At 60.2% G+C, this 57,671-nt stretch carries 46 protein-coding genes and 4 pseudogenes (2 of these 50 cut by a window edge); 17 read left to right on the top strand and 33 right to left on the bottom strand.

Going from position 1 to position 57,671, the window contains the following annotated elements; genetic code table 11:
• Positions 1-448: the beginning of an epoxide hydrolase family protein gene (locus FHX09_RS21740; RefSeq protein WP_132589544.1), read on the bottom strand. It extends 827 nt beyond the left edge of the window; 448 of the gene's 1,275 nt are visible here — the first part of the coding sequence; it begins with the start codon at positions 446-448; its stop codon lies beyond the left edge, outside the window.
• 252 nt (positions 449-700) lie between these two features.
• Here FHX09_RS21740 and FHX09_RS21735 point away from each other — a divergent pair, with 252 nt between their 5' ends.
• The gene (locus FHX09_RS21735) at positions 701-3,562 is read left to right on the top strand and encodes a winged helix-turn-helix domain-containing protein (protein ID WP_184450608.1); all 2,862 of its coding nucleotides are present in this window, start codon (positions 701-703) and stop codon (positions 3,560-3,562) included.
• A 145-nt stretch (positions 3,563-3,707) separates the two neighbouring features.
• On the opposite strand, the gene FHX09_RS21730 is transcribed toward FHX09_RS21735, so the two are convergent.
• A complete protein-coding gene (locus tag FHX09_RS21730; RefSeq protein WP_184450607.1) occupies positions 3,708-4,391 on the bottom strand; it encodes a hypothetical protein in 684 nt (227 codons plus the stop codon).
• Positions 4,392-4,897: 506 nt separating this feature from the next.
• Between FHX09_RS21730 and FHX09_RS21725 the strand changes: the two genes are divergently transcribed.
• On the top strand, positions 4,898-5,371 hold the full coding sequence (locus tag FHX09_RS21725) for a YbhB/YbcL family Raf kinase inhibitor-like protein (RefSeq protein ID WP_132589539.1): 474 nt from the start codon (positions 4,898-4,900) through the stop codon (positions 5,369-5,371).
• A gap of 174 nt (positions 5,372-5,545) precedes the next feature.
• Here the strand turns inward: FHX09_RS21725 and FHX09_RS21720 are convergent, their stop codons facing one another.
• Positions 5,546-5,794, bottom strand: coding sequence for a hypothetical protein (locus tag FHX09_RS21720; RefSeq protein ID WP_132589537.1), 249 nt, complete (start codon positions 5,792-5,794; stop codon positions 5,546-5,548).
• Positions 5,795-5,968: 174 nt separating this feature from the next.
• Here FHX09_RS21720 and FHX09_RS21715 point away from each other — a divergent pair, with 174 nt between their 5' ends.
• Positions 5,969-6,181, top strand: coding sequence for a hypothetical protein (locus tag FHX09_RS21715; protein WP_246699482.1), 213 nt, complete (start codon positions 5,969-5,971; stop codon positions 6,179-6,181).
• A 481-nt stretch (positions 6,182-6,662) separates the two neighbouring features.
• Here the strand turns inward: FHX09_RS21715 and FHX09_RS21710 are convergent, their stop codons facing one another.
• The 12 genes from FHX09_RS21710 to FHX09_RS21655 all read right to left on the bottom strand — a co-directional run bounded on the left by FHX09_RS21710 (position 6,663) and on the right by FHX09_RS21655 (position 20,727).
• Positions 6,663-8,354 (bottom strand): ABC transporter ATP-binding protein, encoded by a 1,692-nt coding sequence (locus tag FHX09_RS21710; RefSeq protein ID WP_132589535.1) that lies wholly within the window; start codon positions 8,352-8,354, stop codon positions 6,663-6,665.
• A complete protein-coding gene (locus tag FHX09_RS21705) occupies positions 8,351-9,295 on the bottom strand; it encodes an acetamidase/formamidase family protein (protein ID WP_132589533.1) in 945 nt (314 codons plus the stop codon). Before FHX09_RS21705 ends, FHX09_RS21710 begins: the two co-directional genes overlap by 4 nt.
• Positions 9,296-9,356: 61 nt before the next feature.
• Positions 9,357-10,958: an ABC transporter substrate-binding protein gene (locus tag FHX09_RS21700; protein WP_132589531.1), complete on the bottom strand. Its 1,602-nt coding sequence runs from the start codon at positions 10,956-10,958 to the stop codon at positions 9,357-9,359.
• A gap of 25 nt (positions 10,959-10,983) precedes the next feature.
• A complete protein-coding gene (locus FHX09_RS21695) occupies positions 10,984-11,904 on the bottom strand; it encodes an ABC transporter permease (protein WP_132589529.1) in 921 nt (306 codons plus the stop codon).
• A complete protein-coding gene (locus FHX09_RS21690) occupies positions 11,904-12,752 on the bottom strand; it encodes an ABC transporter permease (protein ID WP_132589527.1) in 849 nt (282 codons plus the stop codon). Before FHX09_RS21690 ends, FHX09_RS21695 begins: the two co-directional genes overlap by 1 nt.
• Positions 12,752-13,333, bottom strand: a complete 582-nt coding sequence (locus tag FHX09_RS21685; RefSeq protein WP_132589525.1) for an ANTAR domain-containing protein — start codon at positions 13,331-13,333, stop codon at positions 12,752-12,754. The genes FHX09_RS21690 and FHX09_RS21685 overlap by 1 nt, the downstream gene beginning before the upstream one ends.
• Positions 13,330-14,463 carry a transporter substrate-binding protein gene (locus FHX09_RS21680; protein WP_183721528.1) on the bottom strand — a complete coding sequence of 378 codons (1,134 nt, stop codon included), beginning with the start codon at positions 14,461-14,463 and terminating at the stop codon, positions 13,330-13,332. The genes FHX09_RS21685 and FHX09_RS21680 overlap by 4 nt, the downstream gene beginning before the upstream one ends.
• A gap of 304 nt (positions 14,464-14,767) precedes the next feature.
• Positions 14,768-16,282 carry an ABC transporter substrate-binding protein gene (locus FHX09_RS21675; protein ID WP_183721531.1) on the bottom strand — a complete coding sequence of 505 codons (1,515 nt, stop codon included), beginning with the start codon at positions 16,280-16,282 and terminating at the stop codon, positions 14,768-14,770.
• 16 nt (positions 16,283-16,298) lie between these two features.
• Positions 16,299-18,002, bottom strand: a complete 1,704-nt coding sequence (locus FHX09_RS21670) for an ABC transporter ATP-binding protein (protein ID WP_132589521.1) — start codon at positions 18,000-18,002, stop codon at positions 16,299-16,301.
• On the bottom strand, positions 17,999-18,850 hold the full coding sequence (locus FHX09_RS21665) for an ABC transporter permease (RefSeq protein WP_132589519.1): 852 nt from the start codon (positions 18,848-18,850) through the stop codon (positions 17,999-18,001). The genes FHX09_RS21670 and FHX09_RS21665 overlap by 4 nt, the downstream gene beginning before the upstream one ends.
• On the bottom strand, positions 18,847-19,785 hold the full coding sequence (locus FHX09_RS21660) for an ABC transporter permease (RefSeq protein WP_184450616.1): 939 nt from the start codon (positions 19,783-19,785) through the stop codon (positions 18,847-18,849). The genes FHX09_RS21665 and FHX09_RS21660 overlap by 4 nt, the downstream gene beginning before the upstream one ends.
• A 51-nt stretch (positions 19,786-19,836) precedes the next feature.
• Positions 19,837-20,727: a proline iminopeptidase-family hydrolase gene (locus tag FHX09_RS21655; protein ID WP_132589515.1), complete on the bottom strand. Its 891-nt coding sequence runs from the start codon at positions 20,725-20,727 to the stop codon at positions 19,837-19,839.
• Between the two features lie 122 nt (positions 20,728-20,849).
• Here FHX09_RS21655 and FHX09_RS21650 point away from each other — a divergent pair, with 122 nt between their 5' ends.
• The 4 genes and pseudogenes from FHX09_RS21650 to FHX09_RS30525 all read left to right on the top strand — a co-directional run bounded on the left by FHX09_RS21650 (position 20,850) and on the right by FHX09_RS30525 (position 23,722).
• Positions 20,850-21,632 (top strand): LuxR family transcriptional regulator, encoded by a 783-nt coding sequence (locus FHX09_RS21650; RefSeq protein WP_007801721.1) that lies wholly within the window; start codon positions 20,850-20,852, stop codon positions 21,630-21,632.
• Between the two features lie 53 nt (positions 21,633-21,685).
• Positions 21,686-22,600 (top strand): proline iminopeptidase-family hydrolase, encoded by a 915-nt coding sequence (locus FHX09_RS21645; protein ID WP_165933077.1) that lies wholly within the window; start codon positions 21,686-21,688, stop codon positions 22,598-22,600.
• A 49-nt stretch (positions 22,601-22,649) separates the two neighbouring features.
• Positions 22,650-22,783 (top strand): annotated as a pseudogene (locus FHX09_RS30025) (AAA family ATPase); the annotation flags it as partial.
• Positions 22,784-23,377: 594 nt separating this feature from the next.
• A complete protein-coding gene (locus tag FHX09_RS30525; protein WP_348649188.1) occupies positions 23,378-23,722 on the top strand; it encodes an endonuclease/exonuclease/phosphatase family protein in 345 nt (114 codons plus the stop codon).
• Between the two features lie 1,375 nt (positions 23,723-25,097).
• Here the strand turns inward: FHX09_RS30525 and FHX09_RS21630 are convergent.
• From FHX09_RS21630 to FHX09_RS21620, 3 genes are all read right to left on the bottom strand, one after another.
• A complete protein-coding gene (locus FHX09_RS21630; RefSeq protein ID WP_007801332.1) occupies positions 25,098-25,283 on the bottom strand; it encodes a DUF3008 family protein in 186 nt (61 codons plus the stop codon).
• A 247-nt stretch (positions 25,284-25,530) separates the two neighbouring features.
• A complete protein-coding gene (locus FHX09_RS21625; protein ID WP_132589511.1) occupies positions 25,531-27,522 on the bottom strand; it encodes an ABC transporter ATP-binding protein/permease in 1,992 nt (663 codons plus the stop codon).
• A gap of 32 nt (positions 27,523-27,554) precedes the next feature.
• Entirely contained in the window at positions 27,555-27,755 is a 201-nt protein-coding gene (locus FHX09_RS21620) for a hypothetical protein (RefSeq protein ID WP_184450606.1), read from the bottom strand.
• A gap of 483 nt (positions 27,756-28,238) precedes the next feature.
• Between FHX09_RS21620 and FHX09_RS21615 the strand changes: the two genes are divergently transcribed.
• From FHX09_RS21615 to FHX09_RS21605, 3 genes and pseudogenes are all read left to right on the top strand, one after another.
• Complete coding sequence (locus FHX09_RS21615) at positions 28,239-28,925, top strand: TetR/AcrR family transcriptional regulator (protein ID WP_132589767.1); 687 nt, start codon at positions 28,239-28,241, stop codon at positions 28,923-28,925.
• Between the two features lie 121 nt (positions 28,926-29,046).
• Positions 29,047-29,468 (top strand): annotated as a pseudogene (locus FHX09_RS21610) (hypothetical protein).
• A gap of 1,045 nt (positions 29,469-30,513) precedes the next feature.
• On the top strand, positions 30,514-31,995 hold the full coding sequence (locus tag FHX09_RS21605; RefSeq protein WP_132589507.1) for a mechanosensitive ion channel family protein: 1,482 nt from the start codon (positions 30,514-30,516) through the stop codon (positions 31,993-31,995).
• 96 nt (positions 31,996-32,091) lie between these two features.
• On the opposite strand, the gene FHX09_RS21600 is transcribed toward FHX09_RS21605, so the two are convergent.
• Positions 32,092-33,435, bottom strand: a complete 1,344-nt coding sequence (locus FHX09_RS21600) for a PLP-dependent aminotransferase family protein (RefSeq protein ID WP_132589505.1) — start codon at positions 33,433-33,435, stop codon at positions 32,092-32,094.
• Between the two features lie 172 nt (positions 33,436-33,607).
• Between FHX09_RS21600 and FHX09_RS21595 the strand changes: the two genes are divergently transcribed.
• The 5 genes and pseudogenes from FHX09_RS21595 to FHX09_RS21580 all read left to right on the top strand — a co-directional run bounded on the left by FHX09_RS21595 (position 33,608) and on the right by FHX09_RS21580 (position 37,478).
• Positions 33,608-33,856 (top strand): DUF1127 domain-containing protein, encoded by a 249-nt coding sequence (locus FHX09_RS21595; RefSeq protein ID WP_183721550.1) that lies wholly within the window; start codon positions 33,608-33,610, stop codon positions 33,854-33,856.
• 16 nt (positions 33,857-33,872) lie between these two features.
• Positions 33,873-34,036, top strand: a pseudogene (locus FHX09_RS30020) (epoxide hydrolase); the annotation flags it as partial.
• A 55-nt stretch (positions 34,037-34,091) separates the two neighbouring features.
• Positions 34,092-34,850, top strand: a complete 759-nt coding sequence (locus FHX09_RS21590) for a sulfite exporter TauE/SafE family protein (protein ID WP_183721553.1) — start codon at positions 34,092-34,094, stop codon at positions 34,848-34,850.
• 680 nt (positions 34,851-35,530) lie between these two features.
• Entirely contained in the window at positions 35,531-35,731 is a 201-nt protein-coding gene (locus FHX09_RS21585) for a hypothetical protein (RefSeq protein WP_184450605.1), read from the top strand.
• Between the two features lie 1,180 nt (positions 35,732-36,911).
• The gene (locus tag FHX09_RS21580; RefSeq protein WP_183722598.1) at positions 36,912-37,478 is read left to right on the top strand and encodes an acyloxyacyl hydrolase; all 567 of its coding nucleotides are present in this window, start codon (positions 36,912-36,914) and stop codon (positions 37,476-37,478) included.
• Positions 37,479-37,741: 263 nt separating this feature from the next.
• Here the strand turns inward: FHX09_RS21580 and FHX09_RS21575 are convergent.
• Positions 37,742-38,237, bottom strand: a pseudogene (locus tag FHX09_RS21575) (ATP-binding cassette domain-containing protein); the annotation flags it as partial.
• A gap of 51 nt (positions 38,238-38,288) precedes the next feature.
• On the opposite strand from FHX09_RS21575, the gene FHX09_RS30015 reads away from it, so the two are divergent.
• Positions 38,289-38,561 (top strand): CHAD domain-containing protein, encoded by a 273-nt coding sequence (locus tag FHX09_RS30015; protein WP_246699481.1) that lies wholly within the window; start codon positions 38,289-38,291, stop codon positions 38,559-38,561.
• Between the two features lie 139 nt (positions 38,562-38,700).
• On the opposite strand, the gene FHX09_RS21565 is transcribed toward FHX09_RS30015, so the two are convergent.
• From FHX09_RS21565 to FHX09_RS21550, 4 genes are all read right to left on the bottom strand, one after another.
• On the bottom strand, positions 38,701-39,723 hold the full coding sequence (locus tag FHX09_RS21565; RefSeq protein WP_183722600.1) for a biotin/lipoyl-binding protein: 1,023 nt from the start codon (positions 39,721-39,723) through the stop codon (positions 38,701-38,703).
• Positions 39,713-42,052, bottom strand: coding sequence for an ABC transporter permease (locus tag FHX09_RS21560; RefSeq protein WP_184450604.1), 2,340 nt, complete (start codon positions 42,050-42,052; stop codon positions 39,713-39,715). Before FHX09_RS21560 ends, FHX09_RS21565 begins: the two co-directional genes overlap by 11 nt.
• Positions 42,052-43,134 (bottom strand): efflux RND transporter periplasmic adaptor subunit, encoded by a 1,083-nt coding sequence (locus tag FHX09_RS21555; RefSeq protein ID WP_132593289.1) that lies wholly within the window; start codon positions 43,132-43,134, stop codon positions 42,052-42,054. Before FHX09_RS21555 ends, FHX09_RS21560 begins: the two co-directional genes overlap by 1 nt.
• A 157-nt stretch (positions 43,135-43,291) precedes the next feature.
• Positions 43,292-43,846: an AraC family transcriptional regulator gene (locus tag FHX09_RS21550; protein WP_165933172.1), complete on the bottom strand. Its 555-nt coding sequence runs from the start codon at positions 43,844-43,846 to the stop codon at positions 43,292-43,294.
• Positions 43,847-44,381: 535 nt separating this feature from the next.
• Here FHX09_RS21550 and FHX09_RS21545 point away from each other — a divergent pair.
• The gene (locus tag FHX09_RS21545) at positions 44,382-44,774 is read left to right on the top strand and encodes a response regulator (protein WP_132593285.1); all 393 of its coding nucleotides are present in this window, start codon (positions 44,382-44,384) and stop codon (positions 44,772-44,774) included.
• Here FHX09_RS21545 and FHX09_RS21540 read toward each other — a convergent pair.
• From FHX09_RS21540 to FHX09_RS21500, 9 genes are all read right to left on the bottom strand, one after another.
• Positions 44,755-47,871 (bottom strand): PAS domain-containing protein, encoded by a 3,117-nt coding sequence (locus FHX09_RS21540; protein WP_210301574.1) that lies wholly within the window; start codon positions 47,869-47,871, stop codon positions 44,755-44,757. The genes FHX09_RS21545 and FHX09_RS21540 overlap by 20 nt on opposite strands.
• 228 nt (positions 47,872-48,099) lie before the next feature.
• Positions 48,100-49,752, bottom strand: coding sequence for a fatty acid--CoA ligase (locus FHX09_RS21535; protein ID WP_184450602.1), 1,653 nt, complete (start codon positions 49,750-49,752; stop codon positions 48,100-48,102).
• Positions 49,753-49,998: 246 nt separating this feature from the next.
• A complete protein-coding gene (locus FHX09_RS21530; protein WP_132593281.1) occupies positions 49,999-50,940 on the bottom strand; it encodes a 3-hydroxyacyl-CoA dehydrogenase NAD-binding domain-containing protein in 942 nt (313 codons plus the stop codon).
• Between the two features lie 2 nt (positions 50,941-50,942).
• On the bottom strand, positions 50,943-51,884 hold the full coding sequence (locus FHX09_RS21525) for a 3-hydroxyacyl-CoA dehydrogenase (RefSeq protein WP_183722613.1): 942 nt from the start codon (positions 51,882-51,884) through the stop codon (positions 50,943-50,945).
• An 82-nt stretch (positions 51,885-51,966) separates the two neighbouring features.
• Positions 51,967-52,752 (bottom strand): enoyl-CoA hydratase, encoded by a 786-nt coding sequence (locus FHX09_RS21520; RefSeq protein ID WP_184450615.1) that lies wholly within the window; start codon positions 52,750-52,752, stop codon positions 51,967-51,969.
• Positions 52,753-52,812: 60 nt separating this feature from the next.
• On the bottom strand, positions 52,813-54,039 hold the full coding sequence (locus FHX09_RS21515; RefSeq protein ID WP_183722617.1) for a CoA transferase: 1,227 nt from the start codon (positions 54,037-54,039) through the stop codon (positions 52,813-52,815).
• A gap of 39 nt (positions 54,040-54,078) precedes the next feature.
• Positions 54,079-54,882: an enoyl-CoA hydratase-related protein gene (locus FHX09_RS21510; RefSeq protein ID WP_184450601.1), complete on the bottom strand. Its 804-nt coding sequence runs from the start codon at positions 54,880-54,882 to the stop codon at positions 54,079-54,081.
• Between the two features lie 67 nt (positions 54,883-54,949).
• The gene (locus tag FHX09_RS21505; protein ID WP_183722620.1) at positions 54,950-56,164 is read right to left on the bottom strand and encodes an acyl-CoA dehydrogenase family protein; all 1,215 of its coding nucleotides are present in this window, start codon (positions 56,162-56,164) and stop codon (positions 54,950-54,952) included.
• A 490-nt stretch (positions 56,165-56,654) separates the two neighbouring features.
• Positions 56,655-57,671, bottom strand: partial view of a mechanosensitive ion channel family protein gene (locus tag FHX09_RS21500; RefSeq protein WP_184450600.1) — the 3' portion only. Its footprint extends 492 nt past the window's final position; the window shows 1,017 of its 1,509 coding nt (coding positions 493-1,509); its start codon lies beyond the right edge, outside the window; it ends in the stop codon at positions 56,655-56,657.

The raw sequence follows: 57,671 nt of genomic DNA, 5'->3' as shown, positions 1-57,671 counted from the left end.
GGCCTATGACTTTGAGGAACTCAAGGATCGAGCCAGGCCAGCCATGCGTCATGATCATTGGCATAGCCTTCTCATGCGGAGAACGGACGTGGATGAAGTGTATGTCGAGGCCGTCAATCTCTGTGACGAACATCGGTAGCGTGTTCAGCCTGGCCTCGACCTTTCGCCAGTCGTAGTCGGTCATCCAGTAGCTGACGAGGTCCTGGAGTGTCGCCAGTTGCACGCCCTGAGACTGATCCGGGACGGTCTCGCGACCGGGCCAACGCCCTGCGGCCAGACGTCGACGCAAATCGACGATTGCTTCGTCTGGAATGTTGACCTGGAAGGGGCGTAAAGCCTCACTATCGACCGCACTGCTCGCCTTCGCAGGAAGCAAGCCGAGCGCGCCTGCAGCCAATGATCCGGCAAGCAGGTGGCGCCGCGTGAGTGACAGGGACGGGGTGGACATGGTCATTCTCTCCTTGGGCCGGCAGAGTGGCTGCTTCGACACATAAAGAAGGATCGCCTGACGAGCCCGTTATGCGTTATGAGGGATTGTTAGCGTTCATTGGCAGAGAGAAGTTTTGGAAGCGGGCAGCCACCATGTTTTTCTTGCAGGTCCTCAACGGCGCGAGAAACCATCGTTCATGCAAGACGCGACATGGTGGGGTCTTGAGTGGGATATTGTTGCAGACCTCCACAAGTCGCAAAGGATGATGGCATGACGCAGTCGGCGAGCGAGACGATCTCGTTTGGTGCCTTTTCCTTGAATGCAAATGAACGGCTTCTGCTTCGAGACGGGGCGCCTGTGGAACTCGGCAGTCGCGCGTTCGACATCCTGGTCGTTTTGACCGAGCGCCCGAATGAAGTCGTCGGTAAGAAAGAACTGCTCGATCGTGTGTGGCCCGATGTCACCGTCGAGGAAGGCAGTTTGCGGTTTCACATCGCCAATCTGCGCAAGGCATTAGGCGACGGGCAGGACAACGCGCGATACATCTCGACCCTGTCCGGGCGAGGCTACTGCTTTGTGGCGCCAATCCAGCGATCGAGCCTGGGCGACGATGTTCCAGGAGAGATCGCCTCCAGTTTCCCAAAGGCCAATTTGCCGGGCCGACTCGCCCGCATGGTGGGCAGGGCGGACGAGACTGCAGCACTCTCCGCTCTGCTGGCCGAGGAGCGGTTTGTGACTGTCGTCGGCACTGGCGGGATCGGCAAGACGACCGTTGCGGTTGCGGCAGGCCATGATCTGATAAGATCCTTCGATGGCGCCGTGCATTTCGTCGATCTCGGCGCATTGGGCGATCCTTGCCAGGTTGCGGCGACGGTAACCTCAACTCTCGGGGTTTCGTTTCAGTCCGAAGATCTTGTCTCAGCTCTGGCCACCTATCTGGCGGACAAGCGAATTCTCCTGATCCTCGACACCTGCGAGCATGTCATCGAAGCAGCGGCGGATCTCGCCTGCCGCATCTTTTCCGCTGCGCCTCAGCTTCACATCATTGCGACGAGCCGCGAGCCGCTCAATGTCGAGGGCGAACACGTCTATAAATTGGCGCCGCTCGCCTGCCCACCGGACAGGCCGGGTCTTACGGCCACTCTGGCGCAGGGCTTCCCCGCGATCGAATTGTTTATGGAGCGGGCCGCCGCTGGCGGGGCTCGCCTTGACCTCGGCGACGCGGATGCCGCGGTCGTGGCCGCCATTTGCCGAAAGCTTGACGGAGTGCCGCTCGCGATTGAGTTGGCGGCTGGACGGGTCGCAAGCCATGGTATTCAGAAGACGGGCACCCTCCTTAATGAACGCCTGTCTTTGCTCTGGACTGGACAGCGAACCGCGCCGCCGCGCCAGAGGACTCTCCAGGCCACGCTCGACTGGAGCTCCAGTCTGCTATCGGAATTCGAGCGGCAGCTGCTTCGCCGTCTTTCCGCGTTCGTCGGCCACTTCACGATCGATGCCGCGCTCTACGTCGTGACGAACGCCAATATCGACGAGACGATGGTTTTTGGGGCCTTCGACAATCTCGTCGCTAAATCGATGGTCGCGACACGGCCCTCCGGAGCGACAATGCGCTATCGGCTGCTGGACACCACACGCGCCTACGCCCTTCAACTTAATGTCGGGGAAGCCGAGTTTGCAGATTTGGCCGCACGTCACGCGCTCTACTATATGCGATGGCTCGAAGAGACCGGGGCCGAATGGCCGACTCTATCGAGCGCGGTGCAACGGGCGCTGCACCTCGATGGCCTTGCGAATGCGCGCGCGGCCCTGGACTGGTGTTTTGGGTCCACCGGAAACAGGCAAGTCGGCATCCGCCTTGCCGCCGCTGCAGCCCCGGTCTTTCTGTCGATGTCCTTGCTGAGCGAATGCCACCACTGGACAGCCAAAGCCATAGAGGCTCTCGACGATGCCATGTACGGCGGCCGTGAAGAGATGCATCTCCAGGCAGCGATGGGAGTCTCACTGATGTTCACGCATGGCGGCACAGATGCCGCGCGCGTTGCATTGGAACGAAGCCTGGCAATTGCGGAGGAGCGCGGTGAGGGATTGGACAAGCTTCAGGTTCTCGGCCCCCTGCAGATGTTTCACCTGCGCACCGGGGAATTCAGGATCGCCCTGAATTATGCAGAGCGCTGTTCCTCACTGGCGGAGGCCCTGGAGGATGGCGGCTCCGCAACGTTGGCATACGCCCTCATGGGTATTTCGCTGCACCTAAACGGCGAGTTCGGTCGCGCGCGCGCGGCACTGGAAGCTGCGTTCCGAATTGGGCCGCGATCCGATCAAACTACGACCTATTATCTCGGCTTCGACGGGAAGGTTTTGGCCGGCGCGATACTCGCCAGGACTCTGTGGCTGCAGGGGCTTTCCGACCAAGCGGTCGAGCAAGCCTTGCAGACGATTGCGGACGCGGAAACTCTGGACCATCCTCTCACTCTGTCCATCGCCTTGATTTGGGCCATATCGGTATTCCTCTGGGTTGGCGATCTCGAACGTGCGGCCAGCAACACAGATCGTCTTCTCTCAACTGCCGAACTCCATTCGCTACGCCCATACCTTGTGGTCGGCCGGGGCTTTATGGGCGAACTGGCCATTCGTCGAGGCGACCTCGACAATGGCATCGTCAGCTTGCAGCATTGCATTCGTGAGCTCCACAAGGCACCCTATGAACTGCTCAGCACGCCGCTTACGCTCTCGCTTCTTGAAGGCTTGGCAGCCGCTGGCCGGGTCACGGAAGCGTTGGCGCTCGTGGACGAGACGCTTCAGTCGGTCGAGGCGAACGGTGATTTGTGCTACACGGCGGAGTTGCTTCGCGTTAAAGGCGGCCTTGTGCTTGCGGCATCGCAATCCAACAACGACGACGCTGTAAAGTTCCTGACGCGGTCGCTTGAGATCAGCCGGCGCCAAGGCGCGCGGGCTTGGGAGCTGCGCACCACACTCTACCTGGCGGCGCTCCTTGCCGATCGCGATGAACGCGAGAATGCTCGAGAGGTTCTCCAGCCCATGCTCGAACGGTTCGCGAAAGATCCCGACTCTGCCGACCTGAAGTCTGCTGCTCGCCTGCTTGCAACATTGAGCGGTCTGGCGCCATAGATTAGAATGTTTGATCCCAGGCTTTGATGGAGCATTCTTGTCTTCCGAATCAAAGGATGCGCTATGGGCCAGGTTCTTCACGGTAGCAGCTGGTAACTCCCATCCTTTCCGTTCTGCAAGCTGCCGGCAAACGAGAAACTGATCATCAACCGCGGATTTTGGAGGGAGAAGGAGCAGCGGGCATAGAGTGCAACACGGGACATCGGGATTCCTGGCATTCAAAGTGAAGGCCTTTGCCAACGATCTGAACCGCGGAGAAGCCGCAAGGTTGACTATCCAAAGGAAAACAACTTGCGCTCGGGCACGCTGCACCTGCGACAACCGGCTCAATATCCAACGCGGCACGCTTGAAAGCTCGATCCTGAACAGGCTCGACAAGCACCTGATGGAACCGGAGCTCTTCAAGGAATTTTGCGAGGAATTCACGAGGGAAGTAAACAAGGCCGATGGAAGCGCGGGCCTCACTTTGTCCGGCTGAAGGAAGATCAACGCATCGACCGCGAACTGGATCCACTTTCTCGATCTCATCCTCCAAGGCGGTGCGGCGAAGCGGATCAATGAGAAGATGGTGGCTCTGGAAAGGCGCAAAGAGCAACTGTCCACGATGCTCGCGACCGCAAGCGCCGCCTCCCCTGCTGCATCCCAACTCGCCAAATATTGCGACGACGAGATCGCCGCCCTCCACCACCAGCTCGGCGATAAAGATGCGCGAGGCCGTGCCACGCAAATGCTGCGTACGCTTGTCGAGAGAATCGAACTGGTTCCGGATGGCGAGAAATTGGTGATCGTGCTTTGCGGCGCCTGGCCATCCTGACCTTTGCTGCGGCAAGTAGAACCCGGCCTTCCTCGAACAGAAGGGGGTTCTTGAGGAGCTGATCCGACAGGGATCGATGTCCGAAGTCCAGAAACACAAAAAACCCCCATGGGGGCTCTCTGGTAACATACCGATCGTTGGTTGCGGGGCAGGATTTCATCTTAAATTGCGACAGTCATGGATGCCCGACACTAGTGCGAGAACTGCTGGTTGCCGAGGACCGTAGCGGACTTTTTCTTAGCGCAGCGCAAGCGTTGGCATCCTCGTCCACCCGATATCCATCCCAAGATAACGTCCTTTGTCATCGACAGACGGTCGCGCTGATTTTGCTGACGCCGGCAGGTAGCGTGTAGATGAGGATCGCTATAGAATTATGCTGAAGCCGATTGCGGGTCGACGTCCTGGACATCGTGCGCCAATAGGCCGATGCTGTTGGTCTGGAGGCGCCCACAGATTGCGTGGGCACGGGTATGCCGTGCGTGCCGCAACGAAACGGTTTCTTGAACTCGCCGAGGCTCCACATGGCGTTTACTATCGCATCGCCCGCCTTTCACAACGGCGGAACCATTCCCAGGCTTTACACCTGCGAAGGGCAAGATATTTCCCCGCCTCTCGAATGGACAGGCATTCCGACCGGAACCAGAAGCCTTGTATTGATCGTCGACGACCCCGACGCACCGGATCCGGCCCATCCGAAAATGACCTGGATACACTGGATTGTTTTCAACCTGCCCCCCGATCTGAAGGGGCTTGTGGAAGGGATTTCACATTTGCCAGCAGGCGCCCAGACAGCGAGGAATGGGTGGAACAGCAATGCGTATGGCGGCCCTTGTCCTCCGATCGGTGTGCACCGCTACTTCTTCAAGCTCTACGCGCTCAATGACCGCCTCGCCCTATCGGCGGCGGCTAGCAAGGACCAAATCGAAGCGCAAATGCGCGATCACGTGATTGCCGGAACCGAGCTCGTCGGCACCTATGGCAAAACAGGGAAGTGACCGATATAGGTCGACCGAGCACTCGATTAGACGTTGTCGCCGATTGATCAAGATGAAGAACGCCGCCTCTATCGTCCAAGACTTGATCCGTTATTGAAAACAACGCAGGCCGTCTTAGCACCTTTTCGGGGATCCCGGGCCCCGGGGCCGGTGCCCCACTTGAAAAAGTCGACGTCACATGGCGTCGCGGGAGCTCGGCGATTGCGAGCGTTGATACATCGTCAGCGCCCACTGCGTTCGAAGCACGTCCAGATACATGATGTAAACGTCACCCTGGCTGCCCCTAACCTTGAAGTATCGGTAGTCGGCGCCATGCCACTGATCGAGGTTTTCGACCACTTCGACCTGCCGGCCGTTGAGGTAGAATCGTCGGAGTTTTTCGACACCACCTTCGTCCACGAAGGTTTCGACCTGGACTTGCATGGCGCGCTCGCTGTTTTCTCGGGCGAAAGGCGGCGGAGCGCGCCTCCGGCCAGTCGGAGCGGGATCGTTCTTGGATAAATAGCGGCGGGTGGACGAGAAGAAAGGGTGCACGGTCCCTCGCCGCATGTCTTGGACGCCCCCTGCGGCGATACGGTTGGTATCGAGATCCCGGCGATGACGCAGGCCATCGGCCTCGACGACGAACCGAGCTGGGGGATCGTGTCGGAGCACAGTATCGACGAATGGACGAATGGCGGGCTGTCGCCGGTTCCCGGCAAGCGGAGCGAGTTCAGCTACGGCTTTATCCCGCCGGGGCTGTTCGCGAAGGTCACGGCCAGCTTCCTCGTACTGGCGAAAGCGAAGAAGAGCGGTGCGGTGCGCCGCTGACCATGGAGCTGCGATAGGACGCACCGATGACCGGCGTTGCCTTTTATGCCCGCTATTTGATGGACTTGTCCCGAGAGATCCATACACCCCCGGTTTCGGTGGTATTAAAAAGTTCTAACGACGCGTCGTCCGCATGCCTACCTGCCCCGGATCATGTCCGCGGCTTTTGACCCCACGCTCACCACCATGGCTCTTCTACCACACCCAGCTTGGGCTGGTTTGAGACCCGCTCCTGAAAGCCGATCCCGAGGGGCCTACCCTCATCTTTCACGCAGCTTCTCAGCATGTTGTCAGTTCGCCATCGAGCCTCCTTCTGCTTGCTGCAGCACACTGTGGACGGGCACTAATTTGACTTTGGTCGCCAATGTGCGCGCGGTGTAGCATGGCTTTGGCCTGGTGGCGTCTTCGGCATCCGTAACGTCATGGCACACCTTCCGCATCCGCTGCTGCACCACGATCGCCTTGCTTCGGAGCGGCTTGCCTACCCGGCTATGCTTTCGGATTTGCGATAGAGCGTTGGATCGGGGATTGGCACCGCATTCATCAGCGCCCTGGTATAGTCGTCGCCCGGGTTTTCGAAGATCTGGCGGCGCGTGCCCGCCTCGACGATCTGTCCGCCGTGCATGACGGCGATCTTGTGCGACATGCGCTCGATGACGGCCATATCGTGGGTGATGAAGAGATAGGCGAGGCCCATGGTCTCCTGCAACTCCAGCATCAGATCGAGCACCTGCGCCCGCACCGAGACGTCGAGTGCTGCCACGCTCTCGTCGGCGACGATCAGCTTCGGTTCGAGTGCGAGCGCGCGGGCGATGCAGATGCGCTGGCGTTGTCCGCCGGAAAACTCGTGCGGATAGCGCGTCGCCGCATCCGGTGTTAGCCCGACGCGCCGCAACAGTTCGGCCACCCGTTCGCGTCGCTCGGCAGGCGTGCCGATACCGTGAATGGTCATCGGTTCTGCAATCGCCTTGCCGACCGACATGCGCGGATCGAGCGAGGCATAGGGATCCTGAAAGATCATCTGTGCCGAGCGGCGCACACGCCGCATCTCGTGCTGCGACAGGCGGGAGATGTCGTAGCCGTCTAGTTGCACCGACCCGGAGAAGGGAATGAGGCCTAGAACCGCCTTGCCGGTCGTCGATTTACCGGAGCCGCTTTCACCGACGAGGCCCATGGTCTCTCCCGGCATGATTTCGAACGAGACGCTGCGGACAGTTGCGGACGCTGACCGCCGGCCGAACAGCATGCCGGAGCCTCGAGCGTAGCTGACGCAGAGATCGCGGACATTCAGGACCGGCGCCGATGCGCCAGCCCTCGGCTGCGGCTCGTCTTTCGAAACGCGCGGCGGACCGTCGGTGCCGGCAAAGGCGCCGAGCCGTGGGACGGCGGCCAGCAGCCTGCGGGTGTAAGGCTCGGATGGGCTCTTGAATATGTCGAGCGAACTGCCCTGCTCCACAATGCGGCCATGCTGCATGATCGCCACCCGATCAGCCATCTCGGCGACGACGCCCATGTCGTGCGTGATCATGACGATCGAGGTGCCGAACTCGGTCTTGAGCTCTCGCATCAGCTTGAGGATCTGCGCCTGCACCGTCACGTCGAGCGCTGTGGTCGGCTCATCGGCGATCAGCACCTTTGGCCGGCAGGACAGTGCCATTGCGATCATAACGCGCTGGCGCATGCCGCCTGAGAGTTCGTGCGGGTATTGCTGCAGGCGCCGCGCCGGATCGGCGATGTGCACCGCCTGCAGCATCTGCCGGGCGATCGCCTCGGCATTTCCCGCCTGCTGATGTTCGCGGATCGCTTCTGTCAACTGAGCACCGATGCTCATGACAGGGTTGAGCGATGTCATCGGCTCCTGGAAGATCATGGCAATCTCACCGCCCCTGACATGCCGCATCTGGCTATCGGAGAGACCTGTGAGCTTCCTGTCGCCGAGGCTGATATTGCCGGATGTGATGCGTAGCGAGGCCTTCGGAAGCAGCCCCATGACGGAAAGCGAGGTCACCGACTTTCCAGACCCGCTTTCGCCGGCAAGGCAGAGCGTCTCGCCCGGCTTGAGATCGAAGCTAATATCGTTGAGGACCCGCTTCAGCCCCTCCGGTGTACGGGCATCGACACAGAGATTTTCGACGCGCAGCACCGGCCTTGCAATGGTTTCCGTCTCGGTCACGAAAGGACGATCCTGGGGAAATAGAAGGAGACAACCCAGTTCGGCATGTCGACGATTTCGCTGATGCGCAGATCGCCGCAGACCGAGCAAAGCATATAGGCATCGACGGCGCTGTAGCCGTGTTCGGCAGTCAGCAGGTCGATCATGCGCATTAAAGCATCACGGGCGCCGGTCATCAGATCCGGACCGATGCCCGTCGTCACTTCATAGCCCATGCCGTCGAGATGACGCGTCACCGGCTCGGTCACCGTGAAGCGTGGCGTCTTCAGATTGGCGCCCTTGACGAGATCCAGCGTCAACTCCACGTTCATCTGGCTTTCGATCGCCGTGCCGCAGACTTCGCCGTCGCCCTGGGCGGCATGCGTGTCGCCGACGGAAAACAGTGCGCCTTCGACCTCGATCGGCAGGTAGAGCGTCACGCCGGCGGTGAGATCGCGGATGTCCATGTTGCCGCCGACCTGGCGGGGCGGCACGACGGAATGCAGGCCGGGCTCGGCCGGGGCGACGCCGATCGTGCCGGCAAAGGGCTTCAATGGCACCTTGCCCCCCGGCCCGAAGGCGGCCGGCGCCATGGAAGCCGTGTCGTAACTCCACACATACAGGGCCGGATCCTTGAACTGATCGGCAAGCAGGCCGAAGCCCGGGATGTTGGCTGTCCAGCCCACTCCCGACGGATGAAACTTGCGGATCGTCACCTTGAGCGCATCGCCCGGCGTTGCGCCCTCGACATAGACCGGACCGGAAACCGGGTTGATCTTGCCGAAGTCTAGATTGGCAAGCGTGGCGAGCGTGGCGTCGGCGCCGATCTGGCCGCCGGACGAATCCATGCATTCGAACAGGATGGTTTCACCCGGCTTTGCCGCAAGCGCCGGCGCGAAGTCGCGGTTCCAGCCGAAGTTATGCTGGGCGCGGTGGATGGTGTGGCTGCAGATGCTGCACATGGCACGTCTCCGGAAAATATGGCTTCCCGGCTCATTGCCGGGAAGGCGGGGACCCTTGGCGTTACTTCACGAAGATCGCGTCGTAATTGATAACGCGGGTCGGATCGATGTAGATGTTGTTTTCGCCGCCCATGCGCAGCGACTTGGCAACGACACGGCGTTCGTTGGTGACTGGGATCCACGGCGCATCGTTCATAGCGTCGGTGAAGATCTTCTTCCAGGCTTCCACGCGGTCCCCGGACTTCGCCGGATCCGACATGGAGTCTGCCGCCGTCGCCCGCTTATCGAGCTCGGCATTGCAGTACCACGACCAGTTCCAGCCGCCCTGCACGGCGCCAGCGCAACCAAGGATCGGACCGTAAAAGTTGGAGGGATCGGGGAAATCTGCGATCCAGGCCATGCCACCCGACCAGATCATCGGCGCCTCGCCTTCGGTGCCGCCAGCGGCGATCACGTTGCCCTGTGCCAGCGCGCGGATTTCGGCCTTGACGCCGACCGCCGCAAGATCCTGCTGGATCGCCTGCGCGATGCGCGGTTGCGGATCGGTGTTGGTGGCGTAAAGCACGGTCTGGAAGCCATCGGCAAGACCGGCCTCGGCTAGCAGCGACTTCGCCTTGGCGACGTCGTAGGCAAAGCCCGAATAATCGCTGTCGTAACCAGGCATCAATGGCGGCAACACTTCCTTGGCGGGCGTCGCGCGGCCATTGAGGATGCGTACGATGCGGTCCTTGTTGATCGCATGGTTCACCGCCTGACGGACCTTCAGGTCGTCGAAAGGCTTCACCTTCGTGTTCAGCGTCACGTAACCGGTGTGGAGCTGTTCACCATCGACGATCATCTGCGCGCCGTCTGGCGAATTCTTGATTTCCAGGAATTTGGCCGGTGGAATGCCGTCGCCGGCGATATCGACCTCGCCCTTTTGCAGGCGCAACAGCGCGACGAGTGGCTCCTGGCCGACCTCGACCGTGAAGCCATCGATCTTCGGCGTATCTTTGATGTAATAGTCCGGGTTCTTTTCGAAGACGAGCTTCTGGCCGATCACCCAGTCCTTGAGGACGAAGGTGCCGGAACCGACGGGCTTCTTGCCGAAATCCCCGCCGGCGGCCTCGACGGCCTCCTTCGGCACGACCGAGGCGAAATTGATCGCCAGCACATGCAGGAAGGTCGCGTCCGGCCTGGAGAGCTTGAAGACGACGGTGCCGTCGTCGGGGGTCTCGATACCGGCAAGACCGGTCGCCTTGCCGCCGGTCAGATCTTCAAAACCGTTGATCGCGCCGAAGAAGCCGGCACCGGGGCCTTGGGTCTTCGGATCGACGGCGCGCTCGATCGAATATTTGACGTCGGAGGCGACCACGTCGCGTCCGCTCGAGAACTTTACGCCCTTGCGGAGCTTGAAGGTGTAGGTGAGCCCGTCGGGCGCGACCTCGAAGCTTTCGGCAAGCGAGGGAACGAGGGTGGCCGTACCGGGCTCGTAGTCCATCAGGCGCGAATAGAGGCTCTTGATCATCGACCAGTTGACCCAATCGTAGCCGATCGCCGGGTCGAGCGTGACGATGTCGTCCTTGTAGGTAACAACGATGTCCTTGCCCTCGGCCATGACGGCCAGAGGTGCGAGCATGATCGCCGCGGCAGTGGTCGTTCCGAGTAACCAGCGTCTGAGCATTGTGAGGTCCCCTTTTTTTCTCTGGTCAGGATGTTCTGATACGTGGGTCCATGAAGGGCGCAATGAGGTCGGCAAGAAGATTGCCCGTCACGATGGCGAGTGCCGATGTCAGCGTTACGCCCATGATGATCGGGATGTCGACCTGCTGGATCGCCTGCCAGGCCAGTTGGCCGATGCCGGGCCAGCCATAGACTGCCTCCACCACCACGACGCCACCCATGAACTGGCCGATATCGATACCGATCATCGCCACGATCGGTAGCATGGCGTTAGGCAGGGCATGGCGGAAGATGATGCGGCGCGACGACAAGCCCTTGGCGCGGGCCGTGCGCACATAGTCCTGGTTCAGCACGTCGATCATCGCCGAACGCACCATGCGCGCGTACCAGCCGGCGCCGAGCACGCCAAGCGTCGTTGCCGGCAGCACGACATGCGCGAAGCTGCCGTATCCGCTCATCGGAAACCAGCCGAGCGTAACGGCGAAGACATAAAGAAGCAGCAGTGCCACGACAAATTGCGGCGCCGATACGCCGACGAAGGAGGCCATCATCACGAGGCGGTCGACGGTACCGCCGCGCTTCACCGCCGCGACGGTGCCGAAGGTGACGCCAAGAACGACCTCGACGGTGATGCCGGCGGCCATCAGGATCAGCGTTGCCGGCAGACGCGCGACAATGAGTGTCCAGACTTCCGTCTTCTGTGCATATGAGCGACCGAGATCTCCGTATAGGAGCCCGGAAAGATAGGTCCAGAACTGAATGATCAGCGGCTGGTCGAGGCCGAGTTCGTGGCGGATGGAAGCGACGGTCTGCGCGGTGGCGCTGCGGCCTGCGATCATCCGCGCCGGATCGGCCGGCAGCGCATAAAGCAGCACGAAGGTGATGGCGGCGACGCCGAGGAGAATAAGAAGCGCCTGCCCGAGGCGGCGAAGAAGGACGAAGGCCATCAGCCCCTGCCCCTCTGCGTCGGATCGAGAATGTCGCGCAGGGCATCGCCGACGAGATTAAAGGCAAGCGCCGTCAGGAGGATGACCATACCGGGGAAGAAGACCAACCACGGAGCCGCCTGAAAGTAGCTCTGGCTTTCGAAGATGATATTCCCCCAGGAGGGTTGGGGTGGCTGGACCCCGATGCCGAGAAAGGACAGCGTGGCTTCAAGCAGCACCGTCGTCGCGATACCGAGCGTACCCCAGACAATCGCTGTCGGCACCAGATGTGGAAGGATATGCAAAAGCAGGATACGGCCGTGACCGGCGCCGAGCGAACGTTCAGCCATGATGAAATCACGCTCGACGAGGCCGCGCGTCTCGGTATAGACGATGCGCGCCACCTGCACCCAGTTGACCAGCGCGATCACCATGGCGACGATCCACAGACTGGGCTTTAAGAGCGCCGCCAATACGATAGCGAGCAGCAGCGCCGGAAAGGCCATCATCAGATCCGTGAAGCGCATCAAGATGTTGCTCGGCAGGCCGCGCAGATACCCCGCGACGATGCCGACGAACAGGCCGATGGACACGGCGATGCCGTTGGCGACGATGCCGATGATCAGCGACGTGCGCGCGCCAAACAGCATGCGCGAGAAGAGATCGCGGCCGAGCGTATCCGTGCCGAGCAAAAATTGCCCGCCCGGTGGCATGGGCGCGCCTTCAAGCGTCAGGCCGTCGAACATCTGGTCGTCGGGACTGAAAGGCGCGATCAGCGGTGCGGCCAGCGCCAGCACCACGACCGCAACGACAATCACCAACCCGAACAGCGCGGCCGGCTGCCGTGATAGCGAGCGAAGTATGCCCATCAACCGACCTCCGGCAGGGGTTCGGCCCCGCCGAGGACGATTGCGGCGAGTTGCTCCATCGTCAGGCGACGCTGCATGGCGTAGTCGCGGAGCATGCCGTAGGCCCTCTCTTCATCGAGCCCACGCACGGCACGCAGCTTCTCGACCGCCGCATACACCAGAGGCCGCATGCGGAGGCGCTGTTCGAGATAGCGCAGCTTGTCGGCAACGACGCGGCGTTCCTGATGGATCGACACTGCCATCACCAGAGCAGGAAAGATGGCGGACGCGGCAACCGGCTTCGGAATGATCGCGCTTGCACCCTTTTCCATGGCCCAGGCAATACGGCCCGGCGCCTCGGAACCGAGCAAGGCCACCAGCGGCTTGCCTGATGCGCCTTCGCTCGGCGGCAACAGATCATCCCAACCCTGATCGGCGTCGACCAGAACGAGATCGGCCTCGGCCCATGTCGAGAGCGGCTCCCAGCGGCGCGTGGCTCGGATGCCAAGCAGGCCGAATTGACGCTCCAACCTGTCGGTGTTGCTGTCTTCGCGATGCAGGATCACGGCGAGCCAACCTGTGAAATTCGGCGTCCTGCTCATGACACGACCCTCAGCTTGGCAGGCATGGAGGTGCCGCGCGTGGTGAGATAGGGGTCGGCGGCAAGCGCCGGGCGGGAAGCGATGATATCGAAGCCGTTGTCGTCGCTGATGCGGCCGAGATGAAACGGCAGCGCTGCGTGATTGGTTCGTCCGTCGATTTGCAGCGGCCCCAGCAGAGAGTCCCATGTTCGGCCGTAAACGGCACGGCGCACCGCAGCGGGCTCGTCACTGCTCGCAGACAGGATCGCGGCAATGCAGAGATCGACGGCTGCATAGGCGCTGGCGAAAACGCTGGAGATGCGCCGGTCCCGTCCATAACGCAGCGCGGCGCGGGTCTTGAACTCGCGATTCTCGTGCGTGTCGAGCGTGTCGAAGTAGGATGCCGCACAGAGCTGGCCGGTAGCAGATCCCTTTTCGATCAACTCGAGTTCGCATTCCATCAGATCGCAGCTGACCACGGGGCAGTTCTGCGGACGGAAGGCGGGATCGCTATCACCGAGCTGTTTCATTGCCTCCAGAAAGGCGTAGCTCGACGGTCCGATGAGATTGTTGAGCACGAAGCTCGGGCGACGCTCGGCGATTTCAGCGATGATTCGATCCACTGCCGTTTCCTCCAGCGGCAGGTAGCGCTCGCCGAGAACCTCGCCGCCCGCATTGGCGATCAGTTCGCGCGCCAGTCGGTTCATCTCCCAGCCCCAGACATAGTTGGCACCGACAAGATAGGGTCGCGCGCCGTAGCGGGGAATGAGGTACTCGAAGGCGGGGATCAGATGCTGGTTCGGGCAGCCGCCGAGATAGATGACGCTCTCGTTCGCCTCGAAGCCTTCGTAGGGGCACATGTACCACAGCAGGCCGTCATGCTTCTCGACCAGTGGAATGACTTCCTTGCGTGCCGCAGATGTGATCGTGCCGACGATATGGCGGCAATCGGCGCGCAACATCTGCTGGGCGCCGTCGAGATAGGCTTGCAGGCTGGCGTGCGGATCATAAAACACCGGTTCGATGACGCGACCCGTTCGCTTGACGCCGTCCTCGACGGCAAGCATCGCGCCGTCACGGGCATCCACGCCCATCGCCCCATAGGGGCCGGTGGCGGAGTAGAGAATACCGATCTTCAGCGCGTCGTCCATCATAGCCCAAAATACGAAAACCCCATGACGCTCATCCCGCTCATCGGCGGGGCGTCATGGGGCGAAACTGCCCAGCGACATCGAAGTCATGTGAAACGCGGATCCAAACCTGCCTAATCCGCAGGCTTGATTAAAATACAGACATTAGCAGCAAGTCAAGCGGGAAAAAACCGCCGGCTTTCACCGACGTGACACTCGATATCACCTGCTTGGTTCAACGCGCGGGACCATGGAAGCTGACAACATCTGCCTGCCCTCGCTGTCATGGCCCAGCCAGACGCCGAGGCGCCTGGCTGCTGCTTCATCAGTTTTTCACGGTGTCTTCGAGGAAGAAACGGCCGAGGGGGTTCTGGTAGAAGTTCTCGATGTTCTTGCGCGAGACGTTGATGTAGGGGCTGTAATAGAGGTCGATCCAGTGGACGTCGTCCTTGGCCGTCTTCTGGATTTCGACATACATGGCCTCGCGCTTCTTCGGATCGAGTTCCAGGCGGGCTGCGGCCACCAGATCCTTCACCTTGTCGCTCTTGTAGCGGGTCATGTAGTTCATGTTGGTGTCGTGACCGAGCACGAAGGTCGTCTTCTGGTCCGGGTCGAGAATGTCGTTCGTCCAGTACATGACCGAAATGTCGTAATCGCCGGCAACCAGCATGTCCCAGCTCTGGCTCGGGTCTACCTTCTGCAGGTTGACGGTGACACCGGCCTTGGAGAGCTGCTGCTGCAGAAGAACGGCGATCTGTTCGTCGACTTCGTTGCCGGCATTCACCACATAGTTCAACGCCAGGTCGGACGCGCCGGCCTTGGCCAGCATCGCTTTGGCCTTTTCCGGATCGTAGGGATACTGATGGTTGTCGTCGTAGTGATAAAGCGACCCCTTCGGGATATAGGAGTTGGCCACGGTTCCGATGCCGAAGGTGACGGTATCGACGACCGCCTTCTTGTCGATCGCCATGTCGAGTGCCTGACGCACCTCCTTCTTGGCGAGCGCGCCGTGCTCGTGGTTGATCAGCAGATGGTCCTCACGTGTCGAGGTGTCGATCAGTACGTTGAGATTGGCATCCTTCTTCAGTTCCTCGACCCGCGAGAAGGGCACGAAAATCGCCGTGTCGAGCTGCCCGGCCTGCACGTTCAGCATACGGGTATTGTCGTCAGGCACCGAGATCCACTCGACACCGTCGAGCTTTACGCGGTCCGCCTGCCAAAAGTTCGGGTTCTTTTCGAGAATGACGCGGTCGCCGCGCCGCCATTCCTTGACGGTGAATGCGCCCGACGACGCGGTCGGCAATTCGGCAAAGGCGTCCTCACCAGCCTCGACGGCCTTCTTCGACAGTACCGAAACGTTTGGAAGCGCCAGCGTCGACAAAAAAGGCGCGGACGGCGTCTTCAGCTTGACAGTGAGCGTCTTCGGATCGGTCGCCTCTGCGGTCTTTACGATCTTGTAGCTGTCGCTCCAAAGCGAAGCCTTGTTGTCGCGGATACGCAGAAGGCTGAAGGCAGCATCCTCGGCCGTGATCGGCGAACCGTCGGAGAATTTCGCGTCGCGGATCTTGAATGTGTAGGTCAGTCCGTCGCCGGAGACGGACCAGCTCTCGGCCAGACCCGGCTCCAGCTTGGTGCCGGTCTTGTCGACGCGGATGAGCACGTCGAAGACGTTGGAGAAGACCCAGTTGTCGACGTTCTGGGCTGACTTGATCGGGTCGAACGTGGTCGAGTCCTCGCGACGGCCGATGCTCAACACGCCGGCAGCTTCGGCGAAGCTGGCGCTGAGACTGAGGGCAGCGGCAAAGGCGCTAAGCCCGATGGATTTCCACTTCCTGTTCATGATGTCGTTCCCTTCGTTATTGTGGAATGCGCTTGATGGATAGGATGTTGGCAGGAGCAGTTCGGATATCGCCAAGCAGCGGCCTGTCCGGGTTGATGTCCGGGATCGCGGCCACCAGTCGAGCGGTGTAAGGGTGTTTCGGACGCGCGAAGATCTCTTCCGACGGACCGTCCTCGACCACCTCGCCGCGATACATGACGATCGTGCGCGCACAGAGATTGCGGACGATGGCCAAGTCATGCGCGATGAACAGCAGCGTCAGGTTCATGCTTGCTGCCAGCTCGCGGAACAGGTCGATAATCTGCGCCTGAATCGTGACGTCGAGCGCGGCCACGCATTCGTCGGCGATGATCAGCTTCGGATTGACGGCAAGTGCGCGGGCGATCCCGGCGCGCTGGCACTGGCCGCCGCTCATCGAGCGTGGCTTGCGTTCGGCGAACTCGCGCTCGAGCCCGACGAGATCCAGCAATTCTCCGATCTGCGCGGGGATGTCGGCCTTCGGGACCTCGCCACGCACCGCCAGCACCTCGCCGATGGTCTGGCCGATGGTCATGCGTGGGTTCAAGGCGTTGAACGGATCCTGGAAGACCATGGCGGCCTCGCGCCTGAGCTTCGCCAAGCTCGCGCTTTTCTGCAGGGCAAGATCGGCACCGTCGAAACTGATGTGCCCGCAGGAGATCGGCGTCAGACCCAGTATCGCGCGTGAGAGCGTGCTCTTGCCGCTGCCAGATTCCCCGACAATACCGACCGTCTCGCCCGGCATGATCCGCAGGCTGATGCCGGAGACGGCACTGACGGTCTTTGCCGCACTTCCCTTGAAAAGGCTGCCGCCGACCGGAAAGCGCACATGCAGGTCGTCGATCTCCAGTATCGGCTTCACCGCCGCCGTCGCAGGCAGTCCGGCGCTTCTTGCTACGGCAGCGCCATCCGGCATCGACGGGTGGCTGTGAATGAGCTTGATGGTGTAGGGGTCCTGCGGGTGCGACAGGATCTGCCGCTTCGGGCCCTGCTCCAGAAGCCTGCCGTTGCGCATGACCGCGATCCGGTCGCAGGTTTGCGCTACGATGCCGAGATCGTGGGTGATGAGGATGATCGACAGGCCGCGCGTGTCGCGAAGTTCGATCAGCAACTGCAGGATCTGCGCCTGGATGGTCACGTCGAGCGCGGTCGTCGGCTCGTCGGCGATCAGGATTTTCGGATTGCACGACAGCGCCACGCCGATCATGGCGCGCTGGCGCATGCCGCCGGAGAGCTCGTGCGGATAGCTGTCATACTGACGAGGCGGGTCTGGAAAACCGACCTGCGACAAGATCTCGATCGCGGCCGCGCGGGCTGCCCTCCCGTCGAGGCCCTGATGATAGCGGATGCCCTCGGCAATCTGATCGCCGATCCTCATCACCGGATCGAGATGGCTCGTCGGGTTCTGGAAGATCATGCCGATCTCGCTGCCGCGGATGTCGAGCATCTCGGTGTCGCTGACGGTAGTCAGGTCGCGCCCTTGGAGAAGGATTGAGCCGTCTTCGATCCTCAACCGCGAGGATGGAAGCAAACGGATTAGCGAGCAGCAGAACAGGCTCTTGCCGGAACCGCTTTCGCCGACCAGCCCGAGTATCTCACCCTTTGCCAGATCGAGCGATACGGCATCGAGCAGCGTGCGCGTTTCATGGTCGAGATGCGCCTTGACCGTGAGACCGCGAACCGAAAGGACGGAGGCGCTCATTCATGCACTCCGAGCAGTTCGCCGAACGCATCACCGACAATGCTGAAACCGAAGGCAAGGAAGACGATGGAAAGGCCGGGAAACAACGTGATCCACCAGGCTGTGGTGATGAAGCCCTGGCCTTCCGCGACCATGACGCCCCATTCGGCAACCGGTGGCTGGACGCCGAGCCCAAGATAGCTGACAGCGGCGCCGCTGAGCAGGACGAGCACGGCATCGGACATCGAAAACACGATCGATCCGGCAATGGCGTTCGGCAGCAGATGGCGGAACATGATCCGCATGCGGCCAAAGCCGAGGCTGACCGCTGCCACGGCGTAATCGCTGTTTTTCAGAACAAGGATCTGCGCTCGGATCAACCGTGCGTATGAGACCCAACCGACGAGAGCCATGGCGATATAGAAGCTGCCGAGGCCCGGCCCGAGGATGGTGATGATCGACAGCATGAGCACCAGAAAGGGAAAGGCCATGATGATGTCGACGATCCGCATGAAGATCGCATCGACGATGCCGCCGAAGAAGCCGGCGACCGTGCCGACGACCGTGCCGATCAGGAACGGAAAGGCGACACCGATCACCGCGATCTGCAGGTCGATCCGCGCACCCCAGATGATGCGTGCGAGGATATCGCGACCGAAGTTGTCGGTACCGAGTGGATGCAGGAGGGACGGCAATTGCAGGCGCGCATTGCTGTCTTGAAGGATCGGATCGTACGGCGCAATCAGCGGCGCCGCAATTGCCATGAGAATGAAGAACAGCAAGATCGATGCACCGACGGTGAGCATGGTGCGCCTGCCCAGGAACGTTCGCCAGCCCGCAGCACAGGGTGAGACGGCCATCGTACTCATAGCTTCACCCGCGGATCGGCCGCGACTGTGGCAATGTCGGCGAGGAAATTGACGAGCACCGTTGCACAGGCAAAGACCATGGCGACGCCCTGCACGACCATGTAGTCGCGCGAGAAGATGGCGCGCACCAGCAACTGCCCCATGCCCGGTAGCGCAAAGACGCTCTCGATGACGACGGTTCCGCCGATCAGCCAGCCGGTGTTGACGGCGAGCAGGTTGATGGTCGGCACCAGCGAGTTCGGCACCACGTGACGCCAGAAGACGATGCGCTCAGGCATGCCGCGAGCGCGCGCTGCCGTCGCCACATCCGATTTCAGAGCCTCGATCATTGCCGTCCTGAGGCTGCGTGTCAGAACGGTCGACAGCGACAGCGCGATGGTGAGGCTCGGAAGAATGAGATGAGAGAGCTTATCGGCGATCGTCGATCCGTAACCGGACACCGGCAGCAGGTCGAGCTTGACGCTGAACAGGATGATCAGCATCAGGCCAAGCCAGAAGGGCGGGAATCCGATGCCGAACGTCGAAATGATGCGTACGGCATGATCCGGCGCCCGCCCCGCGTTGCGCGCCGCGATTGCCGCGAGCGGCACGGCGATCACGACGGACAGCACGACGCTCGAAATGACGAGTGCGATCGTCGGCTCGATACGCGTCGCGATCAATTTGAGCACGTCGATCTTGTAGAGGATCGACTTTCCCATCTCGCCGTTGGCGAGGTTTTTCAGGAAATAGAGATACTGCAGCCAGATCGGCTCATCGAGGCCATATTGGGCGCGGATATTGGCGATCGCCGTCGGCGTGGCGCGTGTGCCGAGCAGCACGCGCGCCGGATCGCCGGGAATCAGCCTCACCAGCACGAAGGTGATGATGCTGATGCCGGCGATGACCGGCAGGAACTGAAGAGGCCTTCGGAAAACGAACCTATAGCGATGCATGGCGATGCCGGTGCCTCCGTCGTCTGATGCTGTCGTCTGCAAGCTTATGCATCAGTTCGACCTGTTGCGTGCCAGGAAATCGAGAAGTGCCGGATAGTAATCCGCCGGGTTTTCGTAGAAGGGCATGTGGCTTGCGTTGGCGAACACCTTCAGTTCGGCGTTCGGGATGGCGAGTTTCATCTTCAGCGCGCAGGCAGGCGTCAATTCGTCGTGCTCACCGCAGGTGATCAATGTCGGGACCGTCATGGAGGGCAGATCCGGAACGCGGTTCCAGTCCTTCAGGTTGCCGGTATAGAGGAATTCGTTCGGGCCCTGCATGGTGCCGTAGGGGCCCATGTTCCAGTCGCCGAGCGATCGGCGAACAGGTGCGGGCCATTCCGTGAGGCGGCACACGTGGCGATAATTGAGAATGGTGACGGCGGCGAGATATTCGGGGTGGTCGTACGTGCCCCGGGCTTCGTGCTTCTGCATCATCGCCACCGTTTCCGGCCCGAGCGCGGCACGCAACCGCTCTAGTTCCAGGATCAGATGCGGCATGTCCCCAGCGGTATCCTCAAGGATCAGCGTCTGCAGGTTGCCAGGATAGGTGAGTGAATAATCGATCGCCAGCCACCCACCCCAGGAGTGACCGAGCATGTGCACTTTGCCGAGCCCAAGCGCCTTGCGCACGGTCTCGGTCTCCTCGACATAGCGGCCGATCGTCCAGAGCGATGAATCGGTCGGACGGTCCGACGCGCCGGTCCCGAGTTGATCAAAGGCAACGACGCGGTAGCGTTGATCGATCAGACAGGAATGCGCCTCGCGCAGATAGTCGCAGGGCAGTCCCGGCCCGCCATTGAGGCAGAAAACCGTCTCCGCTCCATCCCCGAAACTGTAGGCCACCACCTTGTGGCCATCGACTTCGATCTCAAGTCGAGCATCGGGCTCGATCTCACGCCACATTGACCACTCCGACGAAGAAAGTGCTTGCTTAATATTTGGGCACTGCTAATTTTTACCTCAAACGATGTCGGGCGCCAGCTATAAGAAGTGATAGGATCGGCTCGAGGCCTGTGGAGCCAGCGATGATTGACGAAATCGGCACGATCAGACGACAGTTCACGGATCATCAAACGCTGGACGGCCGGATCGACCAGGTCTTCGAAGCGATGAAGGCTATCGGTTTCGAGGCGCTGATCTACGATTATACGCCGGTGCCCTACGATCTCGACGGCGAAATCATGATTCCATCGCTGCTGAAACTCCGCAACATTTCCGACGACATGCATGACTACTGGTTCAATCACGGTTATTTCCGCATCGATCCGGTCCAGCAGGTGGCGCTGCGCACCTCCACCCCCTTCTTCTGGAACTACGATGCGGAGGCAGACACGCTGATCCGCCGTTTCATGACCGAGGACACAGCTCCGGTCGCGCGTTATCTAAGCGAAAGGGACATGTCGACCGGCGTTACCGTGCCGGTCCATATGCCGCGCGGCGACTATGCAACCGTCACCGGTGTGCGCTTCGGCGGCGACCGGGAATTCGAAAGGCACGCGCTGCGCTACATCGCCGACTTCAACCTCCTCGCACATGTTTTCCATGAGGCCGCCTATTCGCTCTTCGATACGAAGACGTTCAGCACCGGCAAGGCAAGGCTGACGGAGCGCGAGCGCGAATGCCTGCGCTATTCCGCCGAGGGCCTTTCGGCCAAGGAAATCTCCCGCGTCATCGACCGCTCCGTTCCCACCGTCGTCATGCACCTCAACGCTGCGGCCAAGAAGCTCGGCGCTAAGAACCGCACCCAGGCGGTCGTGCGCGCCACTCATTACCGGCTGCTCGAGGACCGCCCATCCTATAACTTGTGATAGCTGCCGCGCCTCTTTTAGCCGCGTTATGCTTTTCCATCTATCGCCACGACATGGAGGAGCACGTGAACGCACTTGCGTCGAAGGACGCCTTCCTGCCCTTTCGCGAATACCGAACCTGGTATCGCGTCACCGGGTCGCTCGACAGCTACAAGTTGCCGCTTGTCGTCGCCCATGGCGGTCCCGGCTGCACGCACGACTACGTCGACAGCTTCAGGGGCATCACCGAGATCGACGGCCGGCCGGTCATTCACTACGACCAGCTCGGCAATGGCCATTCCACCCGCCTGCCGGATAAAGGGCCGGACTTCTGGACCCCTGGTCTTTTCCTCGAAGAATTGGACGCGCTCCTGAAGCACCTGGGCATTCAGGAGCGCTACGCCTTCCTCGGCCAGTCCTGGGGCGGCATGCTCGGCGCCGAGCACGCCGTGCGACGGCCGAAGGGGCTGAAGGCGCTCGTCATCGCCAATTCGCCAGCCAACATGCACACCTGGGTTGCGGAAGCAAACCGTCTGCGCGAGGAGCTGCCGCAGGATGTGCAGGACACGCTTTTGAGGCATGAGAAGGCCGCTACGATCACCGATCCTGAATACATCACCGCATCGCGGGTCTTCTACGACCGCCATGTCTGCCGCGTTTCGCCATGGCCTGCCGAAGTCGCGCGCACCTTCGCCATCATGGACGAGGACAATACCGTCTACCGCAACATGAACGGGCCGACCGAATTCCACGTCATCGGCACGATGAAGGACTGGACGATCGAAGACCGTCTGCATCTCATAGAAGCCCCTACCCTGCTGATTTCAGGCAAATACGACGAGGCCACACCGCTCGTTGTGAGGCCCTATGTCGACAAGATCAGGGGATGCCAGTGGGTGCTATTCGAAAACTCGAGTCACATGCCGCATGTCGAAGAAAAGGCGCTCTGCTTGGAAAAGGTATCTAGCTTCCTCTCGCGCTTCGATTGAAGCGCGAGAGGACGTTTGCCGCCCCCTGCAGAAATCCCTCCTGTGAAGTGCTTGGATTGGAGACGACTTTGTCCAACTCGTTCTGCCCGGGGATTCCCCGAAGCAATCAGCCGCAGCAGCGAACGACGACGGCAAGATTGGGCACGGTCCTATCTGACTTCGATCCTGACGCGAGATTTGCGGCACCGTCAGCCACCGACCACGGAGGTACTGGCAGTTGTCGAGATGCATCGAGGAAGGCCGGCACGCCCAAGGTGGCAACAGCGGTACCGAAAATACCGAAGACACATGCGCTGACAACAACAACTAATCTGATGGGAACGAAACTCAGCGGGCCGCGTTGAGCAAAGAGACGGTAGGTTATGACATCCCTGCCGTTCCTTTCCATGACTCTTCCTCGCCCCGCTGGCAATTGCGGGGCTCTTTTTGAAAGAGAGCAGGAACAAAATTCCGGTGCGGAATGTTTTGGTTATGGCTTTGGGGAAATGAGACCCTCAAAGTCCAACTCGCGCCTTAGCCCCGCATCCGCGACTGCGGGGTCTTTCTTGCCCTGATAGCGTTTAGTGGAACCTTGCAGGTCACCTTGTGCTGAGTGATCGGCCCCCTTTGTCCGGCCTCGGCCGCTTGGGAGATCTTAAAGCTCTTGCCAAAAGCCTGGAGCACGATGATGTCCCCAAGTAGCCTTCTATCTCTAGGACATGGTGACATTGAATTGGTCATCACCGCGGTTCGCACTTAGTGCGAGGATAGAGACATATCGCCGGATTCTGATCGAGGGTGGTGGGCGGTCGGCGAGACACGCGGGCCGCGATCTGGGTGCAGGTTGACGTCCACGGTGCCTCTCAATGTGATCAACACGCACCTTGGTCCCGCAACCGGCAAGTAACAGAGCTCCTCGGCGAAGACTGGATCGCAAACGCCCGATTCCCGGCCCTACCGGCGATCGTCTGCGGAGACTTGAACGCCATTCCATCGTCGCCGCCTACAAAAGCTTGGCGACGCATTTTTGCGACGCCCAGTTGTTGGCCCAAACGAAGCCGCGGCCGACATATCCATCGCGCTACCCGCTGCTGCGCGTCGATCATGTTTTCGTATCAAAGGACCGCCAGGTCGCTTCCGTAGCGATCACGGCTGATCGGCCGGCACGCCGACGTCCGACCATTTGCCGCTTCTGGTGAGGCTGGATGTGGAACGGTAGGTTTCGGACGACGCATCTCTTGGGGACGCGACAAGCTTTGAGCGTTAATTCCGGCTTACGAATGGCAACGCTGCAGCTCCTTACCATCGCCGTTTGCCACGAGATCTTCAGAAATCACCTGATGCTTCCCAGCGCTTTGATCCCACATCGCATCATCTCAGACTGGAACTTTTGCACGGAGTCGGCAGTTGGCCATTGAATACAGTGCTGCGGAGGATGCTGATGCACTTCATGCGCAACATCGCTGCCATCCTGGTTCTGTTGATCTCGACGGACGCCGTTGGTCAAAGCACGAGAAAGCCGGTTTCAGAACGATGTCAGGCTCCGTCGCAACAGGAATTGCAGGAAGGTTCACCATCTCGGAGCGGCGGCGATGCAGACTTGGCCCGTTGCAATGGCGTGATCGTACCGCCAGCATCAGGCGACGAAGCGCTGGAGCGCCCGGCTCCTTCGAGCGGTACCCTGCGCGTGATCCCCCCGAGCAGGGCTCCGGGTCAGCAGCGCAGTCTGCCTGAACCGCAATAGCGTTCTGAATGGGAACATCAAGCTCGCGTTGGAAAACCTTAGGAAGCCAGAGCGAGGCTCCATCCTCACAGGCAGGATTTTCAAAACCGCATCAGGCCACTCCTGGTTCCGCGACACCATCATTGTGAGGGACGACCACCAGCCTTTCAAACCTGGCTGGCTGGGTTCCGCCCGTTGCACCATTTATCAGGAAGCGACAACGAGTCTTCGCTGCCGGTCAATTCGTACTTGCCAGCCCCGATCGTGTTCGGGATAGCGCATCAGCCCACCGCGTGTGCGAGGCTACTCGATCCTAAGGGGTACTCTGTCGATCAAGTCTATGACATACTGAACGCTGACCGGTCGCATCGACCGAAACTTTACTTGGCCGTCAGCGCCGACGAGTATGGCTTCGAATTCCTCAGGCGAAGGACCGCTACGATCCGCACGGATCTGGTCAGCACCAATATCGGCCGGGGCGTTGAAACTGGAGAAAAACCGCGGCCGGCAACGCAAAAGCGCAATGTTCCGCACTGCAATTCGGGACGATCGTCAGCAGAGCCCTCGAAAAGGACAAGGACGTGGCACTTGTTGCGAAACGAGAAGACTTGGGGCATGGATCGTTAGACGCCGGAGACGCCCCCGATGATCGCTTTGATGAGTGATGTGAGCGTAGCCCTGTCCTGCTTCCTTCCCATGTAGACAGACGAAGCTCTTCCCGCTACGGGCGCGAGAATAGTCGAGCCCTGTGATTAATCTTAATCGGCGAAAGCAGCGCGGCACGGCTGCCTGGAATTAGTGCGAAACGCGGTCTGGCTTTCCTCGCCGTTTCGTCGACGCGAACTCCTCGAGTTGCTTCTCGCTCATGGAGTCCACCATTTCCTTGGATGCCCCTTTGAGCCTGTTCTTTGGTGTTTGACCACGCTTTGCCGAAAGGGCGGCACCAGCTGCTTTCTGCTGAGCTTTGGATTTTGCGGGCATTTTTCTTCTCCTTTGTCTCAAGCAAACTAACTGTCGGCCGGGGACAAAGTTCCTGCTTCTGACGCCACCGCGTCGAATGACGTTGAAGATTGCGCATGGGACCGATTTCGATGCGCGAATTGAGGTCTTGTCGAAGATCGTCGACGTTCAGCGTGCAACCGCAAACTCGAAACTCGCATTCATAGAACGTCCTTTCCAGGGAGCACTACGAGAGGCGAATGCGGGCCATGAAACGCTTAGGGGGACTTCAGTTTTTACGCTTGGAAGGCCGCATTCCAATCGAGGTCGTGCTGGCTTCCGGCAGGACCGGCGGGTTCTTCACGAGGCGCAAAAGCAAGTTCCGTTTTCTCTTGCGCTGGACAAGATCAACATCACTGACAAGCTTTGCGCCGCCCTCGCGCCGCTCCAACGTGATTTTGCGGCTATGGAAGGCTTCGAGCTCGGCTCGATGCGCTACGCTTATGATGGTGACCTTCGGCAATTCGTGGATCACCATCTCCATCATCTTGTCCTGGCTCTTCTCGTCGAGTGCTGACGTTGCTTCATCCAGCACAATGATATCAGGATTGTGTAGCAGCAGACGCGCAAACGCGAGCCGCTGCTTTTCGCCACCTGACAGCGTCTGGTCCCAAGGCGCGTCCTCCTCGATCTTGTCGATCAGATAATCGAGCCCCACCTTGTCGAGGGCCGCCTTGATCTTGTCCAAGGTCCAACTATCGGCGGCGCCGGGATAAGCGACGGCACGGCGGAGCGTCCCGGCAGGGATGTAAGGCCGTTGCGGCAGCATGAAGAGTTGCATGTCGGCGTGGAAATTGACGCTGCCGTCACCCCACGGCCAGAGACCTGCGATGGCCCGCACCAGGGTGCTCTTGCCCGAACCGGATTCACCGGCCACGAGCACCCGCTCACTTGGTTCGATCTCGACCTGGGTTTCCTTGACCACGGCGGTGCCGTCGTCAAGCGACACGGAGAGATCGCTTAGACTGAGCATCACATCGCCTTCCGTTTCACCGCGCTTGATGCGTCCCAAGTCGTTGCTCTGTTCCGCGCGCTCAAGCCCGTCGAGCGACATCATCAGCGAGGCAATGCGCCGTGCACAGGCATTCCAATCGGCGAGACGAGGATAATTGTCGACGAGCCATCCGAATGCGCTCTGAACGATGGCAAAGGCGGAGGCGGCCTGCATCACTTGTCCAAGCGTCATGCTGCCTTCGAGAAACTTTGGAGCGCAAAGCAAGACGGGCACGACAGGCGCGAACAGGCTCGATCCCTGCGACACAAGCGTCGTTCGCATGTGCTGGCGTGCAAGGAGCGCCCATTGCCTGAGCACATTGGTAAAGGTCTTATCGAGGTCGCTACGCTCTTCCTCCTCACCGCCAAGCAGTGCAATACTCTCGCCGTTTTCCCGAACATGCGTCAGCGTATAGCGAAATTCGGCTTCCGCCTGATTTTTGACCTCGGAGACGTGGACGAAATTGCGGCCGATGACCGCCATCGAGCTGGACGTGATCGCGGCGTAGAGTACTGCAGTGATGACGAGGAAGCCGGGAATTGTAACGGTCGAGCCTGCGATTGTCAGATGCATGGCTCCGCCGATCGTCCAGAGCACCACGATGAAGGTCGAAGCCGACAGGAATGCGGAGATGACGCCGGCGATGAAATCGACGGGTGCTTCGGTGGCAATCCGCAAATCCTCCGAAATGCGCGCTTCGGGGTTCTTGTGGTCGCCGCCGATGAGGTTCAACTGATAGTAGCGGCCGTTTGCGAGCCAGCGCGCGATCACTGCGGTCGTGAGCCAGGAACGCCAGCGGCGCTGAATCATCATGCGAAGGGCGACCTGTGCAGTGACGAGGATGATGGTTCCGAGCACGAGTGGCAGGAATACGACGCTCAGGAGATATACGGTGCGGCCATTATGCTGCTCGAGGGCGTCAAAGATTGCGCGATTCCAGAGATTGATTCCATACTGGAAGCCGACATTGACGACGATCAGCGTCAATAGCCCGAGTGAACACGGCCACGCGAAGTTGTCGCCTCCGCGGCCCCAATAGCCGCGCGCGCTGATCCAGAAGCGCGTCAACAAATATCTCTTGCGCGCCTGCTCCGCCTCCTCAGCCGTCAACTCCGGATCGGGCTCCACGACATTTGGCGGCGGTGCAACTTCGACAGTTGATGCCTTCTCGGGACGGTCTGGTTTGGCGCCGCCGATCGATCTCGGATTGAATTTAGCGTCGATCATAACCGTCACAACGGCTTAAAAAACAAAAGGTTTCATGATGTCGCTGCCCGCATCGGGAGCGCCGTTTCATCGCGGCGACGCATGCGGATTTCGTGGAGAAGCTCGAAGGCGGCGAGATCGACACAGAGCCAAAACGCAAAGAGCTCCTCGAGCGTTGCGGTGAAGAGCTTGAGGCAAAGACCCGAAATGGGCAGAATTTGCAGAGAAGGTTGGTTGCGGGGGGCTGAGCTCACAGAGACTTGTTTTTCTCACCTCAATGTCAATAGAATCGGGAGTCTCCACGGTTTCATGTGCTAGGAGCAAACATTCGGGATGCCAACGCCGAAGGTGCGAATGGGTTTCTTGAACCAGCGCATAGGCCTTGGCCTTTCAGGCCGCGATCGGGTTGGTGTGACCATAAAATTTGGGGTGGCTATAGCTAAAATGCCGTCGGATTTATTCACCTGCTATTTTCGCCGAATCCGTGGTGACGTCCATCGCAGGCAGCCAGAACTGCGCAGGCGAGACCAATTCCCAGCAATCGAAAGGACTGCATTTTTGCTCCGGTACGGTTTGGGAAGTGAGCCGCGTTGCTGATCGGCCAGCTTCAATCTGCTGCGTAAATCAGGCCATCGCCCGATGTTGATGGTGCCCACTTGGCGACTGGAGCGGACAATGTCAAGATCTTCCGGGACTAGAATGTTGACATAAGCAACTTGACACTCTACATGGACGGCATGACCCAAGACATTTCCACCGATGACCAGCGGCCCTACCACCACGGCGACCTTCACAGGGCGATCGTAGCGGCCGCTCTCGACGTGCTGAGCGAGTCTCAAAGCACAGAGTTTTCGCTCCGCGAGCTCGCCCGTCGGGCGGGCGTCAGTCACAACGCCCCATACAAGCACTTTGCCGACAAGCGCGAATTGCTAGCAGCCGTCTCGGCGGTGGGGTTCGAGCTGCTGGCGAAGCGGATGGCAGAAGCGACCAAGGAACTCGACAGTCCGCGCAAGAGGCTGGCAGCTATGGCGCGCGCATATGTCTGCGGCGGCGTTAACAATCCGGCGCTCTACAGATTGATGTTCGGCGGCTACCTTGCCGGTCAGGACGATGGGCGTCCCGCGATCGAAAGAACCGCGGCTTACAACATGAAGACCCTTGTAGTCGATGCGATTTCCGACGGCGCTCTCGGGCGCCCAATCGCAGATACCGAGGCCAATACCCGCACGATGGATGGGGCGATTCTCGTCTTCTGGTCCCAGATGCACGGTCTCACGTTGCTGCTGGTCGATCGCCTCGTCGGCCCTGGCGACAAGATGGAGGAGCTGACCGAGAACGTCCTGCAAGGAATGCTCGACGGACTGGTGAACAGCATCCCGACCGTACCAGATGGCGCTTGGGTCGGTCCTCCGCTAGCGGGGTAGGAGTACCGATGGCAAGCACGCTTGGTTCGGAGCTTGTCGGTGAAAGCCTTGTTATCTTCCGGGTACCCACTGCTCTCATTCCGAGAGGAGAATTCACGTGGACGCATACATCTGAGCTCTGATGGGTCTTCCCGGCATCGCGATTGGCAGCCTGACCTCGTTTGCCACCACGTGGACGACGCAGCGATCCCAGGTGAAGGAAAAACATCACGAGGTCGAGATTGGTAAGCGCGAAAAGCTCTTTTCGGATTTCATCGCCGAAGCCACCCACGTTACGATGACGCGATAAACCACCAGAAGGACGACGTCTGTGACCTCGTGCCACTCTATGCATTGGTCGCCCAGATGCGTCTGATCTCCTCCCGGCCGGTAGTCGATGCAGCCGGGCTGGCGATGGCCAGAATCGTTGAAACCGATCTGACGCCCAATCGCTCACTCTCTGAAATCCGGGACCTCGCGCGTTCCGGCACGCTGAACTTTCTCCTCGATTTTGGCGAGGCTTGCCGGGCGGAACTGGCGGCAGGGCACCTGTCGACCCGATGATAGGATTTGGGGAACTCGGGGGCCACCAGGGGCCTTTCGGCACGCAAACCAGCCAAAACTCGCCTCCTCTGCCGGTCGGCGGCTTGAAGTGCGTGTCGCGTTCGGCCAGCCAAGGTCGCCCCTAAGACCAACTGCTGCGCGACCAGACGGACGACCGCCCCTTTGAGCTGCAACACATAATGTCGGGATCTGGCGATGCGCGAACAGGTTGTTTCGAGACTGATACCAAGAGATAGATTGCTGATGCCCGGCCCAGGACATAGGTAGATCCATCATAAATTCTTCAGGCTAAACGACTATGAAAGTCTCCGAACTCTCCTCGAGGCAAAACGTGCAGTCGAAGAAGCGCGCCGCTCTCAAACTGCGGCTTCTAGCGCCTGCCAACTCGAACATCCCCGCGCCTCGCACCACGCCGGGGACATTGCGGGCATGCGATGATCAAGCGAGCGCCCTTTCGACCGCTGATCAGATCGAACCATCAGCTCTCCTTTCTGTTGCTCTGTTTTCGCTCAGCCTCGCGATCCTTGTCGCAGCGACATCGACGATGTTCGATTCCACCTGGTCCCAAGCCCTTCGCGGCGCCTTTGTAAACCTCCTGGCCAGATTGGTGATGTAGGGAGGCCAGCTTCTCCGCCGGATGTCTTTTCGAGACAGAAAGTATCGGCGACCCACCGAGAGCCTGAACGAGGCGATCCAAGCGCACAAAGCAATCCAGGCGATCAGAAGTGTTGCTTCAGGTCGCCTCCTCTTGGGCGGTACGGACAGGTCGGCCACGCAAGCGGATCGAAGGTTGCAGAAGTAGGTCAAGACGTCAGTGGCTATTGCCAGTTGGTTGCTCACGGTCGGCCCAATTCCTTGGCTCGTACCCACATCGGTGATCGAAGTTCGCCGGGTGGTTGCTTCGACGGCTCGGGCACACCCAGCTCAGTGCTATCGCAGCGCAGCTGAACGTGGAGAAAGACCTTGCTTTATGTGACCCCAGCAGAGAGGCTCTCAGCTTCTGTTGCAGAGCCAGTTGAGCTCACCTGCGAATTTGGACAGGACCATGAACCTACCGCTTTGGAGCGACCCTATCGCTCAACTCTTCGGGCTGGCCGTCGCCGGCTTGGTGTTCAGCCGGTTTGTGTTTCACCGACACCCGATTTGGCGGCTCATCGCTCACATCGTCTTCCTGATTGCGTTGACCGCTCTCCTACTCCACGAGGGCATCCGGCCCTACGCGCCTGATACACAGACCGACGATGTGTCCCGGCGGATCTTCATCGGCTTCGCCAAAGCCGTCTGGTGGATAGGCGGCGCCATGGTGTTGATCAGCTCGGTTCGCCTGTTTCTGATATTCGAGCGAAAACCACGGGAAGCACGTCTGCTCCAGGACCTGGTTGTCGGCCTCATCTACCTCGGAACCGGCCTCTCGCTTATTGCCTATGTCTTCAGCATTCCTGTGGGCACGCTGATCGCGACTTCGGGGGTGTTCGCGATCATCGTTGGTCTTGCATTGCAAAGCACCTTGAGTGACGTCTTTTCGGGCATCGCATTGAATCTCGGGCGTCCCTACTCGGTCGGCGACTGGATCGTGCTTGACGATGGCGTCGAGGGCCGGGTGATCGAAACAAATTGGCGTGCCACCCATCTTCTCAGTGGCACAAACGACCTGATTGCCGTCCCCAACAGTCGCTTGGCGAAAGCCAACGTCACGAATCTCAGCAGTCCTGACGAGAGCCATGGGATAGCGATCAAGGTGAGGCTAACACCTGCACCGCCCGCCACAGTCGCGGAGGTCATGAGGACGGTTCTTTTTGCTTCGAATAACATTCTCGATGCCCCCACACCCTCGGCAACGATAAAGGCTCTCGATGGTGAGGCTGTTGAAGTAGAGCTAACCTGCCGAGTCCGAAATAGGGCACACATTCCGATTGCGACAAACGAGATCTATGACCTGGTGTTCCGGCATTGCAAGGCTGCCGGGTTACCGCTCGCTGTGCCGGCGTCGGTCGGCGTGGCTCCAGACCAGGATCCCGCATATCGGCAGCATCCAAGCACCGCGTGGCGGCTTCTGAACGCTATACCCCTCTTCGCGCCCTTGACTGAAGATGAGAAGGAGACGCTTGCGGCGAGCATGACGCGCCAGACCTATCGCAAAGACGAGATCATCGCAGAACAAGGAACGAGGCTGGCCTCTCTGATGCTGATACGGAACGGCGTCGTCTCGATCACAAGGAAGGAGGGCGATCGTGAAACAGAGCTTCTCCGCCTTTCACCAGGACATTGCTTCGGGGAAGAGGGAATGCTGACGGGTGCGCCGGCACCTGGGACCATACGCGCCCTGACATTTGTGATCGCCTACGAGATCAAGCAGGATCCGCTTGCCGCCCTTATGCGTGACCGCCCGGCCCTCGCCGAGGAACTGGGCCTCGTCCTGTCACGCCGACTTGAGGCAGAACGCCTCCAATCGGCTGACACTTTTCCTCGCGGCGCAGAAGCAATGACATTTGGTGATCGCATCCGCCAGATTTTCCAACTATCGTAACCGACCAGCATCGTTGGCTTCCGATCGTGGTCAGGTGATCCCCAAACTACCCCTCTGTCCGGCCTTTGTGAGCGGCACGGGCTGCATGCGGACCCCTCATTCCGTCGAGTCGAAATCGACCTCCCCGGCATCAAGCATCCTGGCCAATGTGCGCAGGCCAACTTCGAGCTGGTCCATCGCCGGTGCCGCCAGTGCGAGCCTGACGGCGTTCGGAGCGTGGCCAGGCGTGACCGCGAATGTCGTCGAAGGCGTCAGTGCGATATCACGCCTGGCTGCCGCGGCAACGAAACTTTGCGAGCGCCAGTGGGTCGGCAGCGTCAGCCACAGGTGATAGCAGCCCTCCTGAGACTGAATGTCGAAGCCTGACAGACATTCGGCTGCCAGCTTCTGGCGCGCGTGTGCGTCGGTCCGCTTCAATTTGGCGAGCTTGGCCGCGGTGCCGTCGCCCATCAATCGCTCCGCGGCCGCGAAGGCGTATCCAGACGCAGTCCATCCCCCCGAACGCACCGACGCCATGACGCTTTCCCGCATGCGATGCGGTGGCACGATAAAGCCGAGGGTCAGTCCCGGTGCGACCATCTTCGACAGGCTGTCGATGACGATACAGGTGTCGGGAGCGAGGGCTGCCAGCGGCAGCTCGTCGTCGAGAAAGGCGTAGACATTGTCCTCGATAACAGGAAGGCCGAGTTCGTCGACCACCCGCAGGAAATCGATACGGCGTGCCGACCTCATCGTCATACCCAACGGATTGTGGATCGATGGCTGGACATAGATGGCCGACAGATGGGCTTCATGGTGGGCCTTTTGCACGGCGTCGGGCCGCATCCCTTCTCCGTCCATCGCCAGAGGTACGAGCGATATTCCGAGCCGCTGCGCGATGCCCTTGATGAAGGGATACGTCAAAGCTTCCACTCCGCAGCGACCGCCGGTCGGGACAACGGCTGCGAGAGCAGCGGCAATGCTCTGCCGCCCGTTGCCGGTGAATACCAGTTGGTCGGCGTCGACGGACCACGTGCCTTTGGAGAGATGCGCGGCTGCAACGCTCCTCATGACGGGCGAGCCGATGCTGGTCCCCTGTCTAAGCGCGACATCGAGCGCGGCTGGCTGGTCCAGCCCTCTGAGGCTCTTCGCGATCAGCGCCGTCTGCTCGGGAAGTGTCGGGTAGTTGAACTCGAGGTCAATCCGGATGCCACGCGGTTCACCTGGAGCTGCGATGCCGCGCCTTGCTTCCCCGGAGACGAAGGTCCCTCGTCCGACTTCCCCGACAACGAGGCCACGGCGCAGCAGCTCGGCATAGACGCGGCTCGCCGTCGAGACGGCGATGCCGCGCTCGTAGGCGAAGCTCCGCTGCGGCGGAAGACGATCGCCGGGCCTTAGCTTGCCGCTCGCTATCTCGGCGGCGACGACATCTGCCAGCTTCAGATATTCGGACTTCGACATTATTGCTCCGAGTTCAATGTTTTGATTGCACTGAGAAGAATATCGGAACATTCTGCCGACATCAAATGCATTGTACCTGAAGCGGCCACGCCCTGCGATCTGAGGCGCGCCGAACTCAAAACAAGCCTCCGGACGCCGCAGCGCCGGTGCGTAGGAGCATTGGAGACGAGAGATGACTGAAAGTATCTGGATCACAAGTCGACCGGAGGTGACAAGGCGCCTTTGGTCGCCCCTGCGCATCGTCAAAGCCGCATGGGCCGCGATCGTACGCTGCGCAGTTCGTCGGTCTGCTGTCGCCCGGCTTCGCGATCTTGATGGCGACGCACTCAAAGACATCGGCCTTGCGCGATCCGAGATCGAGAAGGCAGCCTATGGCCTCATCACTCGCCCGAGAGAAACACAGGCGGTGTCCGAATCATAGCTGAAAGTAGGTGGGCGTCAGCGCCTTTCCCGACGAGATCTACACCGCGCCGGAAAGCTGGACTCGCAAGGCCTATCCGAACCTCGTCCACTACAACCGCCTTCCAAAGGGAGGCATTTCGCAGCCTGGGAACAGCCACTGACCGAGGAACTTCGCGCGACGTTCCATACGCTTCGGTAAGCGTATCAGCGCCGCCCCCAGGATTTCTCACGCGTCCTCTTTCGAGGAAGGTCACATGGAACTGACAGCTACCACGATCCTCGTCGCCTTCGCCGGCGTGTTCCTGATCTGCTTCCTCAAGGGAGCGTTCGGCGGCGGCTTCGCCATTATCGGGATCCCTCTTCTATCGCTTGTGATGGATCCCGTCACGGCCGGAGGACTCCTCGCTCCCTTGTTCATCGCAATGGATCTATACGCTCTGCGCTACTTCAGGCGCTCGACATGGTCGAAGCCGGATCTGGTGCTTCTGTTGCCGGGCCTCCTGCTCGGCATCGGGTTCGGCTACCTGCTGTTTCGGGTCCTCGACCACCGCGTAATCGCGATCCTGATGGCTGCGATCACGCTGATCTTTGTCGGCCTGTGGCTGATGAACGGCGGTGAGGTAACGACCCGTCGGCGTTCGACGCCCAAGGCGGTCGCCGCCGGCCTGACGTCTGGCATCACGACCATGGTCGCGCATTCCGGCGGGCCGCCTCTCGCGATGTATCTCCTGCCCCTCGGCCTCACCAAGGACATCTACGCGGGCACGACTAGCCTCTTCTTTACTGTCGGTAACGCGACCAAGGCGGTTCCCTGGCTGTTGCTGGTAAATCCTACAGCCGGTTTGTGGGAACTGATGGCGATCTGTCTGCTCGCCGTTCCCACGGGCGTGTCACTCGGTTGGCGGCTCCACGGTGTCCTTGACCAGCGTCAGATCTACCGCATCTGCTACGGGCTGCTGGTCGTGACCGCGGTGAAACTGCTGTGGGACGGCATTTCGGGATACCTCGCATGACCACCAACTTGCCAAGGCAGGCTTTCTCGGATTGTGCCATTGGCGATAAGAATGCTTGCCGGTTCCGCTGGATTTTCCGAGGTCTACACTGGTGATAGGAGTCGCGCATGACAACGGCCCCGTCAATCGAGCTGCCATCATGTTGGCGCGACGCCCTCGCCCACTTCCGTTCGGAACCACCTGATCCGCAGTCGGGTTTGCCGTTCGCACAACGGCGGGCGTCATTGACTGCGCTGCACAGCGCGAAGGTTCATCTCGTCGCGCAAGTTATCGCATGAGTGACCTGCTTCCCCACACATCTCGGAATTTTCAGATGAGCGAGGGTTCCACAACGACAACCGAGGTCTCCCTTGTACCCCTTCAGGAAGAATCTCTCAGTTAGGGCGGGTCTCGGTTTGAAAAGCACGCTAGGCGTTCGCCACGGTTTCTTGAGTTGCCGCACGTTACGCGGCCTAGTCGGGATCACCCCTGCCCCCGGAGAAGTCCTTGTCACACGAGCTTCATAAGAATTCACTTAAATGCCGCTGCGAGAACACCCCTCGCGTCCTGTTTTCCCCTTCATTGGCCCGCACCGCTGTGGGCCTTCTTTTTGACATCGCCTCCGGTTACCCCATGTGGATCGCGACGAAGGACTAGCCGGCCACCGGGCGTCCCGCCGCCTCTAACCATGGAAGTCGTCGATGAAGGAACATGACCTCAAGGAACTTGGCGAAGACATCCTGCGCGACGTGCGATCCGACGTCACTCCGAAGAAGCTGATGGCCGCTGTCCGCAAAGCACATCCGGAGGCGTCCAAAAAAGGAATCATCAGGGCCGCGTTCTACGCGCTGATCGCACATGCCGACAAAAGCCCCAAGGAACTGGTTCCAGCGAGCGCCTGACGAAGAGTTGCGCTAAGGGCCCGATGCAAAACCGTAACCGACGCTTGATCGATTTGTTCTAGGGGAGCTGCAGCTTTCGTAGGATCGCCCGCAAGCCCGGTTGGCTCGCCATAGCGGCAGCTTCTTCAAAGGAAAACCAAGCCGTCTTCTGATCGCCCTTTTCCGGATAGGATTCGGCAATCATTGCGAGTTGGAGCAGATGTACCCTCACACCTCAAGCTCGTTCGCTGGTGTCCTTCGTATAGGTGAACGCACCCAGTGCACCCCCTCGGTAATCGCACCGACCGCATGCCTCCTCGAACGCCTCACCTTAATGCCGCGGTGCGCGCCTCATCTTATCTACCTCATGCCCGAGCTTTTAAGGCGACCACCCGAAATAGATCGCCGCCGACATCGCGATTTCGGCAAACCCGATGGCCAGACATAGGATAAACACCACGACCAGCAATCTGTTTCGGTTTAGATTTCGCATCGCCGGGGCTTAACCGTTGTCGGCCGAACGATCAAGAACAACACTGTGCAAAAGCCGACTATCGGGGCGGAAGCACGGCAGGCGCTAGGCTCTTTTTCCGCCCGATCCCCCGGGTCGTAAGCGCTTCCTCTCACACCATATGTCAGGCCGCACTTGCCGAAGTCGAGCTCGTATGCGTCGTTTCCCGAAACAAGTGCTTCCGAGAATGTACGCCATCGCGAAACGGCTTGATTGAGATCAAGCAAGCGTGCGAAATTGCGCGCGGCCTGTGATCGGGACGCGACCGGTCCATCGCATTTGATGGTGGCGAGAGGGAAATAGATCGGAGACAATATACCTGATGAAGGCGCCATCGCCCTTATGGCCAGTAGAGACAACCTTCATGGCAGCCCTCGAAAGCAAACACTAAAAATCGGACACCGGACGGATCCGGAATCGCTCAATGTATTCGGAACGAGGTGCGTGCAGAGTGCTCATGGAAGTGAACGGACATAAAGCAAATCAAATGTCGCCAAGGACCGCCATTACAAGAATTTCAGTAAGACTAGCGTCGAGCGGAAAACCTCGCAACGGTTGGGTTGGTACGACTGAGTCTTATTTTCCCCAGCCGGCGGACAAACACGCAGCGAAAAAGGCGCTTTACCAAACGAATCCTCTGCCCTCAAATCCCTTGTGGATCGCTTTTTGATTCGGACGAAGGACGTGACGATGAAATCTCAAACTGTTGCGGCCCGCTCGACAGCTGCCCTCTTGACCGCCGCGGCATGTCTTTCGGTGACGCCCGTCTATGCGGGTGAACAGATTTTCGACGAGTTGCGCTTTGGTGCTTCCGCATCGGTCCAGAACGGTGGCGAGCATGAAGACGGCGTATTTCCAGAAGTGTCGGTTTTCTTCGATCCTTTCGGACAGGACGCCGCTACCGGCTGGAGACAGCAGCTTGCCCGCCCCCGCATCAATCTTGGAACGTCGATCGGGACATCGGGCCAGGCAACTCAGGTTTATGCGGGCTTTTCGTGGACGGCGAACTTCAACGAGAAGCTCTTTGCTGAAGCGGGCTTTGGTGGTGTTTGGCACAACGGCGAACTCGAGGGAAACAATGATGGTCCAGATCTCGGTTGCCGGTTCCTTTTCCGCGAGTATCTCGGCGCTGGATATCGCTTCAGCCAGCATTGGAACCTGATTGCGCAAGTCGCGCATTCCTCGCATGCGAACCTGTGCGAAGGCCCCAACAACGGCATGACGCGTGCGGGTCTCCAAGTGGGATACAAGTTCTGACGATCGGGTTTCTCGCAGTTGGAGCGGAAGAAAAACTCGGCGTCAGTCCCTCCAGCGTGAAACCCGAGTTACGCTATGGATCAGTTCGGCTGCCGTGGCGAAGTCTGCGAATAGAATGAGTAGTCGGCGCTCTTCGCACTTTTCGATCTGGTAGCTTTTGCAAAACCGCCGGGTACAGATCCTTTCGGCGTTTACCGCGACCTGCTGAAGTTGGATCCGGTCACCCCGGACCATCGGTAAACGCTTGTCGAGCCGCACCGAAAGCGCGATAGCCTGGTCATGGTGTCGAGAACCTCCGAAACCATCTCCGGATCAAGTGCCGAGGTCGGCTCGTCGAAAAGCATGACTGCCGGCTCCATGCAAAGACTACGGGCAATCGCCACGCGCTGCTGCTGGGATAGCTGGATTGGGTATTTGTCGGCCTGCTCCGGAATGCGGACACCCTCCAGAAACCGCAGCGCGGGTCTTCTTGGCCTCGGCAACCGGCACACCCTTGATCCACATAGACCCGACCATGCAGTTCATCAGCACCGTCATGTGCGGAAACAGGTTGAAGTGCTGGAATGCCATGCCGACATGCTTGCGCACCTCGGCGACTTTGCGCATCCTGTCGTGCAGCGTGATGCCGTTGACGATGATCTCCCCCTGCTGGTGCGCTTCAAGCCGGGTGTAGCAGCGCATGAGGGTCGACTTTCCGGAACCGGAAGGGCCGCAGACGACCATGCGCGCCCCTTTCTTCACCGTCAGGCTGATGTCCTTCGGCCGCCTTCCAGACGATCGCCTTGTCGTGCTTCCGGCAGTTTCGGCTCAATGAGGACGTCCTTCTGCGTCGCAGTACGCCCGAAACACGGCATTAGGCGCGAGTGGCGCTCCCGGCGATTGCGCTCGGCATTCGCTCTATTCAAGCCGAGCCTGTCGGGCGAAGAACCTCGGCGGTTGAACGGCGAAATGGGCTGGCTGGCCGGCGTGCTCGGCGATGCCCGAAACATCGACGTGCTGCTCGCGAAGGCGAAGGACGCCGACCTGCGGTTCAAGTTGAAGGACGCCCGCCAGGGGCGTTCGACGATGCGATCGGGGCGCTGAATTCGTCCCGTGCTGGGGCGCTCGCGCTCGACCTCAACGAATGGCCTCAATGCGGCGACGACCGCAAACGACCGGATGTGCGCAGCGCGATAAACACGCGTCACGATCGCATTGGTCGCGTATGTCGCATCCAGTCGCGTTATCGTGAACCACCGTCTACTACTTCAGGCAGCCAGATCGTCATGCCAGGCTCCAAGTCCTGATCGCCGGCTAGCGGATCGAGCCGCACCCAGAAGGTGTTGAGATCGTGATCGCCGACCGCTCTGGCGGCCCGCCAGGTGGCAAACTCGCCGAGCGGCCTAAGTTCGCTGATGCGGGCTCCGATGCTGCGTCCGTCGTTGGCACGCAGCGTGACGGTCTTGCCTACGGCCATGTCCCCAAGCGCGTCCTCCCGCAGCGTGAACGCGATCCATCGCTCGCCGTCAGGCTCGATCGTCAACACCGGCTTGCCCGGTGAAAGAGCCTCGCCCAGCTCTGCCACCTGGATCAGGACGGTAGCATCGACGGGCGCCTTCAACATTGTCTTGTCCAGCGCGATCTGGGCCTCGTCCACGGCCGCTTGCGCGGCTGCCACTTTGGCGTCGGCGAGCGCCAGTTCCTCCTTCGTCGGCCCGGCGCTTGCTGCCGCCAGTTGCGCGCGCTTCAGGTCGAGATCGGCTTGTGCCTTGCCGAGCTGAGCCGTGGTGTCGTCGACCAATTGCCGGCTGCCGGAACCCTTGGCAGCCAGCGCAGCGGCACGGGTATTCTGTTGCTGCGCGAGCAGCAGGTTTGCCTCGGCGGTCTTCACCGACTGTTCGGCGATGGCGACTTCTTCCATGCGGACGCCGACATAGACATGATCCCGGTCGGCCTTGGCACTGGCGGCGGCGGCCTTCGCCTGCCCGAGCGCTGCGGCCAGTTCCGGGCTGTCCAGGGTCGCGAGGAGATCGCCTTTCCTGATACGCTGGCCCGAATGGACGGCAACATTCAAGAGCCGTCCACCAACTTCCGGCGCGATGCGGATTTCCGTGCGCTGGACCATGCCTGGGACAACGTCGCCCGCGTTGCTTGTGACACCGGCTAAGGTCGCGGCACCCCCACCCGTTGCCATCACGACGACAGACAGCGCCAGGGAAAGTGTCCTGATCCGTGATGTAAGAAAGTCGACCGCGCTAGTCGTCATCGTTCCCTCCCCGCAAGCCTGACCACCACGCCGACATGATAGCGAGTGCCGCGTATACGATTGCCAGCGTCCACAGCCTCTGCCAGTTGCTCCACACATCCGTCAGCGAGGCTCCCATCTGATTGACGCGCACCAGGCCGTCGATAGCTGCGGTGCTTGGCAACACCTGGCTTGCAATTCGGATTGCGTTGGGCATCGCCTCCAGTGGCCAGGCGACGCCTACCTGGAAAAACAAGGGCAGGCTGATCGCGATAAAGAGCAGCACCGCCGTCTCGCGGCGCTCGAACCACGAGCCGACGAATTGTCCGAGGAAACTCACCGACAGGATGAAGGGAATGGCAAGCACCAGCATGTCCAGGAATCGCCCGTTGGTCGAGAATCCGTAAACGTGCGGCAGGATGATCAGGTAAAGCGCAAAGCCGGGTAGAACTAGCAGCAGATGCGCGAGTGCCTGGCCGAGCACCGCGATCGGTCGGCCGCGGCTGTGCCGCGCCTGATGTCCGCCTCGTTCGAAGGCAACGCCGCCGAGCGTGGCCGAGCCCATCAGCAACGTCTGCTGCAAGATGAGAATAAAGGCCGCCGGCACAACATAGCTGGCATAGCCGCCAGTCGGATTGAAGAGCGGTTGATTGAGGATTTCGACAGGTGAACTTCTAATGAGCGCCGCCCGGCGCAGACTGCCGTCAGAACGCGCACTGCCGGCCGCAAGATCTGCAGTAACGGTCGCCGCCGCCTCCGTAATGCCCTGAAGGGTCCTGTTATAGAGCAGGAAATAGGTGGAATCGACATAGATCGGCAGTCGAGCGCTTGCCCCCTTCAGCACCTCGCGTTCTGTCCCTGCCGGAATGCCGACGATACCGAACACTTCCCGCCGGGCGAGCGCTGTCTGCGCCGCTTCAAGCGTGCTCGGACGGGCGGACACCTGCGTTGCTTCGTCGGTGTCGAGCATTTGTATAAAAGTCCGGCTGAGATTGGAAAAATCGTCATCGACCACCGCGACCGGGATCTTGCGGACGAGCTGCCCCAGGTAAGGCTGGGGATAGAGCAGGCCGTAGATGATGGGGGCGAGCACGATGAGGCCGAAGACGGCGCTGTCGCCGAGCACGCGTTTGTATTCAGCGGAAAATGCCCCGACGATCCCCGGTGGTGCTGCCGCCAGCGGAGCCGCCTGCTTTGCCGCTTTGGCAGGGCTGCGGGCGATGACGGTCAGTCTCAGCCAGGACAGACCGAAGCAGGCGACGGCGAGTGCCGCGAGCGCGATGAAAGGCCTTACCGAATCATGAGTAGGCACGCCGCGGGCGGCCTGGTCGAACAGGATCTGGATATACCAGCGCAGCGGCAGCATATCCCCCCAGAGACGTGCAAACCCGCCCATCGCCAGAACCGGAAAGCCGACGCCGGCAAACCCGAATGAGGGCGAGCAGATCACGCCGGTCAGCGACAGCCCGAGCGGCAGGTTCCTCACCAGAAGCTGCAGCAGCGCTCCGAGCGACAGATAGGCGATGACCAGCAGGATGGCGGAGGCGCCCATCAAAATGGCATCGCCCCGGAAAGGAATCTGGTTGAGCCCGTGGATGATACCGAGGCCGACGACCATCAGCAAAATGAACACCCCGAAGTAGGGAGCAAGCTTGCCGACCAACGCTGTGAGCGGGCTGCCGCCGGCTGCGGCAAGCCATTCGCGCACGCTGCGCGAACCGAACTCGGAGCCCACCGCGTAACCTCCGGCAACCGCGGTAAGAACATGGAGCACCGTGGGCAGTATCGCCCTGAGCAGGAACTGGACGTAATTGAGGGCGGGATTGGTCAGCACATATTGTTCGGTCACCAGCGAGCCCGGCGCAAACTCGGTGCTCCTGCCGGGCGGTTTGGGTAAGGTCGCGGCCGCAGCCGCGATCGACGACTGCAGCCCGCCGGAGGCGATATTGCCGGGCGAGAAATACTGCTTGTTGTAGAAGATCACGATCTGCGGGCGCTTGGCAGCAAGGATGTCACGTTCGAAGTCTTGCGGGATGTAGACAGCAGCAATTGCAGCGCCCGAGCGGATCGAATGCATCGCGCCGTCGAGATCAGACGAACGGCGCGCCACGGCCACGGATGGAGCCGCGTCGATGGTCTGGATGAAATGCAGCGACGTGTCGGAACGATCCAAGTCGACGACATCGACGCGCAGATTGCGAACGACCGCATTGCTGAAGGTCGCCGTCAGGATCAAAAAGGCAATCAGCGGGATCGCCACCACAAGCAACAGCGCCACCCGGTCGCGCCAGATCCAGATCACCTCGCGGGTGGCGACGCAGAGCAGGCCGGGTGAAACGGGCGACGGCATCAACGCCCTCCGCTCCATTGCAGATAGGCGCTCATGCCGGGGCGAAGCTCGGGGATCTTCACGGTCGGATAGGCGCGCACCTCAAAGGTTCGAAGGTCGAAGTCGCCGGTCGCGCGGGTCGCGCGCCAGCCGGAATATTCGCCGCGCGTCGCGATTGTCCTGACCTCGATCGGAACCATCCGGTCGCCGAGCGCCGGAATGCGAACCTCGAGCTTGTCGCCGACCTTCAGGCCTTTGACGAGGTCTTCCCGGAGATCGAAGCTCAACCAGACATCGCTGAGGTCGACCAGGGAGAGGAGCGGTACGCCTGGCGAGACGTATTCGCCGAGCTCGGCGCCGATTTGATAGACTTGGCCCCCAACCGGCGCCCTTACGGTCATTTCGTTGACCTGGGTGTTCAGCGTCGTCACAGCCGCCGCCGCCTTGTCAACATTGGCCTGGGCAATGCCGCGCTCCTCCTTGGTGTAGCCGGTGACAGCTTCGTCATAGGCGAGCTTTGCCTGCTCGAGACTGCGTCTGGCGACGTCGAGGGACGCGGTCGCCTCGTTGAGCGTCTGGATGGCCGCTATGCCCTTGGTGGTCAATTCGTTGGTGCGATTATAGGTCTGCTGCGCCAGCGCCAGATTGGCCTCGGCCGAGGCGATCGCCGCCTTGCGCTGCGCGACCACCTCTTCGCGGACTCCAGCATCGATGCGGGCGAGATCGGCGACGGCGACCGCCTTTTGGGCTTGCGCCTCTTTCAGCTTGCTGAAGATCTGCGGGTTGTCGATCGTCACCAGTACCTGGCCGGCCGCAACATTGTCGCCCCGCGCCACCGGACGCTGGCCGACGCGTCCGTCGACGCGGGCTGCGATGTCGATGCGCGTCGCGTCCGACTCGCCTTGAACAAGCAGCGGTTGCGGCTGGACGAGATACCATAAAGAAAGGCCGACGATCATCGCAACCGTCAGGATGACGATGAGCGCAGCGGCTCGGGAGGTGCGAGGGCCAGGCGCGCCGCCGCCTGTGGCATGCCGGGAGCCTCCAGGTGCTTCCTCGATGACATCAGATCCGTCATTGGGAGACTGCAACAGCTCACTCATGGCAACGCCCTCCGCGATACGCAACGCGCCCTGTCCATAGCATGTTTCCCTGGGCCAGCCGATCTCAATTCAGCAGGTCGTGGTAGTCCCAGATCGCCCTTCCCACGCTGCCTGTCAGATCGCCGAAATATGAGCACAACACGCTCCCCTGTCTGGATCAACCGCGCCACGACGTCTCGCGCTCGCGCCGCCACATCGACGGGCTTTGGCCAAAGGCCTGCCTGAACAGCTTGCACAGATGTGCCTGATCAGAAAACCCCACGCTCAAAGCAATCTCGCTCAACGAAACTGAACTTGTCAGCATCAGATGACAGGCTTCCTCAAGGCGCCGCCTTACGATGTAAGCATGCGGCGGCTCTCCGAACGCTTGTTTGAACGAGCGTGAGAAGTGCGACGTGCTTCGCCGCGCAACGGCACTCAAATCACTTGCGTGAATGGTCCGATGCAGGTTTCTGTCAATGTAGGATCGGACACGCGCCACCTGCCAACCCGCCAATCCACCCGTTCCGGAGCCCTCGCCGCGTGAACGGCGCTCGATCTCCGACTGGAGTATGGACGACGCAGTGGCCAATGAGATCCTTGCCGCCTCCTGGTCATGCTCGATCTCGGTTTTGGCCGCTTCAAGGAGCAATACCAGGCTGTTTGCCAGGGGGCCGAACTCGAGATCGATTGGAGCTGAAACGTCTGCAACCTCGCCATACGGGCTTTCCATATCGTACCTCAACAAATATGTCGTACCAGCCGACGAACTTGGTGTGCCGGCTCTCAACGAAAGCCGTCTTGAGGTGCAATTTGATGATTTGGGATGCCGCGATCTATTGCACTCAGGTGGCGCGAGCCGGCACGTTGGTCTAGCTTGACTAAACTTTGGATTACACGCGGAAGGGCTGTCGATCGAAAGCCTGTGTAACCGCCATTGCTCGTGCGGCTTGTCCTCAGCAGTGTTGCAGCTCCTCGGGTACGAGTTGCAGTTTTTCGGCCATTGGCCGAGCGCGAAAAGCGAATGGGCGTTCATCTTTGGCATCAGACGGCGCGGTGTACCTTCACCGTCGCTTCAGCGATGCCGATATCCCCTGAGCATCCTGCCGCGCAGCGGGGAATTCGCGCCTAGACATAAGCCAAAGTTTACAGGCAAGTGGTATTGCTCCGGCACTACTTTTGGGCGCAGGCTAACCCTATTCGCATCCGGGTGCGCCGGTGTCGTCGGCGCGCTCGCGTCGCAGTTTGTGCGCACTGCCGGAGCACATATGCCGAAGGCGTCGTTGGTCTCAGTCGTCGAGGACGATCAGTTCTTTCGCGAATCCATGAGGCGGCTCATGAGATCGCTTGGCTACGACGTCGCAACGTTTCCGTCGGCAGCCGATTTCCTCGCGTCGCCTCGTCTCGCCGAAACCGCCTGCCTGATCGCTGACGTCCATATGCCAGAGATGACCGGGCTCGAGCTCCATGAGCACCTCATCGAGGCGGGTCACGCGATCCCGACGATCCTCGTGACTGCCTACCCCGACGACGTTGACCACACCCGCGCCTTGAACGGCGGGGTCATTTGTTATCTTCGCAAGCCGTTTGATGAGCTGCATCTAATACGGTGTCTTCGTGCGGCTCTGCAGCCCGGCGCGCCTAGCGGCTGGAATTCGTAACTTCCCTGTCACCGCCGGGCAAGGAGAACCGAAGTACGGCCCCGGGCGAAACATCCGGGTCTGCCCATAGCCGGCCGCCGTGGGCATCGATGATCGACCGGGAGATCGACAGTCCCATCCCTACCCCGCTCGACTTCGTGGTGTAGAAGGCCTGGAAGACGCGATCGACATGATCGGGATCGATGCCGGGTCCTGAATCGCGCACGGAGACGAGGACGCCACCAGTCTGGCTTTCTTCGGTGCTGATAAACAACTCCCGTGACCCGGCCTCGATCGTGCTCATGGCTTCGACCGCGTTCAGGATCAGGTTCAGCACGACTTGTTGCAGTTGAACCCGATCGCCCTCAATGGGAAGCAGTGCCTCCGCCAGGCGCGTTCGGACCGAGATTCCATTCGTGGTGATTGCGCTTCGCGCCAATCCAATCACTTCATCGATCGCCTTGTTCAGATCGAAACGAGACTTCCGAGGAGGCGCCTTTTTGATGTGATCACGGATACGGTCGATGATATCTCTGGCTCGGTCCGCATCGTCGACGATACAGGCGAGCGCTTCTCGGATTTCACCCAGATCCGGCGGATTTCGGTCCAGAAAGTGTGTGGCCGCACGGGCATTGTTACGCGCCGCGGCTATCGGTTGCGTGATTTCGTGGGCCAGCGAGGCGGTTAGTTCTCCCATCACGCTCAGGCGGTTCATGTGCGCGAGTTCCGACTCCAGCTCGCGCAGCCTCTCACGCTCCGCTTGCGCGCGCATCAGGGCGGTCACGTCGGTGCCGGTGCCGCGATAACCACGGAATTCTCCGTTGGCATCAAACACTGGCTTGCCGCTGGCCTTCACATACATGGGAGAGCCGTTATGGCGATCGGAGCAATATACAAAGTCACGGAACGGTTTGCGTGAATCGAGACTTGCCTGGAGATGCAGCCATTTCTCCGGTTCCGTTTCAAGATCGAGGGCGCGATCCCAGCACGTCTTGCCGAGCCGATCAGCCGTGTCTGAGCCAAACGCGTTTCCCGTCAGCAGCGTGAACCTATAGTCTGGACCGATTTCCCAAAACCAATCGGAGGCACTTTCGGCGTAGTCGCGGAACTTCCCCTCACTTTCGCGCAAAGCTTGCTCGGCGCGCTTGCGTTCCGTCACATCGAGAAGTGTACTGACCACCTCCAGAAGTTCTCCATTCGCTGAGAACTTCGGATGAGCGGTCATTTCGATGTATTTGATGTTTCCCGCGGGCAGTTCAATTCGGTACTCGAGTTTATAGTCTCTCTTCTGCTCCACCGCTCGCCGGGCCTCCTCGCGCACCCGTTCTCGGTCGCCAGGGTGGATCCTTTGTTCCACAGCGTCGCGGCTCGGGAGGCCGTTGCGTGGATCAAACTCCAGAATTCGATAAGTCTCATCCGACCAATAAAGAAGCGCTGTGTTATTGTAGGCTGCCGAACCGGTGTGACTGAGCCGTTGCGCTTCGGCCAAATAGGCCTCGCTATGGCGTAGTCGGTCTTCGGACTTCTTGCCTTGATCGACGTCAACAGACAGGCCGTACCACTGAATGATCTGCCCCTGTGGATCGCGCAGCGGCTCAATGCGAGCGTGGTGCCAAAAATATCCGCCGTTCGACTGACGTAGACGGTACACTGCCTCGCAGGATGTTCCGGTCTGAATTGCGTGATCGATGGTCTTTATAAAGTCTGGCAAGTCGTCCGGATGCAGGAATCGCTCCCACTTGCGGTTCTTGAAATCCTCAAGTCGCGTGCCAGTGTAGTCCAACAGGCGCTGATTGGCATGGGTCGGTTCACCGTCGGGGCCGGTTGACCAGATGAGGCCGGGCACCGTGTCGATGATTTGCCGGAGCCGGTATTCGCTTTCCCGCAGAGCTTGCTCTGTGCACTTGAGCTCTTCGATATCCAGGGTCGTCCCGATCCATAGTAGCAGGGTTCCATCGCTTGCCCGGAGCGGCTCGGCATGGGTGAGAAACCAGCGGTAGTTTCCTTGAGCGTCACGGACTCGATAATCATGCTCTCCGCCCTCGCCACTGCGCAGCAGATTTGACCAGTATCTGCGTGCTTCTTCGTGGTCGTCCGGATGCAACAGGGGGATCCAGTCGTCCCACTGCGCCCCAATGTCGATGCCGAAACGTAGGGGATGATCTTTCGGAACACCAAGGAAATCCCCTTGTCGTTTGTTCACGAAGGTGAGGCTGCCGGATGGAGTTCCGTACCAGGTATAGGCCGGAAGCACATTGAGAATGGATTGCAGCTGCGTCACGAACCTCGGCCATTCTTCGGTCTTCTTGCCCTCATCGATGTCAAAAGACAGGCCATACCACTGGATGATGCGCCCCTGCCGATCGCGCAAAGGCTCGCAGCGAGCATGGTGCCAACGAAATTCGCCGTCCGCCCGGCGCAGCCGCAGCACGCCCCGGTACGACGTTCCCGTCTGAATTGCGTGATCGAAAGCCTTTGCGGTTTCTGGAACGTCGTCAGGGTGCACGAAGGCTTCCCAACCAACATGCTTGAAATCCTCCAATCGCATGCCGCTGTAGTCCAGGAGGCGCTGGCTGACATGGGTCGGTTCACCGTCGGGACCAGTTGACCAGATGAGGCCGGGTACCGTGTCGATGATTTGACGGAGCTTATACTCGCTCTCCCGAAGCGCCTCCTCCGCTTTTGTTCGATCATCAATGTCGATCAGAACGCCGTACCAGCGCAGCACACGGCCGTCGCTCGCCTTCAACGGTGCTCCGTTTACGACGAACCACCGATATCGGCCGTCCGCTCCCCGAAATCTGCAAACTACATCGTGAGGCGTTCCAGACTCCAGGTTCCTTAGCCAGGTGTGCGTCTTGAACGCGACGTCGTCCGGATGGACTGTTTCCATCCATCCATCGCCGGTAATTTCGCCGAGTGTTGCTCCAAGATACTCAAGCAAACGCTGGTTGACGTATTCGATATTGCCCTCGGGCCCGGCACTCCACACAAGCGCCGGAATCGTATCCACCAACAGGCGAAGCTCTTGCTCGCCGCTGACGAGTGCCTCCTCAGCTCCCTCACCGTCCTCTGACACAGGCCGCTCCATGGCCGAACTACAGGTTCGAGCGACCATCTTATCCCCTGTGTACGAGACGAACCATGTGCTTTCGACCTCGTTTTGACGATTCCAGATCTACGTGAAGCAAGGCTTGGCGTGTCGCATAGTCTGCCACAGCAACATTGGCTGAACCGACGAACGCCTGCCGCTCCTCGATCAATCTGCCCGACGCAGAAGGCACCTGGCGCCGAGCAGCTCCAGCCCTTTTAACCTTAAGGTCGACCGCATGGTTGCGCATGTGAGCTAGAGTTTGCCGTATTTCCCTCTGAGCTCATTCTTGTTGAACTTCCCAACGCTCGTCTTCGGGAGCGCGTCGACAAACAGGATCGTGTCGGGGATCCCGTACTTCGAGATCACCCCGGCATCGGCGAAGGCCTTCAGATGCGACTTGATCAGCGTATCGCTGAGATCGCCGCCCGTCAGGACATCCCTGACGACCAGCGCCAGTGGTCGCTCGCCCCATTTGTCGTCCTTGACGCCGATGACGGCGGCTTGCGACACCCCGTTACATTGCGAAATAAGATCTTCGATCTGGAGCGATGACACCCACTCGCCGCCGGTCTTGATGACATCCTTGATCCGGTCGACGATACGAAGATAGCCGTCAGGCTCGATGATGCCGATGTCATTGGTGTGTAAGTAGCCGCCAGCCCACAACTGCTCGGATGCTTCGCCATTGTCGACATATCCCTGGGTGAGCCATGGCGCACGCACGACGACTTCGCCAGGTGTTTTTCCATCATGCGGTACTGCGTTCAGACCCGCGTCGACCAAACGGATATCGACCAGCGGTGCAGAGATGCCGGCTTTGGTTCGGATATCGACCTCGTCCTCGACATCGCCGGTCAGATCCGCGGATTTCACCTGCGCCAGACAAAGCAGCGGAGCACTCTCCGACATCCCGTAGCCGGCGAAGATGTCAACGCCTAGAGCAAGGGCCTGCTTGGCGAGCCCCTTCGGCAGTTCCGAGCCTCCGATCACCATCTTCAGGCCGGCGAGATCGGTATTTGCCGCTGTGGCCGCGCCAAGCAGCATTTGCAAGATCGTCGGCACACAGTGTGTGAAGGTTACGCCTTCGGTTTTGATCAGCTTGACGAGCAAGGCCGGGTCGTAGCGTCCCGGATACACTTGCTTGACGCCACAAAGCGTCGCCGTCCAGGGAAGTCCCCAGGCATGCGAGTGAAACATCGGGGTGATCGGCATATAGACGTCATCGCGGCAAAACCGGCCTTGTTTCGCGGCGGTGCCGAAGAAAGCCATTTCGGCAAGTGAGTGGAGTACCAGTTGTCGATGACTGAAATAGACGCCTTTCGGTAAACCCGTCGTGCCGGTCGTGTAAAAGGTAGTGGCAAGGGCGCTTTCGTCGAAGTCCGGGAAGTTGTAATCAGGCGAAGCGCCGACGAGGAGGTCCTCATATTCGCCGGCGAATGTAAGCCCGCCGGTTTGCGGCACCGCCCGATCCGACATCAGGATTAGCGTCTTCACATTGGGCAGCTGCTGCTTGAGGCCTTCCAGAACCGGGACGAAGTCGTCGTTGACGAGAAGGACTGACGCTCCCCCATGATTGATCGTATATGCGATCTGTTCCGGTGACAGGCGGACATTCACCGTCTGCAAAACAGCTCCCATCATCGGAACGGCAAAATAGGCTTCCAGGAATCGGTTGCTGTCCCAGTCGAGCACGCCGACGGTGTCGCCGGCTCGAACACCGAGGCTCGCAAGGCTGGACGCGAGGCGCCCGACGCGTTCGCGCAACTGGCGATATGTGAGGCGCTTGATGTCGCGATATACAATCACCTGATCGGGCGTTTGTGCTAGCGGGGTATGCCATAGCTGCTTCAATAGAAGCGGATATTCGTAAGCGGACTCGGCGGCCTTTATAAGCTTTCCGGTCATGGTGGTATCCTTGAAGGTATGCGCCGTCAGGGCTACTGTGAGCTGGCGGCAACCGTTGTTTTGAGGGCCCGTCAGATCGATGTTGGCGGCGATCGCTGGGGCAGCTGTAAAGTCCTGGGTGGGGTGCAGCCAGCGATCTTACGTTTCATCTTCGGCGCTGGGCCACGCTGCGGGTGAAGCACGCCGAGCGCAGTTCGGGTTTGGTTTCCCAACGGCACGCGCACCTCCTCCAAGTGCGCGTTGCCCTCATGCAGAATTGGCACGCAGTTCGAGCAGCCCGAGCAGGACCTCGTCCCGCTCGGCGGCCAAGTCGTCGATCGACCGCGAGCCCACTTCGGCACGAACGCCTGCGATCAGCTTTTGCTGGAGTTCCGGGGTCAGTTGCGGTGAACCCAGGACCTTCCACCAGGCGGTCATCGGACCGGTAAATTGCTCCAGGAAATGCTCCATGCCGCCTTGACCGCCACCGAGATGGTTAAGAAGAACCTGGCCCATGATCCCCCATCGCAGCCCCGGCCCCCAACAGAGCGCGGTATCGACGTCAGCGACGCTGACAACGCCCTCGCCCACCAGATGATAGACCTCCCGGGCAAGGGCAGCTTGCAGCCGGTTGGCAACATGTCCCGGCACCTCTTTGTGAAGGCGGACGGTTCGCTTGCCGAGAGCCGTATAGAATTCAGAAGCGCGCCGGATCGTCTCCTCGGACGTCTTGGTACCGCCGACGATCTCGACAAGCGGGATCAAGTGTGGCGGATTGAATGGATGGGCGATGACGCAGCGCTCCGGATGAAACGGGCAACCGGACTGGATCTCGCTCATCGTCAGGCCGGACGAACTCGACGCGATGACGACATCAGGCGGCAGCAGCTCGTCGAGCTGCCCATAGAGCTTCTTCTTGAAATCGATCCGCTCGGGTCCGTTCTCCTGCACCAGATGGGCACCCTTGACGGCCTCTGCCAAGTCCGCTGTAAAGACCAGTCGCAGTTTAGAGGCGCCGGGCGTCAGGCCCAGTCTTTCGAGCGCGGGCCAGGCGCCGTCAACGAAGCGTCTCAACGAAACTTCGGCGTTCGGGGCGATATCGGTCGCCACGACGTCGAGGCCCTTCGCCAGGAAAAGTGCCGCCCAGCTCGCGCCGATGACGCCCGTACCGATAATGGTGACTTGAGAGATCGGCTTATTGCCAGTCATGGTCAATTCTCCTTTGAAGGGATTTCGACGTATGCAACGCCGGACAGATTGCCTTGGGCGAAGAGAAGCGCACGCTTCTCGGAGCCATCGAGGCTTGCAGAATAGAGCGAACCGCCAAGGTCGGTGACGAACATCCGATTGCCGGGAACGTCGAGCGCGATACCGATGCCTTCCATCAGATCGCTGGCGATGATTTCAGGTGCGTGTCCATTTCTGACCGGCGCATCGATTGAGGTACGATTGACCGTATTGCCAAGCGGAGGATTACCCCGGTCCGTCCAGTAGATGACACGGCCCTTAAGATCGAGTTCGAGGTCGATCGGCTCGGGCAGGTTGTCGAGCCATACTTCAATGTCCGTGCGACTGGCGGCGTCCTCGCCATTGGGTATGTCGATGCCCGCACGGAAGATGCGGCCGAGGCCCGAATTGTCGGCACCTTTCTGTGTCCAGTAAATTTGCCCGCGCTCGGGATCGACCGTGATGCCGACGCACCACTTCGCGGCGTCACGACGGTCAGCGTCGCTTTCGCCGGTCTTGACCAGGGTCTCGACATTCGTGCCGTCAAGATTTGCGCGCATTACCCGCATGCCCTCGCGGTCGCACCAGTAGAGCTTGGCGCTGCGCTTCTCCAGATGAAGCTGCTTTGGCGTGAACGTGATGCCCTGGGGGATGATGACCTTGCGATTGCTGCCATCAAGGTCGGCACGCTCGATGGAACCGTCGTTGAGGTTGGGCACCCCCATGTTGGTCCAATAGATATGGCCGGCCTCGATATCGACCGCGATACCATCGGGAAGGTGACAGTCAGCGACGATAACCTTCCCGCTGGAGCCGTCCGGACTCATCGAGTGAATGCGGCCACCACTCAATTCCAGAACGAACAGTCGGCCAAGCGCCTCGTTGCGGCCAGACGTCGGTTTCAACTTCGCCAAAGCGTCAGTCATGGTTCTTTCCTTTCACAGCTCAGGACCTCGATGCCGAAGTATTCCTGCGGCATCTCTGCATGTCCGTTGGTTGGCAACGGCCCTAGGTGGCCGGTACTGGTTTGTCCTTTTTGGTGAAGTCAGGTGGGCGCTTCGCCAGGAAGGCCGTCATTGCTTCCTTCGCGTCCTCAGAACGAACCTGCACGCTGAATGCTTCGTTCTCGGCCTTCATTGCCGCCTTGATCTGTTCGCGAAAGGAACGCTTCAGGACTCGCTTTGAGGCTTGCAGGGCGCCAGCCGGCTTCGCGGCCAGATTCCGTGCTGTTTCGGTTGCGACCTGCAGCAGGTTCTGATCGGGCACCACCTGCCTGGCCAATCCCAACTCTGCAGCGCGGCTGGCACCAAACGGCAACCCCAGCAAAATCAGCTCGGCCGCACGAATGTGCCCGATCGTCGGTGGAAGCAAGCAGCTCGATCCAAATTCCGGCACCACGGCGAGGTTGATGAAAGGCATCTGGAACCTGGTGCTTTCGCCTGCGTAGACGAAGTCGCAGTGCAACAGCATGGTGATTCCGCCGCCGATCGCAGCACCGCGCACAGCGGCAATCAGCGGCTTGTCGAAATCGACCATCACATTCATCAGCCGAGCCTGAGGAGATTCTCCTGCCCCGGGCGGATTTTCCAGAACGTCCTTCACATCGTTGCCGGCGCTAAACGAATCTCCCGTGCCGTGCCAAAGCACAACGCGTATGCGCTCGTCCTTGGCCGCGTCAGAGAAGACATCCGCGAGCTTCGTGTACATGCTCGAAGTCATCGCGTTGAGTTTTTTCGGACGGTTCAATTCAACGCGAAGTCTGCCTTCAGAGCATTCAGTTACTATGTCATCCATCGTCGTCCGTCTCCGTCTGGCCAGTAACACTCGGCAAGGCTGGGGGGTGCCGGCCCCGCTCTATGCGGCTCGCCCTTGTGCTTTCGGGACGGCACCGCTGGCGTGCAGGCCGTTGATCTCGTTGGGGCTGAAGCCGAGTTGGTTGAGGATCTCCTCGCTGTGTTCACCGAGTTCCGGTGCCCGTGTGGCCGGGACCTTGGCTACGTCATGGATCTGGAGAGGGCTGCTGATCGTGAAGTTGAGGTTTTCACCAGCGCCTTCGAGTGGAACGACGATGTCGTTCGCTTTGAGTTGCGGGTCCTTGATCACTTCACCAGGGGCAAGCACCACGCCATAGGTCAGATGGGAATGCTCGAAGACCTCACGCCAATGCGCCATGGGCTGCGAGGCAAAGGTCTGGTCCAGGATCGCCGTGAGCTGCGCTGAATTCGCGGCCTGCCTTGCAGGGTCGGCAAACCGGGCATCCGTCAAGAGATCCGGGTGGCCTATGCCATTGGCCAGAGCCGGCCATTTGTCGGGCGTCAATACGATGACAAACCATGTGTCATCGGCCGCCCGATAGACATTGAACGTCGCGTTCGGCGGATTGGCGCGATCGTGCAACGGGAAGAACGCAGCGTCGGCAAGTGCCGCCTGAGCCGAGACAGCGCACGCCCAGACGCCGGCAGCCAGCAAAGAGGTCGTGACGTATGAGCCCTTGCCCGTGCGTTCCCGCCGGTAGAGTGCGGTCACGATTGCCGAATAGAGGCTGACCGCCGTTGAGTGGTCGCCGCTGCCGGCCACCGGCAGTGTGGGCGGGGCACCGGCATCTCGTGTCAGCGAAAGCAGGCCGCTTCGCGCCCAATACGCCGTGATGTCAAATCCGGGAAGCTGCGCGTCAGGTCCCTTGTCGCCGTAGCCGGTCACATCCGCATAGATCAGGCGCGGATTCCACGGCGCGACATCGTCATAGCCGAGCTTGAGTTTTTCACGCGCGGGGTGCGGCGTATTGACGATCAGAACGTCGGCCCACTCGACCAGTCGACGCAAAACTTCCCTGGCTTCGGGCGATTTCAGATCGAGCGCCAATCCGCGCTTGTTCCGATTGTTGAGATGCCAGGGATAGTTGTCCTTAGCCCTTGGCTGGGGCGGAACCTTGTATCCAATTCGCCAGGTGTCGCCGATGGGCGGTTCGACCTTGATCACATCAGCGCCGAAGTCTGACAAGATCACGGCGGCACCCGGACCTGCGATAAAGCTCGCCAGGTCCACCACCTTCAGTCCGGAAAAAATGTTGTCGCTTGCCATGGATTGTCCTTTCTGAATTGCCGGGCGCGTCGGGTATGTTCACCGTCCACGGAACTTTGGTGCGCGCTTTTCGAGGAAGGCGGTCGTACCCTCCTGCTTGTCCTCGGTTGCCGCGCACAGCCCGAAGTACGCGGCCTCGATCAACAGGCCTTCGCTCTGGCTCGCTTCCGTCCCCTTGTTTGCCGCCTCGAGCGCGAACGTGACGGCAATGGGAGCATTGGCAGCGATTTTCGCAAGGATTGCCTCGGCGCGCCGGATCAGATCGGCCGCCGGAACGATCTCGTTGACCAGACCGATGCGATAGGCTTCCTGCGCCGAGATCATTTCTCCGGATAGGATGAGCTGGAGCGCCCGGCCCTTGCCGACCAGCCGCGGGAGGCGTTGCGTTCCGCCACCACCGGGGACGAGACCGAGCGAAACCTCCGGCTGGCCAAACCTGGCCGACTCCACCGCAATCCTGATGGTACAGGCCATCGCCGTCTCACAGCCGCCGCCCAGCGCGAAGCCGTTCACGGCTGCAATCACCGGCTTGCCGAGATTCTCGATGAGATTTAGGACTTCCTGCCCGAAGCGGCTGGACCGCTCGGCTTCGACCGCCGATACCTGCGCAAGTTCGCTGATATCGGCGCCAGCTATAAAAGCCTTGTCGCCGGCGCCTGTGAGAACGACGCCGCGCACCGTGTCGTCGCCACGGGCATCTTCAAAGGCCGCTTTCAAGTCCGACCACGTCGGCGTGTTCAGGGCGTTGAGGACGGTCGGGCGGTTCACCGTGACGTAGGCAATGTTGCCCTTCTTTCCATAGAGAACGTTGTCAAGCGTCAAACCCGCAGTTTCCGAAGTCATGATGATGTATCTCCTGTCAGGAAGGCGCGAGCCAGGATAGGAGGCAGTCCCCCTGGCTCGCTGGCGCTCACACGAACGCGCCAAGCCCGGTGATGGCTTTACCCACGATCAGATTCTGCATCTGATAGGTGCCTTCGTATGAGTAGAGCGCCTCGGCATCCGCAAAGAACCGCGCGAGATTGTAGTCGGCGACGATGCCGTTTCCGCCGAGCAACTCGCGGCCCCATGCCACGGTTTCGCGTGACTTTGCCGTGCAGAATGCTTTCGCCAGCGACGCGTGGTGGTCGGCAAGCTTGCCTTCGTCATCCATCTGCGCCAGACGCACCATCAGGCACTGGCACGCAGTCACGTTGGCAAGCATCTTGGCAAGGAGATCCTGCACCATCTGGAACGAAGCGATCGGCTTGCCGAACTGCAGCCGTTCCTGCGTGTATTTCAGTGTTGCCTCGAACGCGCCCATCTGGACACCGGTCGCGGCCCAGCCAACCATATATCGAGTCATCCGCAGCACCCGCGCGGTATCGCGGAACGAATTGCCGCCCTGCAGGCGGTTTGCTTCGGGCACGCGCACGTCGTTCAGCGTTATGACACCGTTCTGAACGACCTTGAGCGCGATCTTGTTCTCGATCTTCTCGACGCTGAAGCCGGGCGTCGTCTTGTTCTCAACGATGAAGCCCTTCACCTGATTATCGGCCAGGTCTCGCGCCCAGATGATCGAAACATCACACCACGTCGCGTTGCCAATCCAGCGCTTCTGTCCATTGAGCACCCATGTGTCCCCCTCGCGCTTGGCGGTCGTGGTCAGTCCCCCGCTTGTCCCCGAACCGACCAAGGGCTCGGTAAGGCCGAAGCAGCCGATCGTTTCCCAGCGCGCCATCGGCGGCAGCCACTTCTGTTTCTGCTCCTGCGAACCGTCGAGATAGATCGAGCCCATTGCCAGGCCGCTATGCACCCCGAAGAAGGTGCAGAACGAAGCGTCGACGCGAGCCAGCTCCATAGCGACGAAGCCGAACAGCTTCTGGCTTCCGCCGGCGCAGCCGTAGCCATCGTACCCAAGGCCACCAATTCCCAGCTCCTTGAACGAAGGCAGAAGCTCGAAAGGAAACGCGTCGTCGCACCAGTATTTGTTGATAATCGGTTGGACCCTGGTCTCCATGTAGGCCCGCACCTTCTTGACCATCGCCAATTCGTCATGGGTCAGGACGTCGGCAAGCTGGTAGAAGTCGCTGTTCGGAGCCGGCAAAGGCTTGGTCTTGTTGTCTTCCTGGGCTGCGATTGCCATCCGCGTTCTCCTGCTTAATTTTCCGATCTCTCGGTATGAAGGTTGAATTGGAATATGGCCTCAGCCGACATTTTCTTCTTGGAGAAGTCTGCGGCGGCTATGACGTCCGTGCCGACTTCTTGCGGTCTTTTGGCGAGCGTTCGTCCAGGTGTGACGTGAATCGCGGTCTACGAGCGGCACAGAATCTGGTCGGCGCAGTGAGTTTGGTGCGCGGGGCGGTTCGGCGTGGCAGTGAGGCCTGACGCGCTGAGTCGACTGACGACGTTCGCGTTTTGGGCTGCGATGTCGCGACGCAAGCGCACTCACCGGTGCTTCTCGATGTCGCCTCCACGGCAGCAGGTGGCGAGGCCGCGGACAATCGAACCGGCATCGACTAAGGGTTTCAGGATCTTTGAACTGCCCACAGCAACGAGCCGCCGAGGCGACAAACTAATCGACCTCGCGCTCACCTTCTTGAACTGTGCGCGCGTTGAGCGGATCAGCGCGAAGGTCAGAGATCAAACAGGTGCCTGATTCGCGCCCGTAGAGTGGGCACCGCTTTTGCAACAACTGACCCGTCGCTTCGCCCCAGCCGAAGTTGCTCATGTGCGTTTCGCTTCGAGAGTAGCGAGGCTAATTCATCGGCAATCGCCGGACGGTCCTGCATCAATGGCGCCAGCCCCTGCTGCGTGATTTCATATGTAACAACGAAGGTGAGAGCTTGGATCGTACCCAGCTCGCCGGAGCCAGTCAGAAGGCCGCTTTCGCCGAGAAAGTCGCCAGGCGCCAAACGCCCCAGCTCCGTCTCTCGTATTCCATCGCGTCGTATGACGGCAACGACACCACTACGGATGATCATGAGGGAACTCAACACGGCATCCTGCTCTGCCACGATTTCACCCTTCCGGAAGGTCCGGCGGCTCATCGTCGAGGCCAGCGCTTCCTTCTCGTCCTCAGTCATCGACGCGAATAAGGCGATCGCATCAAGCAGTCGGCGCGGCGTCGTGTGCTGGCCAAAAGGCGGCTCATCGGTATGCGCCACAGCAACGGCCAGCCCGTCTGATGGTGACGAGAGGGTCAGACCCGCCGCTTTTGCATGCCGGTAAATCAGGTCAAAGACTTCGCTCTTTGCCTTTGCTACCGCGGCCAGGTCTTCGACCCTGAAACTCAGCTCGAGTTCAATCGTACTTGCATCCAGAGACACAACCGCAACTGTGGATTCATGGTCAGGCAGTCTCGAATTGCTGCTCAGCAGAACGGAGCGCATGACATCTGCCATCGCCGACGGAGGCGCGGTCGGACGGAACCGGGCCGTCAGCGTAACGCCGTGACTTCGTTCCGGGCTACTGAGATTTGTCAGCCTCGCCTTCGCGAGGTCGCTGTTGGGGACAACCACAAGATCGTTCGCACCGCTTAAAAGGTGTGTCGCCCGCCAATTCGTCTCGATGACCTTGCCCTCGATACCATTGCTGAGGACAATCCAGTCGCCGATGCCGTAGGGTCTGGCAAGGTTGAGCGCGATGCCCGA

The organism is Rhizobium sp. BK538 (assembly GCF_014197575.1).
In the GTDB taxonomy this organism is placed as follows: Bacteria; Pseudomonadota; Alphaproteobacteria; order Rhizobiales; family Rhizobiaceae; genus Rhizobium.
The sequence above is the reverse complement of the archived record's forward strand: the minus strand, read 5'-3'. Positions and strand labels throughout refer to the sequence as shown.

What these genes read in the sequence shown, in the direction of transcription:
- FHX09_RS21665 (WP_132589519.1), bottom strand. Translation starts at nt 18,850, where the DNA reads ATGAGTACGATGGCCGTCTCACCCTGTGCTGCGGGCTGGCGAACGTTC.
- FHX09_RS21580 (WP_183722598.1), top strand. Translation starts at nt 36,912, where the DNA reads ATGAAATCTCAAACTGTTGCGGCCCGCTCGACAGCTGCCCTCTTGACC.
- FHX09_RS21520 (WP_184450615.1), bottom strand. Translation starts at nt 52,752, where the DNA reads ATGGATGACATAGTAACTGAATGCTCTGAAGGCAGACTTCGCGTTGAA.
- FHX09_RS21690 (WP_132589527.1), bottom strand. Translation starts at nt 12,752, where the DNA reads ATGGGCATACTTCGCTCGCTATCACGGCAGCCGGCCGCGCTGTTCGGG.
- FHX09_RS21625 (WP_132589511.1), bottom strand. Translation starts at nt 27,522, where the DNA reads ATGATCGACGCTAAATTCAATCCGAGATCGATCGGCGGCGCCAAACCA.
- FHX09_RS21695 (WP_132589529.1), bottom strand. Translation starts at nt 11,904, where the DNA reads ATGGCCTTCGTCCTTCTTCGCCGCCTCGGGCAGGCGCTTCTTATTCTC.
- FHX09_RS21585 (WP_184450605.1), top strand. Translation starts at nt 35,531, where the DNA reads ATGAAGGAACATGACCTCAAGGAACTTGGCGAAGACATCCTGCGCGAC.
- FHX09_RS21705 (WP_132589533.1), bottom strand. Translation starts at nt 9,295, where the DNA reads ATGTGCAGCATCTGCAGCCACACCATCCACCGCGCCCAGCATAACTTC.
- FHX09_RS21630 (WP_007801332.1), bottom strand. Translation starts at nt 25,283, where the DNA reads ATGCCCGCAAAATCCAAAGCTCAGCAGAAAGCAGCTGGTGCCGCCCTT.
- FHX09_RS21515 (WP_183722617.1), bottom strand. Translation starts at nt 54,039, where the DNA reads ATGGCAAGCGACAACATTTTTTCCGGACTGAAGGTGGTGGACCTGGCG.
- FHX09_RS21555 (WP_132593289.1), bottom strand. Translation starts at nt 43,134, where the DNA reads ATGAGTGAGCTGTTGCAGTCTCCCAATGACGGATCTGATGTCATCGAG.
- FHX09_RS21530 (WP_132593281.1), bottom strand. Translation starts at nt 50,940, where the DNA reads ATGACTGGCAATAAGCCGATCTCTCAAGTCACCATTATCGGTACGGGC.
- FHX09_RS21600 (WP_132589505.1), bottom strand. Translation starts at nt 33,435, where the DNA reads ATGTCGAAGTCCGAATATCTGAAGCTGGCAGATGTCGTCGCCGCCGAG.
- FHX09_RS21650 (WP_007801721.1), top strand. Translation starts at nt 20,850, where the DNA reads ATGATTGACGAAATCGGCACGATCAGACGACAGTTCACGGATCATCAA.
- FHX09_RS21550 (WP_165933172.1), bottom strand. Translation starts at nt 43,846, where the DNA reads ATGGAAAGCCCGTATGGCGAGGTTGCAGACGTTTCAGCTCCAATCGAT.
- FHX09_RS21655 (WP_132589515.1), bottom strand. Translation starts at nt 20,727, where the DNA reads ATGTGGCGTGAGATCGAGCCCGATGCTCGACTTGAGATCGAAGTCGAT.
- FHX09_RS21735 (WP_184450608.1), top strand. Translation starts at nt 701, where the DNA reads ATGACGCAGTCGGCGAGCGAGACGATCTCGTTTGGTGCCTTTTCCTTG.
- FHX09_RS21525 (WP_183722613.1), bottom strand. Translation starts at nt 51,884, where the DNA reads ATGACTGACGCTTTGGCGAAGTTGAAACCGACGTCTGGCCGCAACGAG.
- FHX09_RS21685 (WP_132589525.1), bottom strand. Translation starts at nt 13,333, where the DNA reads ATGAGCAGGACGCCGAATTTCACAGGTTGGCTCGCCGTGATCCTGCAT.
- FHX09_RS21615 (WP_132589767.1), top strand. Translation starts at nt 28,239, where the DNA reads ATGACCCAAGACATTTCCACCGATGACCAGCGGCCCTACCACCACGGC.
- FHX09_RS21680 (WP_183721528.1), bottom strand. Translation starts at nt 14,463, where the DNA reads ATGGACGACGCGCTGAAGATCGGTATTCTCTACTCCGCCACCGGCCCC.
- FHX09_RS21715 (WP_246699482.1), top strand. Translation starts at nt 5,969, where the DNA reads ATGACGCAGGCCATCGGCCTCGACGACGAACCGAGCTGGGGGATCGTG.
- FHX09_RS21675 (WP_183721531.1), bottom strand. Translation starts at nt 16,282, where the DNA reads ATGAACAGGAAGTGGAAATCCATCGGGCTTAGCGCCTTTGCCGCTGCC.
- FHX09_RS21595 (WP_183721550.1), top strand. Translation starts at nt 33,608, where the DNA reads ATGACTGAAAGTATCTGGATCACAAGTCGACCGGAGGTGACAAGGCGC.
- FHX09_RS21535 (WP_184450602.1), bottom strand. Translation starts at nt 49,752, where the DNA reads ATGACCGGAAAGCTTATAAAGGCCGCCGAGTCCGCTTACGAATATCCG.
- FHX09_RS21545 (WP_132593285.1), top strand. Translation starts at nt 44,382, where the DNA reads ATGCCGAAGGCGTCGTTGGTCTCAGTCGTCGAGGACGATCAGTTCTTT.
- FHX09_RS21590 (WP_183721553.1), top strand. Translation starts at nt 34,092, where the DNA reads ATGGAACTGACAGCTACCACGATCCTCGTCGCCTTCGCCGGCGTGTTC.
- FHX09_RS21560 (WP_184450604.1), bottom strand. Translation starts at nt 42,052, where the DNA reads ATGCCGTCGCCCGTTTCACCCGGCCTGCTCTGCGTCGCCACCCGCGAG.
- FHX09_RS21670 (WP_132589521.1), bottom strand. Translation starts at nt 18,002, where the DNA reads ATGAGCGCCTCCGTCCTTTCGGTTCGCGGTCTCACGGTCAAGGCGCAT.
- FHX09_RS21505 (WP_183722620.1), bottom strand. Translation starts at nt 56,164, where the DNA reads ATGGCAATCGCAGCCCAGGAAGACAACAAGACCAAGCCTTTGCCGGCT.
- FHX09_RS21565 (WP_183722600.1), bottom strand. Translation starts at nt 39,723, where the DNA reads ATGACGACTAGCGCGGTCGACTTTCTTACATCACGGATCAGGACACTT.
- FHX09_RS30015 (WP_246699481.1), top strand. Translation starts at nt 38,289, where the DNA reads ATGAGGACGTCCTTCTGCGTCGCAGTACGCCCGAAACACGGCATTAGG.
- FHX09_RS21720 (WP_132589537.1), bottom strand. Translation starts at nt 5,794, where the DNA reads ATGCAAGTCCAGGTCGAAACCTTCGTGGACGAAGGTGGTGTCGAAAAA.
- FHX09_RS21605 (WP_132589507.1), top strand. Translation starts at nt 30,514, where the DNA reads ATGAACCTACCGCTTTGGAGCGACCCTATCGCTCAACTCTTCGGGCTG.
- FHX09_RS21540 (WP_210301574.1), bottom strand. Translation starts at nt 47,871, where the DNA reads ATGGTCGCTCGAACCTGTAGTTCGGCCATGGAGCGGCCTGTGTCAGAG.
- FHX09_RS21645 (WP_165933077.1), top strand. Translation starts at nt 21,686, where the DNA reads ATGGAGGAGCACGTGAACGCACTTGCGTCGAAGGACGCCTTCCTGCCC.
- FHX09_RS21725 (WP_132589539.1), top strand. Translation starts at nt 4,898, where the DNA reads ATGGCGTTTACTATCGCATCGCCCGCCTTTCACAACGGCGGAACCATT.
- FHX09_RS21700 (WP_132589531.1), bottom strand. Translation starts at nt 10,958, where the DNA reads ATGCTCAGACGCTGGTTACTCGGAACGACCACTGCCGCGGCGATCATG.
- FHX09_RS21510 (WP_184450601.1), bottom strand. Translation starts at nt 54,882, where the DNA reads ATGACTTCGGAAACTGCGGGTTTGACGCTTGACAACGTTCTCTATGGA.
- FHX09_RS21660 (WP_184450616.1), bottom strand. Translation starts at nt 19,785, where the DNA reads ATGCATCGCTATAGGTTCGTTTTCCGAAGGCCTCTTCAGTTCCTGCCG.